Raw genomic sequence first — 57,671 nt, 5'->3', positions numbered from 1 at the left:
CATTTCCTGATGTGGGATGATCCGCAGTGGCTTCGGCAGCACGTGCGGGAGTTCGTCGGCGCCGCGCCGGACACGGCCGCGCGCTGAAGCGGCCGGCCGCCAGGGGAACCGATGAAGAACGACAGCCGCCGCTTCTGGGTACTGAACGCGCTCGTGTGGGGCGTGTACGCCGCCCTGGGCACCTACAGCATGGTGGCTTCGGCCGGGTGGTCCTCCGGAGCGGTGCTGATCACCACCACGTTCGGGCTGATGCTGTTCCTGGCCAGCGGGGCGGTGCGCGCGATCGCCCTGCGCGGTGACTGGCTGGATCGCGATGCGCGCGGACTCGCGCTGCGCATGCTGGCCTCGAGCGTGATCGGCGCCGTCTTCGTCCAGGCGGTGATCGCCGCGGTCCTGCTGTCGGCCCTGGCACTGGGCTGGGTAACGGTCCCGGGCGGGCAGGCGAACTACAGTCCGGGCGCGTTCTTCGCGTACCTGACCGGCACCGCGGTCCCGCTGGTGTTGTGGTCGGCGGGATGGGCCGGGGCCCGCGCCCTGCGGCGTGCGCGTGACAGCGAGCTGGCGCGCCTCAAGGCGGAAGCCGGACGACAGCGCATGGAGCTGGAGCTGCTGCGTGCACGTCTCAACCCGCACTTCGTATTCAACGCGCTCAACAACCTGCGTGCGCTGATCTCCGAAGACCCGGTCCGTGCACGTGACCTGGTGACGCGGCTGTCCGGCACGCTGCGGCAGGCGCTGGAACACAACCCGCGCAGCCTGGTGTCGCTGTCGGAGGAGATGGCGGTCGTGGAGGACTACCTGGGCATCGAGGGCGTGCACTACGAGCAGCGCCTGCGCGTGCGGCGCCACATCGACGGCGACGCGCTCCAGGCATTGGTGCCACCGATGTCATTGCAGCTGCTGGTTGAGAACGCGATCAAGCACGGGATCGGTTCCACGCCCGGTGGTGGCGAGCTCACGATCTCCGCCCGGCAGGACGGGGGCGTGCTGCACATCGAGGTCGGCAACCCGGGCCGGCTGCGGGACGCCAGCCGGCGCGGTGTCGGCCTGGCGTACCTGCGGACGCAACTGGAGCAGATGGACCCCCCGGGGGCGCTGGACCTGCGGGAGGAGGGTGCACGCGTGCTGGCCCGCATGGAGGTGGCGCAGTGAGCGGCGCTGCCATGGCGTCCCGGCGCATCCGCACGGCGGTGGTCGACGACACCAGGTTGGCCAGGCGCGAACTGGCCACGCTGCTGGCCGACCATGCCGACGTGGAGTGCGTGGGCGAGGCCGACGATGTCCCGGCCGGCATCGAGCTGCTGCGCCGCGAGCAACCCGACTTGCTGTTGCTCGACATCCAGATGCCGTCCGGCACCGGGTTCGATCTGCTCGATGGCCTCGACCCGGTGCCGCTGGTCGTGTTCACCACGGCCTACGACCAGCATGCCGTTCGCGCGTTCGAGGCGAATGCCCTGGACTACCTGGTCAAGCCGGTCGCGCCGGATCGCCTGGCGGCGGCGCTGGACCGTGCCCGGGAGCGGCTTTCGCGCGGGGGCGCCACCCCGCCGCCACCCAGGCAGCTGCTGGGAGCGGACGACCAGGTCTTCCTGCGGGAGGGCGAGCGCTGCTGGTTCGTCACGCTGGGCGAGGTCGACCGGATCGTGGTCGAAGGCAATTACGCGCGCCTGTGGTTCCGCGGCGAGAAGGTGTTCCTCCAGCGCAGCCTGAGCGCGCTGGAGCAGCGGATCGAGCCCGGCCTGTTCTTCCGCGCCAACCGCAACACCCTGGTCAACCTGCGTGCGATCCGCACGATCGACCCGTGGCTCAACGACGGCTACCTGCTGCAACTGCGAGACGGCAGCGAGGTCGAGGTGTCACGTCGCCAGGGGCGCGAGCTGCGCGACCGCCTCTCGTTGTAGTCCCGGGCACACGCCTGGCGCAAAAAGGAACGGGCGCCGAAGCGCCCGTCCTGGTGGTCACCGGATCGCTTGCCGCGATCAGTACCGGTAGTGATCCGGCTTGAACGGCCCGTCCACCGATACGCCGATGTAGTCGGCCTGCTCCTGCGACAGCTTCGTCAGCTTCACCCCGATCTTCTCCAGGTGCAGCCGCGCGACTTCCTCGTCCAGGTGCTTGGGCAGCAGGTAGACCTTGTTCTCGTACGCGTCCTTGTTGGCCCACAGGTCGATCTGCGCCAGGGTCTGGTTGGCGAAGGAGTTGGACATCACGAAGCTCGGGTGGCCGGTGGCGCAGCCCAGGTTCACCAGGCGGCCCTCGGCGAGCAGGAAGATCGCGTTTCCGTTCGGGAACACGAACTTGTCGACCTGCGGCTTGATGTTGATCCGCTCGATGCCGGGGGTCGCCTTGAGCGCCTCGACCTGGATCTCGTTGTCGAAGTGGCCGATGTTGCAGACGATCGCCTGGTCCTTCATCGCCGCCATGTGCTGCGCGGTGATGATGTCCTTGTTGCCGGTGGTGGTGACGTAGATGTCGCCGCGGCCCAGGGTGTCCTCGACGGTGGTGACCTCGTAGCCTTCCATCGCCGCCTGCAGGGCGCAGATCGGGTCGATCTCGGTGACGATCACGCGGGCGCCGTAGGCACGCAGCGAGTCCGCGCAGCCCTTGCCCACGTCGCCGTAGCCGCAGACGACCGCGACCTTGCCCGCCAGCATCACGTCCATCGCGCGCTTGAGGCCATCGGCCAGCGACTCGCGGCACCCGTAGAGGTTGTCGAACTTGGACTTGGTGACCGAGTCGTTGACGTTGATCGCCGGCACCAGCAGCTTGCCGTCCTGCGCCAGCTGGTAGAGGCGGTGCACGCCGGTGGTGGTCTCCTCGGAGACGCCCTTCCAGTCACGGACCACGGTGGTCCAGAAGCCGGGGCGCTCGGACGCGACGCGCTTGAGCAGGTTCTTGATGACCTGCTCCTCCTCGCTGCCGGAGGGGGTGTCGACCCAGTCGCTGCCGTTCTCGAGCTCGTAGCCCTTGTGGATCAGCAGGGTGACGTCGCCGCCGTCGTCCACGACCAGCTGCGGGCCGAGGAAGCCGCCGTTGCCGTCCGGGAAGCTCAGCGCGTCCAGGGTGCAGTCCCAGTATTCCTCCAGGGTCTCGCCCTTCCAGGCGAACACCGGGGTGCCGGTGGCGGCGATCGCCGCGGCAGCGTGGTCCTGGGTGCTGAAGATGTTGCACGAGGCCCAGCGCACGTCCGCGCCGATGTCCTTGAGCGTCTCGATCAGCACCGCGGTCTGGATGGTCATGTGCAGCGAGCCGGTCACGCGCACGCCCTTGAGCGGCGCCTCGTCGGCATGCTTGCGGCGGATCGACATCAGGCCCGGCATCTCGTGCTCGGCGATGTCGATTTCCTTGCGGCCCCAGTCGGCCAGCGTGATGTCGGCGATCTTGTAGTCGCCGTCCTGGGAAAAAGTCCTGGCTTGCGCGTTCATATCAAAGCTCCGGTGTTTTGCCCCCTCTCCCGCTTGCGGGAGAGGGCTGGGGTGAGGGCCCGCCGCTTCCCCTCTCCCGCTCGCGGGAGAGGGCCGGGGTGAGGGCCCGCCTTTCGGGGGGAGGGCAGGGCACCGGGCGCCGTTCGATCCATGGTTTCCACCGAGCCTGGCCACGATCTTCGTCGTGGTCGCAGCGCCCCTCGGCGGCAGCGCAATTGTACCGTCGCCCGGTCCGCGCCAGAACGGCCGGCATCCCCGCCGTTCAGAGCCGCCCCCGCGGGCACCGTTTCTTGCACGATCTGTCCAACCGCGAGGCCCCGGACTTTCGTCACTCCAACGGATCCGCGCGACATGCAAGGGTGGTGGGATGCCGCCGCTGCGGCCACGGATTCCGGAGGAAACGCATGAACCCAGTCCTGCGGCGCGCCTGCGCCACCGCCCTTCTCGCCGGCCTGCTGCCGCTGGCCCTATCGGCCCAGCCGGCCACCAACGTGGAGGCGGGCAGCGGCTACCAGTTGCCGGTGCCGGCGCTGCAGGCCCTGGTCGACGCGCCGCGGCCGCCGCAGGCCTCGCTCAGCCCCCGGCGCGACCTGCTCGCCTTCATCGAAACGCCCTCGCTGCCGGGCATCGACGTGGTCGCGCAGGAGGAGCTCCGCCTCGCGGGCATGCGCATCCACCCGCATACCTGGTCGCGCAGCGCGTTCTCGTTCGGTACCGGGCTGTCGCTGCGGGCAGTCGACGGCGAACAGGAGCGCCCGGTGCAGGGCCTGCCGGAGAAGCCGGCGATCGCCTCCATCGCCTGGTCCCCGGACCAGCGCCACCTTGCCTTCAGCCATGTCGACACCGCCGCCGGCGAGGTACAGCTGTGGCTGGTCGACGTCGCCGCCGGCAGTGCGCGCCAGCTGCTTGCGCAGCCGCTCAATGCCGTCGCCGGGTCCGGGTTCACCTGGATGCCGGACAGCGCCGGCCTCCTGGTGACGCTGCGCCCCGCGGGCGCCGGGGCACCGCCGACCGCGGGCGTGCCCACCGGTCCGAACATCCAGCAGACCTCGGGCGGGGCGGTGCAGCAGATCCGCACCTACCAGGACCTGCTGTCCAGCGAGGCGGACGCACGGCTGTTCGAGCACTACATGCGCTCGCAGCTGGCACTGGTCGGCACCGATGGCGACGTGCGCTTGATCGGTTCGCCCGACCTGCACGTCGGCGCGTCGCCCTCGCCGGACGGCCATCACCTGCTGGTGCAGGTGATGGAGCGCCCGTTCTCCTACATGGTCCCGTACCACCGCTTCCCGCGGCGGGTGCAGGTGCTCGACACCACCGGTGCGCTGGTCCACGACCACGTCCGCCTGCCGCTGGTGGAGGGCCTCCCGGTCGGCAACGACTCGGTCCCGACCGGCATGCGGTCGATCGGCTGGCGCAACGACGCGCCCGCGACCCTGGTGTGGGTCGAGGCGCAGGACGGCGGCGACCCGGCGGTCGAGGCCGAGGTGCGCGACCGGGTGTTCTCCCTGGCCGCGCCGTACACCGGCGAGCCGCAGGTACTGGCCGACCTGTCCAAGCGCTACGCGGGCATCACCTGGGGCGATGGCGAGCTGGCGCTGGTGAGCGAGCGCTGGTGGAAGGACCGCAGCACCCGCACCTGGAAGATCGCGCCGGACGCGCCCGGGGCCGGGCAGGAGCTGGTGTTCGACCGCTCCTACGAGGACCGCTACAGCGACCCGGGCTCGCCGGTGACCGCGGTCGACGACAACGGCCGCTCGCGGCTGGTGGTCGCCGCCAACGGCGAGATCTTCCTGCAGGGCGCCGGTGCATCGCCGGAGGGCGACCGCCCGTTCCTGGACCGCTTCGACCTGGAGACCGGGGAGTCGACCCGCCTGTTCCACTCGCAGGCGCCGCACTACGAGTCGGTGCAGGCGATGCTCGACAGCGAGGGACGCCGGCTGCTGACCACGCGCGAGACCCCGACCGAGGTGCCGAACCTGTATGTCCGCGACCTGGCCGCGGGACAGGACGCGCTGCGCGCGCTCACCGACTACCCGCACCCGACGCCGGAGCTGCGCGACGTCAGCAAGGAGAAGATCCGCTACACCCGCGCCGACGGCGTGGAGATGACCGCGGACCTGTACCTGCCGGCCGGCTACGACGCCGGACGCGACGGTCCGCTGCCGATGCTGATGTGGGCCTACCCGCGCGAGTTCAAGTCGGCCGACGCCGCCAGCCAGGTGCGTGGCTCGCCGCACCGCTTCAACGCGATCAGCTACTGGGGCCCGCTCGGCTTCCTGGCCCGCGGCTATGCGGTGCTGGACGGCCCGACGATGCCGATCGTCGGTGAGGGCGACGCCGAGCCCAACGACACCTACGTCGAGCAGCTCGTGGCGAGCGCCCAGGCGGCGGTGGACGAGGTGGTGCGCCGCGGCGTGGCCGACCGCGACCGCATCGCCATCGGCGGCCACTCCTACGGTGCGTTCATGACCGCCAACCTGCTGGCGCACAGCGACCTGTTCCGCGCCGGCATCGCCCGCAGCGGTGCCTACAACCGCACCCTGACCCCATTCGGCTTCCAGGCCGAGGAGCGCAACTTCTGGGACGCGCCGGAGACCTACCTGGCCATGTCGCCCTTCATGCACGCCGGCCGGATCGACGAGCCGATGCTGATCATCCACGGCGAGGACGACAACAACTCCGGCACCTACCCGATGCAGAGCGAGCGCATGTACGCGGCGATGAAGGGTCTGGGCGGCAACGCCCGGCTGGTGATGTTGCCCAAGGAGTCCCACGGCTACCGCGCCCGCGAGTCGGTCCTGCACATGCTGGCCGAAGAGGACGCGTGGCTGGAGAAGTACGTCAAGAACGCGGAGTAATACTCAACCCCCCCCCTTCTCCCGCTGTTAGCCCCCTCTCCCGCTTGCGGGAGAGGGTTGGGGTGAGGGGAGCCTATTCGAAGAAGAAAAGCTGCCCTCATCCGCCCTTCGGGCACCTTCTCCCGCTAAGCGGGAGAAGGGACTCAACCAGTTACAGCCCCGCTGCCTCGCGCAGCTCGGCGGCCTTGTCGGTCTTCTCCCACGAGAACAGCGTGGCCTGCTGCTCGTTGCCCTGGATGTCGGTGTAGCGGTAGGCCTTGGGCTTGCGGCCGAAGTGCCCGTAGGCGGCGGTCGGCTGGTAGATGGGGTGGATCAGGTCGAGCATGGTGACGATGCCGTACGGGCGCAGGTCGAAGTGCGCGCGGATCAGCTTCTCGATGGTCTCGTCGTCGACCCGGCCGGTGCCGAAGGTGGTGACCGAGATCGAGGTCGGCTCGGCCACGCCGATCGCGTAGCTGACCTGCACCTCGCACTTGCGCGCAAGGCCGGCGGCGACCACGTTCTTGGCGACGTAGCGCGCGGCGTAGGCGGCCGACCGGTCGACCTTGGACGGGTCCTTGCCGCTGAACGCACCGCCGCCATGGCGGGCCATGCCGCCGTAGGTGTCGACGATGATCTTGCGGCCGGTCAGGCCGCAGTCGCCCACCGGGCCGCCGACGACGAAGCTGCCGGTCGGATTGATGTGCACCTTGCCCTTGGGCAACGAGTCCAGCCAGCCCTTGGGCAGCACCGGGCGCAGGATGTGCTCACGCACCGCCTCGACCAGGTCGGCGCGCTTCACGCCCGGGTCGTGCTGGGTCGACAGCACCACCGCGTCGATGCCGGTGATGCGGTCCTCGTTGTCATAGCGCAGGGTGACCTGGCTCTTGGCGTCGGGGCGCAGCCACGGCAGCTCGGTGCCCTTCCTGCGGCGCACCTTCGCCTGCTGCTCGACCAGCCGGTGGGCGTAGTAGATCGGCGCCGGCATGAACTCCGGGGCCTCGTCGCAGGCGTAGCCGAACATCAAGCCCTGGTCGCCGGCCCCCTGCTTCTCCGGGTCCTTGCGGTCCACGCCTTGGGCGATCTCCAGCGCCTGCTTGCCGATCATGTTGATGATCGCGCAGGTGTGCCCGTCGAAGCCGACGTCGGAGTTGTTGTAGCCGATGCGGTTGATCACCTTGCGCGCGAGCGCCTCGATGTCCACCCACGCGTCGGTGGTGACCTCGCCGGCGACGATCGCCGCCCCGGTCTTGACCATGGTCTCGCAGGCCACCCGGGCGCGCTTGTCCTGGGTGAGGATCGCGTCGAGCACGGCGTCGGAGATCTGGTCGGCGATCTTGTCCGGATGGCCTTCGGAAACCGATTCGGAAGTGAACAGGTAGCTGGACATCGGTGATGTATCCCTGCATTCGGATAAAAGGATGGGTGCGGATGATACAGCTCCGTCCCCGATTGCGCATCGTGGACGAGGCGGGGTCGGGACCCGGTCAAGGGAGAGACCCGCGGGTACCATGGGCGGATGGATTCCCTGACGCAGATCCTGCTCGGTGGCGCCGTTGCCGCGGCCGTCGCCCCGCCGGAACACCGGCGCGCGGCCCTGCTGGCCGGCGCCGGCCTGGGCACGCTGCCCGACCTGGACTCGCTGCCGATCTGGCTGCTTACCGACGATCCGGTCGCGCTGATGACCCTGCACCGCGGCGCCAGCCACTCGCTGTTCGTGCTGCCGCTGGTGGGCGCGCTGCTGTGGTGGCTGTTCCATCGTCGCGGCGGCCGCGTCGCGCAGGCACCGGTGCGCTGGTTCTGGGCGATCCAGCTGGCGCTGGTCACCCACCCGCTGCTCGACGCGTTCACCGTCTACGGGACCCAGTTGCTGTGGCCGCTGCCCACGCCGCCGGTGATGTGGTCGAGTGTGTTCATCATCGATCCGCTCTACACCGTCTGGCTGCTTGCCGCCTGCGTGGCGGCGTTCGCCTGGCGGGCGCGGCCGCGGGCGCAGCATGCGCTGGTGCTGGGCCTGGCGTTGAGCACCGGGTACCTCGGCTGGTCCCTGGTCGCGAAGTCCATGGTCGAGCGCGAGGCCGACCGCACGCTCGCCGCGCTTGGCCTGGAAGGCGCGCCCCGGCTGTCGGTGCCGACGCCGTTCAACACCATGCTGTGGCGGGTGGTCGCGATGACGCCCGACGGCTACGTGGAGGGTTTCCGCTCGGTGGTGGCCGACGGCGAGCCGATGCGTTTCCGCGCACACCGCTCGGACGTGGCGGCGCTGCAGGCTGCGTCCGGGGTGCCGGCGGTGGCGCGGCTGGACTGGTTCACCCACGGCTTCCTGGACGCACGGCAGCAGGACGGCAAGCTGGTGCTGCAGGACCTGAGGATGGGCCAGGAGCCGGATTACTTCTTCCGCTTCGCGGTTGCGGAAGGGGGAGGCCCTTGGCACGCCATCCCGCCGCGGCAACTTCCGGTGGAGCGGGATCCCGGCCTGCTCGCCGACACGTGGCGGCGCATCTGGCGGCAGCCGGCGCAGGCGGATGCCGCCGGTCAGGCGGCCGCCGCCAGCTCCGGGGACACGCCGGCGGCCAGCGCGTCGAAGTAGTCGCGGGTCAGTGACAGCTGCGCGGCCGCGGTTTCCGCGCGGTTGACCACGGCGCGGAACGCCGCGTTCTCCGGGCGGTCCTTCGCGTACCAGCCCAGGTGCTTGCGGGCGATGCGCACGCCCTTGGCCTCGCCGTAGAAGTCGTGCAGGTGCCGGAGGTGGCCGAGCAGCACGTCGCGCACCTCGGACACGGCGGGGGGTGGAAGTTCCTCGCCGGTCGCCAGGTAGTGGGCGATCTCGCGGAAGATCCAGGGCCGGCCCTGCGCCGCGCGCCCGACCAGCACCGCATCGCAGCCGGTATGGTCGAGCACTTCGCGCGCCTTGCGCGGGGAGTCGATGTCGCCGTTGGCCATTACCGGGATCGACAGCGCCGCCTTCACCTCGGCGATCGTGTCGTACTCGGCCCGGCCCTTGTAGAGCTGGTCGCGGGTGCGCCCGTGCACCGCCAGTGCGGCGATGCCGGCGGACTCGGCGATGCGGGCGATCTCCAGTGCGTTGCGCTGCCCGGCGGCCCAGCCGGTGCGGATCTTCAGGGTGACCGGCACCTCGACGGCCGCGACCACCGCCTCGAGGATCCGGGCGACCAGCGCCGGCTCGCGCATCAGCGCGGAACCCGCCCAGGCGTTGCAGACCTTCTTGGCCGGGCAGCCCATGTTGATGTCGATCAGCTGTGCGCCGTTGTCCACGTTGTGGCGCGCCGCCGCGGCCATGACGGCGGGGTCGGTGCCGGCGATCTGCACGCTGACAGGATCCGGTTCGCCCTCGTGGTCCATGCGGTGGCGGGACTTGGGGGTGTCCCACAGTCGCGGGTCGGAGGTGGTCATCTCGGACACGCACAGACCCGCGCCCAGGCGCTTGCACAGCACCCGGAACGGCTTGTCGGTAACCCCCGCCATGGGAGCGAGGACCACCTTCGGTTCGATCACGTGTGGCCCGATCCGCATGCGGCGCATTCTATCCCGGGCACCCCGGCGCGCCGGCGGATGTGCACGCCGCCCAGTCGGCGTCGGGTCAGGGCGTCAGACGGGGCATCGACGACGCGGCGCCGGCGTTCTCGGTCGAGGCGGCGGCGTAGCTGGCGGCGAAGCGGATGCTGTCGGCGAAGCTGCCCGCCCGCCGGGCCAGCGAAGCAGCCAGCGCCCCGTTGAAGGCGTCCCCGGCGCCAGTGGTGTCGACCACCCGTGCGGGTGCGGCCGGCACGCGGTAATGCGCCCTGTCATCGCCGTGGCGCGCCGCATCGGCGTGCGAGACGAAGCATCCGGCTGCGCCCAGGGTCACCACCACCGTCCCGTGCGGGCACAGGCGCCGGCAGTGCGAGTGCAGCTCGGCATCCTCCATTTCCACCAGCCCGGTGCCCTCCAGCCGGGTCGAGCAGTGCACCGACAGCTGGGCGCAGAACTCCGACTCGTTGGGGGTCACCACGTCGGCAAGCGCGAGCAGGGCGCCCGACAGCTCGGCGTCGGCGGGCGCCGGGTTGAGCACGGTCAGCGCGTCGCCCCGGCGGGCGTGCCGGAAGGTGGAGAGGATCGCGGCAGGGGGCGTTTCCATCTGCGCCAGCACCACCCGGGCGGAAGCCAGTTCCGCCGCGTGCCGGTCGATGAAGGCGGCGTCCAGGTCGGCATTGGCGCCGGCGCCGAAGGCGATCGTGTTGTTGCCCGCGGCATCGACGTAGATGCCCGCGGTGCCGGTGGGTTGCGAAGACTGGGCCGCGTGGAGCGCGATCCCGTCGGCCGCGGCCAGGCGCCGCGCCAGTTCGCCGCCGGCGTCCTCCCCCAGCGCGCAGACGAAGGCGGTGTCGGCGCCGGCCCGCGCCGCCGCGGTGGCCTGGTTGAAGCCCTTGCCGCCGGGGCCGGTGGCGTAGCGCGCCGCCAGGGTCTCGCCGCTGCGGGGGTGCCGCGGCAGCGTCCACACGTGGTCGACGTTGAAGGAGCCGACGACGACGACCGCGGCCATGCGTCAGGCCCCCAGGCTGGTGAGCACGCCGGCGATGGTGGCGGTCATCAGCGTCGCCAGGGTGCCGCCCAGCACCGCGCGCAGGCCGAACCGCGCCAGGTCCTGGCGGCGGTCGGGCGCGAGCCCGCCGATGCCGCCGATCTGGATCGCGATCGAGGAGAAGTTGGCGAAGCCGCACAGCGCGTAGGTGGCGATCAGGCGCCCCTGGTCGGTGAGGGTCACGTCGGGGTTCTGACCGGTGACGATCTCCGACAGGTGCAGGTAGGCGACGAACTCGTTGAGCACGATCTTCTCGCCGATCAGCCCGCCGACCACGATCGCGTCCTGCCAGGGCACGCCGATCAGCCAGGCCACCGGCGCCAGCAGATACCCGAGCAGGGTGGCCATGCTGGTGGGACGGCCGAGCACGTCGGCCAGGCCGGTCACTTCGCCGATCCAGGTCAGCGGCCAGTCGACCATGGCGATCAGGGCGATGAAGGCCAGCAGCATCGCGCCGATGTTCAGCGCCAGCCTCAGGCCGTCGCCGGCGCCGGCCGCGGCGGCGTCGATGATGTTGCTGGTGGTCTTCTCGACCTCCATCTTCACCGTGCCGCGGGTCAGCGGCGTACCGGTTTCCGGGATCAGCAGCTTGGCCACCACGAACGTCGCCGGCGCCGCCATGATCGAGGCCGCCAGCAGGTGCTTGGCGTAGAAGGCCTGGGCCACCGGGTCGCCGCCGCCGAGCATGCCGACGTACGCCGCCAGCACGCCGCCGGCGATGTGGGCCATGCCGCCGACCATCATGGTCAGCAGCTCCGATTCTGTCATTCGGCTGATGTACGGCCGGACGGTGAGCGGCGCCTCGGTCTGGCCGATGAACACGCTGGCGCTGACGCTGGTGGTCTCGGCGCCGGAGACGTTCATCACCTTGGTGATGGCCCACGCCATGCCCCGCACGATCGCCTGCATCACGCCCAGGTGGTACAGCACGCTCATGAAGGCGGCGAAGAAGATGATCGTCGGCAGCACCTGGAAGGCGAAGATGAAGCCGTAGGTGTCGGTGTCCATCAGCGTGCCGAAGATGAACTCCGAGCCGACGTTGACGAAGCCCAGCAGCCGGACGAAGCCGTTGCCCAGCGCGTCGAACACGTCGCGCCCGCCGGGGACCAGCAGGACCAGCGCGGCGAAGCCGATCTGCAGCCCGACGCCGGTGGCCACCAGCCGCCAGTCGACGTGGCGCTTGTGGCTGGAAAACAGCCACGCGACACCGATCAGCACCGCGAGGCCGAACAGGCCGAAGCCGATGCGTGCCAGTACGTCCATCCACGATCCCCGGGCGCGGACCACGCGCCGCCGAACGGCGCAGGGTACGGCCACGGGGCCCCGCGCGGCAACCGTCGGCGTCAGTCGTCGCGGGCGATGACCTTGTTGCCGCCCTCGAGCTTGCTCTGGCGGAGCCGGCGATCGGCGCGCCGCAGCAGGTCGGCCATGGAGAGCCCGTCGGCGGGGCTGCAGGCAATCCCGGCACTGAAGCTCAGGTACATCCGGCCGCCGCCGCGGCCGACCACCAGCGGGCGGCTGGTCAGCTCGCGTCGCGCCGCATCCATCCGCTCCCAGGCCGTGCCGGCGGGCTGCGGCATGACCGCGACCAGCTCGTCGCCGCCCAGGCGGACGAGCCGGTCGCCGCGGCCGGACATGCCGCGCAGCAGCTCCACCACGTGGCACAGGGCCCGGTCGCCGGCGTGCTCGCCTTCCTGCTGGTTGATGCGCCCCAACCCGTCCAGGTTGACCAGTGCGACGCTCAGGCTGCATTCCTGGCTGCGGGCCTGCGCGAGCAACTGCGGCCCCTGGTGCACCAGCCAGGTGCGGTTGGGCAGGCCGGTCAGCCGGTCGTGGCCGGAGGTGAGCACCAGCTGCTGGGTGCGGAAGGCGATCACCGCCGTCACCGCGGTGAGGATCGCCAGCAGCACCAGGCGCTGGAACTGGCTGCCAAGATGGACGACGCCGTAGTCGCTGGAGATCAGCCGCTCCGGCGAGTCCGCGCTTGCGACCACCACGGCCAGCAGGGCGCCGTACTGCAAGATCGCCAGGAGCCCGGCGAACACGCTGGCCCTCCCGTCGCCGCGCAGCGCCGTGAACATGATCGCCAGCGCGTAACAGCACCACACCACCGTGCTGTTGAGGCCGGCCGGCGGGTGCTGCCACGCCAGCAGCCCCAGCACCAGGGTCACCACCGAGACATCGAAGCCGGTGGTGACGAAGGGCAGCCAGGGGTAGCGGCGTGGGTCCCGCGCCAGCAGCAGCCACAGGAGCGAGAGCAGGTTGATCAGGATCGCGCCGGCCAGCCCCGCCAGCGTCTCGCCCAGGCCCCCGCCGGTCAGGATGTTGGCCACCGGCAGCACCAGCAGCAGGGCCGCGAACAGCAGCCGCAACCTGGCGACCAGCAACTCCCCGCCGGCGCCGAGCTCGAGCACGATCGAGTCCGGACGTGCCATCAGCCGCGAGAGCGTCCCGCGAAGGCCGTGCAGTCCCTGCATCACCTTGTCCGCTCCCCGTGGAGGTGGGCCGAGCATAGCGCGGAGGGGCTCGCCGATGCCGCATTTCCCGGGCCCGATCGCCGATAATGGCCAGCCCCCTCCACAGCCCCGGACCGCCATGACCCTCAAGACCACCCTAAACGACAGCCACCGCGCGCTGGGCGCGCGCATGGTCGACTTCGGCGGCTGGGACATGCCGCTCAACTACGGTTCGCAGATCGAGGAGCACCACCAGGTGCGCCGCGACGCCGGCATGTTCGACGTCAGCCACATGACCGTGGTCGACCTGCACGGCGCGGGTGCCCGGGATTTCCTGCGCCGCCTGCTCGCCAACTCGATCGACAAGGTCAAGGCGCAGGGCCGCGCGCTGTACACCTGCATGCTCGACGAGAAGGGCGGGGTGATCGACGACCTGATCGTCTACTTCCTCGGCGAGGAGTTCTTCCGGATGGTGGTCAACGCCTCCACCCGGGAGAAGGACCTGGCATGGATCGGCCGGCACGCGGCCGGGTTCGACGTCGAGGTCAGGCCGCGCGAGGACCTGGGGATCATCGCGGTGCAGGGTCCGGCCGCCCGTTCGAAGGTGATCGACCTGGTCGCCGCCGATTACCGCGAAACCGTGGAGAAGCTCGGCCGTTTTGCCAGCGCCACGGTGCGCAGCGCGGCCGGCGCCGAGCTGTTCGTCGCTCGCACCGGCTACACCGGCGAGGACGGGTTCGAGGTCGTGCTGCCCGCGCACCAGGCACCGGCGCTGTGGCAGGCGCTGCTCGATGCCGGCGTGCGGCCGGCGGGCCTGGGTGCGCGCGACACACTGCGCCTGGAGGCGGGACTGAACCTCTACGGGCAGGACATGGACGAGTCGGTCACGCCCTACGAGGCCGGCCTGGGCTGGACCGTGTCGCTGGAGGAGGGGCGCGACTTCATCGGCCGTGCCGCGCTGGAGCAGCAGAAGTCGGCCGGCGTGCCGCGGCAGCTCATCGCGCTGGTGATGGACGAGCGCGGTGTGCTGCGCCACGGGCAGAAGGTGCTGACCCCGGCGGGGGAGGGCGAGATCCTGTCGGGCACGTTCTCGCCGACCACCGGCAAGGCGATCGCGCTGGCGCGCGTGCCGGCCGGCGACTTCGCTCCCGGTACCACGGGCGTGCGGGTGGACATCCGCGGCAAGGAGGTTCCGGTGCGCGTGGTGGCGGCGCCGTTCGTCAAGAATGGCGAGGCGGCCCCGGGTATCGCCGGCTGATTCCGTGGTCCATGATCCCCATGGCGCCAGTACACTGTGCGCCCTTCCTTCCCCCTGGCGGAGAGCAATGCCATGAGCGAGATCCCTGGTGACCTGAAGTTCATGAAGTCGCACGAGTGGGTGCGCGTGGAGGGCGACGGCAAGGTCACCGTCGGCATCTCCGACCATGCCCAGGGCCAGCTCGGAGACCTGGTGTACGTGGAGCTCCCGGAGCCGGGCGACCACTTCGATGCGGGCGCGGCGATCGCGGTCGTGGAATCGGTCAAGGCCGCGTCGGACATCTACGCCCCCGTCGCCGGCACCGTCGTCTCGGTCAACGAGGCGCTGACCGATACCCCGGAGACGGTCAACGAGGATGCGTTCGGCGAAGGCTGGTTGTTCACCCTTGAGGTCGACGACGCCGACCAGCTCAACGAGCTGATGGATGCCGACGCATACGCGCGGATGGTCGAGGCCGACGAAGGCTGAGCCACGAAGAATCGCGTCCCTTCCCGAGTGGAAATCGAACCCGCGCCACGAAAACGGCGCGGGTTTTTTGTTGCCCTTTGGTCGTAGTCAATCGCGTGTGTTGTTGACACCCTACTGCAGCGTGATTAGGTTTCGCGAAGCAGACGTCTCCTGCGGAAGCAAGTGAGAAAAACCTACGCGACAACGCGCGCTGCACGCCTTGACCTTCTCCCACGGGACGAACGGTACGGGCCGGTTTCTCTTCCGCACTCACTCGTGCACGACGTCCCTCTCCAGGCCATCGCTTCCCGCCTCGTCCATGACGGGGCCGCATACGCATGCGCGCGCACTCCGCGCCGTGTGTCGGGAAGGCATGGCCGGACCCGATCCGTTCCGGTGCGCGTTGCACTGGCGGTTGGCCATGGGCACCGCCCACGGCATTTGCTTGGTACTGGGCTGTAACCCCGATAGACCACTGACGAGGAGCCACCAATGGCCACCAGGAAAACCGCAAGGGACACCGCTACCAGCGGCGCCACGGAGAACGCCAATCCCGGCGAGACCACCACCACCGCCGGCTCCACCGGCAACGGCGTGACCGCCCCGAAGAAGGCCGCTGCAAAGAAGGCCACCGCGAAGAAGGCCACCGCGAAGAAGGCCACCGCGAAGAAGGCCACCGCGAAGAAGGCTACCGCGAAGAAGGCCACTGCCAAGAAGGCCACCGCCAAGAAGGCGACCGCGAAGAAGGCGACGGCCAAGAAGGCAACCACGAAGAAGGCAACCGCCAAGAAGGCCACCGCGAAGAAGGTCACCGCCAAGAAGGCAACCGCCAAGAAGGCGACGGCGAAGAAGGCCACTTCCAAGAAGGCCACTTCCAAGAAGGCCACTTCCAAGAAGGCCACTGCAAAGAAGGCCACTGCAAAGAAGGCCACTGCCAAGAAGGCGACCGCGAAGAAGGCAACCGCGAAGAAGGCCACCGCAAAGAAGGCGACGGCCAAGAAGGCCACCGCAAAGAAGGCGACGGCCAAGAAGGCCACCGCAAAGAAGGCGACGGCCAAGAAGGCAACCGCGAAGAAGGCAACCGCGAAGAAGGCAACCGCCAAGAAGGCAACCGCCAAGAAGGCAACCGCCAAGAAGGCGACGGCAAAGAAGGCCCCCGCCAGGAAGGCATCGGCCAGCAAGACCGCCGCCAACAAGCCGGCCACCCGCAAGGCAACGCGCCGCACCAAGAAGGCCGAGCAGCCGCGCCCGATGCCGGTGACGCCGTCACCGATGATCTGACCGGCTGGAAAAAACGACGGAAACTTGAACCCCCTCCCGCTGCCCAGGCGGGAGGGGGTTCGTGTTTATGCGGTGCTTACCGCGGTGCGGCGGAGGCGCGGCCGGAGCTGCTGCCCGGCGCGTGGCCTTCCTCGACGGCCTCGGCATACATGCGCGAGGGATCGAAGTCGATGCTCAGCCATGCGGTCAGTTCCGACGGCATGTCGAATGCGCGGTCCAGGATCGTCGGCAGCATCGAGGACGGGATCGTGCTCTCGCCGTTCCACATCAGGGCGATGCCCAGCTCAAGCTCGGGCACCACCGCGATCATGCCGCGATAGCCCTGCACCGCGCCGGCGTGGTACGCCACGCGGTGGCCTTCGTACTCGTATACGCGCCAGCCCAGCCCATACCCGGCCGAGTCGAGCCGGGCACGGCGCCAGGCCGCGGTACGCGTCTGGTAGGGGGTCTCGACCAGCGGCGAGTGCAGGGTGGCCAGCAGCGGCTTCGGGATCACGTCGGGCCGGTGGCCGGTCTGGGCGATCAGCCACTGGGCCATGTCGCTGGCGCTCGCGTTGACACCGGCGGCGGGTCCCACCTCGTAATAGGTCGGCTTGGGCATCACCGACACCCAGCCGCCGCGCCCGCGCACATGTGGCTTGGCCCAGCGTGCGCTGGACTCGATGCCTTCCAGTCCGAGGCTGGCGTCGTTCATCCCCAGTGGCTTGAGCAGGCGGCGCTGCACCTGCTGGGCATAGAAGTCGCCCGTGGCCGCGAACATGATGTCGCCGACCAGGCTGAAGGCCACGTTCTGGTAGGCGTAGCAGGTGCCCGGCTCGCACTGCAGCGGCGCGGTCGCCAGCTTCTGCGTCAGTTCGCGATAGGAGACGTAGCGCTCCAGGTCCCGGTCGTAGGCGTTGCGCGACAGCCCGACCCGGTGGCTCAGCAGGTCGGCCACGGTGATCCGCTCGGCGGCGCCGGGCCGGCTGAGCTGGAAGTCCGGCATGTAGTCGACCAGCTTGCTGTCCCAGCGCATCGCGCCGTCGGCAACCAGCAGCCCGGCCATGGTGCCGGCGAAGCCCTTGGACAGCGAGGCCAGCCGGAACACGGTGTGCGCGTCGACCGGCTCGGCGTCGCTGACGTCGGTGATGCCGTAGCCGCGCGCGCTGAGCACCTTGCCGTTGTGGACGATGGCCATGGCCAGCCCGGGCACGCGCTGGTCGGCGACCATCTGCTGGGCGATGGCCTCGAAGGTCGGGACGTGGAATCCGGCGGGCAGTTCCGGCCCGGTCTCCAGGGCCGACTCGACGGGTGCCGGTACGCTGGACACCGGCGGTGCCAGGACGTCGGGCTCGACGGTCGGCAGGGTGGATCCAGCCGGCGCCAGCGTGGCGTCGGCCTCGCCCGCCGGACCGGGCGGGGTCTGCGCGGCAGTGCCCACGGCCAGGGTCAGGAGGATGCCGAGGGCCAGCAGACGGCGGGGGGTGCGGCGCGAATGGTGCGTGCTGTCTTTCATCGGCTCCAACGCCTGCGTATGCTGGGTTCATCCGATCATAACGCCGGTTTCCCGAGGTGCGCGAACAACCATGTTCAGCTTCCTGATTCCATTGGGTTTGATCGCCTTGGCCGTGGCCTGGGCCGTGGGTACCTACAACCGGCTTGTCGCCCTGCGCAACGCCTGGCGCAACGCATTCGCGCAGATCGACGTGCAGCTGCAGCGCCGCTTCGAGCTGATTCCCAACCTGGTCGAGACGGCAAAGCGCTACCTCGCCCACGAGAGCGAGACCCTGGAGGCGGTGATCGCCGCCCGCGGCGCCGCGGTCAGCGGACTGGCGGCCGCCAAGGGCAAGGCCGGCGACCCGGACGCAATGGCCCGCCTGGGCCGGGCGGAGGGCGCGCTCGAGGGCGCGCTGGGCCGGCTGATGATGGTCAGCGAGGCCTATCCCGAGCTGAAGGCCGACCGCACCATGGCGCAACTGACCGAGGAGCTGACCAGCACCGAGAACCGCCTCGCCTTTGCGCGGCAGGCCTACAACGATGCGGTCATGGCCTACAACAACCGGCGCGAGATGTTCCCGTCCAGCCTGGTGGCCGGCAATTTCGGCTTCGAGCCCGCGTCCATGCTGTCGATCCCGGCCGATCGCCGGGAAATGCGCGAGGCCCCGCAGGTCCGCTTCGGCGAGAGCGCCTGACGCCCGATAGCGCGGTCCGGTGAACTTCTTCGAGCTCCAGGCCGCGGCACGGCGCTCCAGCCGCTGGCTGGTGGTGCTGTTCGCGCTGGCCGTGCTGATGATCGTCGGCGCGCTGGAGCTGATCGCCTGGTCGATCGTCGGCCCCTCGCCGGAGGTGCTCGCCTGGGTGGCGGTCATCACGCTGGCGATTATCGGGCTGGGTTCGCTGTACCGGCTGTCCAGCCTGTCCGGCGGCGGGGAGGTCGTCGCGCAGCAGCTCGGGGGGGAACGCGTACCCGAGGACACGACCGATCCGGACCTGCGCCGACTCCGCAACGTGGTCGAGGAGGTCGCCATCGCGTCGGGGATCCCGGTGCCGGGCCTGTACGTGCTCGAGCGCGAAGCCGGCATCAACGCGTTCGCCGCCGGGCACTCGACCTCCGATGCGGTGGTCGCCGTCACCCGCGGGGCGCTCGACCGCCTCAACCGCTACGAGCTGCAGGGGGTGGTCGCCCACGAATTCAGCCACATCCTCAACGGCGACATGCGCTTGAACCTGCGGCTGGTGGGCGTGCTGTTCGGGATCTCGGTGATCGCGCTGATCGGCCAGCGGCTGCTCCGCTTCGGTCCGCTCTCGCACGATCCGCGCGGTCGTGGTGCGGGGGGCGGTGCCCCGCTGGTGCTGGTGGGGCTGGTCGCGCTCGTGGTGGGGTGGGTGGGCCTGCTCTTCGCGCGCATGATCCGGGCGGCGGTCTCGCGCAGCCGCGAGCGCCTTGCCGATGCCAGCGCGGTGCAGTTCACCCGCCAGCGGGCCGGTCTCGCGGGCGCACTGAAGAAGATCGGGGGACTGGCGGACGGTTCGGAACTGTCCTCGCGCGGTGACGCCGAGGAAGTCAGCCACATGCTGTTCGGCGAGGGCGTGGCATACGGCAGCCTGGCCGCGCGCCTGTTCGCCACCCATCCGCCGCTGCTCGAGCGCATCCAGGTCCTGGAGCCGGGTTTCCGGCCGGCCGACCTCGACCGCCTGGCCGACCGCTGGATGGAGCGGCCGCCGCTGGGACTCGACGAGGACGCCCACATGGGCTTCCACGCAGGCGGATTGCCGGCGATCGGCAGCGAGCAGCGGGTCGAGCCTGGCGAGGTGGCCGCGCAGGTCGCCAACCCGGGCCAGGACGACCGCATCGCCGCCGATGGCATTCTCGCCGCGCTGTCGCCCGAGCTGCGGCAGCTCGCGTCCGCGCGCGAGCGGGTCATGGCGCTGGTGCTCGGCCTGCTGCTGGATCCCGACCCGGGCATTTCGGCGCTCCAGCTGGAGGCGATCCGTACCCGGCTCGGCCAGACCATCGCGGTGGATGCGGACCAGCTCCACCGGCAGCAGCTGTCCGGCCTGCATCCGATGCTCCGCATTCCGCTGGCCGAACTGGCCTTCCCGGTTCTGCGCCGCCGGCCGCGGCCGCAGCTGGAACTGTTCCTGGATGCGGTGCATGCGGTCGGCATGGCGGACGGGCAGCTCTCTCTGTTCGAGTATTGCCTGGGGCGGGTGCTGACCCTGCAGCTGCGCGAGTCACTCTCGCCGGCGCGGCACGCGGGCATCGGGCGCCGGCAGCCGGCTGCCCTGCGCAACGAGATTGCAACGCTGCTGGCGGTCGTCGCCTCGGCCGGGCACGGTGACGCCGTCGGGGCCCGGCACGCCTACCTGGCCGGCATGCAGCGGATCCTGCCGGCAGCCAGCATCGAGTACCGGCCGCCGACGAACGCGCCGCACGCCCTGGAGCAGGTCTGGGTACCGCTGGATGCGCTGGATCCGCTGGCCAAGCGGGTGCTGGTGGAAGCAGTGACGGTGGCGATCTCGCACGACGGCAGGATCAGCGTCGCGGAGTCCGAACTGCTCCGCACCGTCTGCGCGATGTTGCACTGTCCTCTGCCGCCCCTGCCGGGACGGGCATGAGCCCCCCGTCCTTCGCGCACCGGGTGCATCGCTTCCGCGACGCGCTGGCCGGCTCGCCGCCGCTCTGGTGGTCGCTGCTGTACTTCTTCAGCCTGCTGTGCGGCTACTACGTGCTTCGCCCGGTCCGCGACGCGATGGGTGCCTCGGGCAACGCGGAGGCGGTGTTCCCGCGCTGGCTGGTCGACTGGGCCGCCGGCCACGGCTACGCGTTGGGCGACTACACGCTGCAGGTGCTGTTCAGCGGGACCTTCCTGGCCATGGTGGCGCTGCAGCCGCTCTACGGAGCGCTGGTCGCGCGCTTCCCGCGGCGGGTGTTCCTGCCCGTGGTGTACCTCGTCTTCATCGCCTGCCTGGTCGCGTTCCACTGGCTGTTCCACACGGGTGTGTCCGGGCGTGGCGCCGCGTTCTTCATCTGGGTGGCGGTGTTCAACCTGTTCGCCGTCACTGTGTTCTGGTCGTTCATGGCCGACGTCTTCGACAACGAGGACGCCCGGAAGGTCTACGGCTACATCGGCGCCGGCGGCACCATCGGCGCGCTGGCGGGGCCGGCGATCACCCGCACGCTGGTGGGCACGGTGGGCGTGGCGAACCTGCTGCTGGTCTCGGCGGTGTTCCTGGCGGTGTGCCTGCTGTGCATCCTCAAGCTGAGGCCGTGGGCCATCCGCCGCGAGCGGCGCCACGGCGAGGCCAGTGGCGAGGAGGCGATGGGCGGTTCCGTGCTCGCGGGTCTGCGGCTGATCCTCGAGCGCCCGTTGCTGCGGGCGCTGGCCCTGATGCTGTTCTTCGGCGTAGGCGTGGGGACGCTGCTGTACAACGAGCAGGCGGCGATCGTGCGCGAGTACTTCCCTGGCGCGGAGGCGGCCACCCGCTACTACGCGACCCTCGACTGGGCGGTCAACGGCCTCACCCTGGTCGTGCAGCTGCTGCTCACGCGCTGGCTGTTGCGGCGCTTCGGCGTGGCCCCGGCGCTGCTCGGGCCGGCGCTGGCGATCCTGGCCGGCTACTGCCTGCTTGCCGCCTCGCCCCTGCCGCTGATGGTGGCTATCGTCCAGGTGGTCCTGCGCGGCGGCGAGTTCTCCCTGGCCAAGCCGGCGCGCGAGACGCTGTACACCCGGGTCGACCGCGAGTCCCGCTACAAGGCCAAGGCCGCCATCGACACCGTGGTCTACCGGGGCGGTGACCTGGCGTTCGTGTGGATGCACAAGGGGCTGGCGGCGCTGGGCTCCGGGATCGTGTTCCTCACCGGCATCGGGGTCGCCGCCGGCATGACCGCGGCCGCGTGGGCGGTGGTGCGCGCGCAGCGCGAGTTGCCGGAGGACGGTAGGGCGCAATAGCCGCCCCGCGGCGTATTGCGCCCTACGCCGTGGCCAGGTCCTCCCGGGTGCCGTGGCGGCGCTCGAAGCCGGCGGAGGGCAGCTCCGCCGGGTCGAAGTCGTCGACGCTGATCGCATCCACGGTCATCTCGCGCAGGTCTTCCAGCTGCTGGCGCTCGTCCTCGGTGATCCAGCCCTGTGCGACGCCGGCGGCGAGTTGCTCTGCGAAGGTGAGCGCCTCGATGTCGCTGGCCTTCAGGGCCTTCATGAACTTGCGCTCGACCGGCTCGGCGGCGACGACGGCCTCCAGGTAGCTGTTGATGCGCCCGCCGGGGTTGTTCGGGCCCGGGGTGGTGAACACGCCCTCGGCAAGGCGGTCGCGGGCCTCGTTGGGCACCATCAGCAGGCTGGCGGCGCGGCGGCCCAGGCGGTCGCTGGGCGCCTGGGCGCGGCGGCCCAGCGGAAACACCAGCAGCCACAGCAGCCAGCCCACCGGCCGCACCGGGAAGTTGCGCAGGGCGCCCGACAGCGCGATCTCGATCCTGTGGACCGAGTCGTGGAAGGCCCAGGCGAGCAGCGGCTGGTCGGCCTCCGGGCTGCCCTGGTCCTGGTAGCGCTTGAGCATCGCGCTGCACAGGTACAGGTGGCTGAGGACGTCGCCCAGGCGCCCGGACAGCGACTCCTTGAACTTGAGCTTCCCGCCCAGCATCAGCATCGAGGTGTCCGCGCACAGCGCCAGTGCGGCCGAGTAGCGGTTGAGCTTGCGGTAGAACCGGCGGGTATACGCATCGCCTGGCGCCTTGCCGAAGCGCGAGCTGGTCAGGCCGAACCAGAACGAGCGCACCGCATTGGAGATGGCGAAGCCGATGTGGCCGAACAGGTTGCGGTCGAACTCGACCAGGCGCTCCTCCGGGTCCGGGATCGTGGTCGCCTTCATCTCCTTCAGGACCCACGGATGGCACAGGATCGCGCCCTGGCCGAAGATCATCAGCGAGCGGGTCATGATGTTGGCGCCCTCGACCGTGATCGCGATCGGCGAGGCCTGCCAGTTGCGGCCGGCGAAGTTGCGCGGCCCCAGGATGATCCCCTTGCCGCCGATCACGTCCATGATGTCGCGGGCGACCTCGCGGCCCATCTCGGTGCAGTGGTACTTGGAGATCGTGGAGGGCACCGCCGGCAGTTCCCCGCGGGCCACCGCGGCGGCGGAAGCCTCCGACAGTGCGCTGACCGCGTACGCGCGCCCGGCGATGCGTGCCAGCGCCTCCTGCACGCCCTCGAAGCGGCCGATCGACAACCCGAACTGCTTGCGGATGCGGGCGTAGGCGCCGGTCACCACCGCGCCCATCTTCGCTCCGCCGCTGGCGGTGGAGGGCAGGGTGATGGAGCGGCCGATCGACAGGCACTCGACCAGCATCTGCCAGCCCTTGCCGGCATACGCCTCGCCCCCGATCAGCTGGCTGAGCGGGATGAACACGTCGCGGCCGTGCAGCGGGCCGTTCTGGAACGGGTTGTTGAGCGGCATCGCGCGCCGGCCGATCTCCAGGCCGGGTGTGTCGCGCGGCAGCAGCGCCAGGCTGATGCCGATGTCGCGGGTATCACCCAGCAGCCCGTCCGGGTCGTACATGCGGAAGGCCAGGCCGATCAGCGTGGCGACTGGCGCCAGGGTGATGTAGCGCTTGTCGAAGGTGAGCCGCACGCCGACCACCTTCGCCCCGTTCCACTCGCCCTCGCAGACGATGCCGAAGTCCGGGATCGAGGTCGCGTCCGAACCCGCCCACGGTCCGGTCAGTGCGAAGCAGGGCACCTCGCGGCCGTCCGCCAGTCGGGGCAGGTAATGGTCCTTCTGCTCCTGGGTGCCGTAGTGCATCAGCAGCTCGGCCGGGCCCAGCGAGTTGGGCACGCCGACGGTGGAACTGACCGTGGAGGAGATCGAAGCCAGCTTCTGGATCACCTTGTGGTTGCCCAGCGCCGAGAAGCCCAGCCCGCCGTACTCCTTCGGCACGATCATCCCGAAGAAGCGGTTCTTCTTGAGGTACTCCCACATCTCCGGCGGCAGGTCGGCGCGCTCGTGGGTGATGTGCCAGTCATCGACCATCCGGCACAGCTCCTCGACCGGGCCGTCGAGGAAGGCCTGCTCGTCCGCGCTCAGCGTCGCTGGCGGCTGGCGCAGCAGCGCATCCCAGTCCGGCCGCCCGGAGAACAGCTCGCCCTCGAAGCCGACGGTGCCGGCCTCGAGCGCCACGCGTTCGGTTTCCGACAGCGGCGGCAGGATCTTCGTATAGAAGTCCAGCAGCGGCCGGGTGATGGTGTTGAGCCGGATCTGCGGAAGCAGCAGCGGGACCGCGATCAGCGCGGTGAGCAGCGCGGCCACCAGGGTGGCCCCGCCGCTGGCCCCCAGCAGCCAGCAGGCCAGCAGGCCGGCCGCGGTGAGCGCGGTCCACGTGGCCAGGCGCAGGCGGTGGTAGGCGGCGAACCCGCCGATCAGCAGGAAGACGAGGAACGGTGCGGCGATGCTCATGGTTCGCTCCAGGGGCCGGCCGCGGGGTCGCGCGGCATCGACAGGGTAGGCATTTGCAGGCGCGGCCGGCCAACGGCCCCCGCGCCATCGCATACGCCCGAGTATGTTAGGCGTGGCAAGCCGATGTCAAACACCCGTTTGATCCCGCGTCTCCCTTCCTCCCGCCTTTCCCTTCCCCGTCGCGGGGGAAGGTGCCCGAAGGGCGGATGGGGGCCTCCGCACCCCAACCGCCCCCCGCGCCACCCCCACCCACCCCCCACCAGTTACACTCCCCTCCCCATGACCCCGGCACCCAAGCACACCGACAAGGACACTGCCGCCCGCGCCGGGACGGGCCGCGGCGAGCGCGCACCGCGGCTCAGCGCCGACGACTGGGCAATCGCGGCACTGGAGCAGATCGCCGAGCAGGGCGTCGCCTCCGTTGCCGTCGAGCCGCTGGCACGCCGGCTGGGCGTCACCAAGGGCAGCTTCTATTGGCATTTCCCCTCCCGCGAGGCGCTGCTGGTGGCGGCCCTGGAGCGCTGGGAGCGTGACGAGCAGCAGTCGTTCGGCGAGCTCGAGGCGATCCGCGACCCACGCGAGCGCCTGCGCGCGCTGTTCGCGATGGTGGCGCAGGAGTACCGGGCCCACGTGGTGTACTCCGAACTCCTGCGCGCGATGGACCACCCGGTCGTGCAGCCGGTGATCGGCCGCGTGTCCGAGCGCCGGCTGGACTACCTCGCCGCGGCGTTCCGCCAGGCCGGCCTGGCGAAGGCCGCGGCCCGCCACCGCGCCCGGCTCGCCTACGCGGCCTACGTCGGCTTTCTGCAGTTGAACCTGCAGTTGCGCCAGGCCCGGCTGCAGCAGGAAGAATTCGACGACTACGTCGAGCACATGATGGCGACGCTGATCCCGTCCGCCTGATTTTCCGCGCCCGGCGGCGCCGGGCATTCCCCAGAATCCACCGGCGGAGGTCCAGCCCGTGAATGCAGTCCCCGACGTTTCCCCGGCCGGCACCGCCGGCAGTTCCCTCGCCGCGCTCAACGCCTGGGTGGCGGAGGTGGCGGCGCTGACCCGCCCCGACGCGATCCACTGGTGCGACGGCAGCGATGCCGAGAACGCTGCCCTGGTCGCCGGCATGGAAGCCGACGGTACGCTCATCCGCCTCAACCACGAGACCCACCCGGGCAGCTGGCTGCACCGCTCCGACCCGAACGACGTCGCCCGCGTCGAGCACCTGACCTTCGTCTGCACCCCCGAACGCGACGACGCCGGCCCGAACAACCACTGGATGTCGCCGGCCGACGCCCACGCGAAGATCGACGCGTTGTTCGACGGCTGCATGCAGGGGCGCACGATGTACGTGATCCCGTACTGCATGGGCCCGATCGATTCGCCGCTGTCGCGCTGCGGGGTGGAGATCACCGACAGCCCGTACGTGGTCGCCAACATGCGGATCATGACCCGCATGGGCGCACCGGCCCTGGCGCGGATCGAGCGCGAGGGCAGGTTCGTGAAGGGCCTGCACTCCACCGGCGAGCTCGACCCGGAGCGCCGCTTCATCATGCACTTCCCCGAGGAGCTGACGATCAAGTCCTACGGCTCCGGCTACGGCGGCAACGCCCTGCTGGGCAAGAAGTGCCACGCGCTGCGCATCGCCAGCCACCAGGCCCGCAACGAGGGCTGGCTCGCCGAGCACATGCTGATCCTGGGCGTGACCAACCCCCGGGGCGAGACCCACTACATCGCCGCCGCGTTCCCGTCGGCCTGCGGCAAGACCAACCTGGCCATGCTGATCCCGCCGGAGGGCTACCGGAAGGACGGCTGGAAGATCAGCACCATCGGCGATGACATCTGCTGGATGCGCCCCGGGAAGGACGGCCGCCTGTACGCGATCAATCCGGAAGCCGGGTTCTTCGGCGTCGCCCCGGGCACCTCACGCAAGTCCAACCCGAGCGCGCTGGCCTCCATCCAGTCCAACACCATCTTCACCAACGTCGGGGTGACCGCCGACAACCAGCCGTGGTGGGAAGGCCTGGGCGAGGGCGAGCCTGCCATCGACTGGCGCGGCGAGCCGTACGACGCCGGCAAGCGTCCGGCGGCGCATCCGAATGCGCGCTTCACCGTGAGCGCACGGCAGTGCCCCAGCTGGTCGCCGGAGGCCGAGAACCCCGAGGGCGTGCCGATCAGCGCGATCGTCTTCGGCGGCCGCCGCCCGTCGCTGGTGCCGCTGGTGTTCGAGGCCCGCGACTGGACCCACGGCGTGCTGGTGGGCGCGGCGATGGGCTCGGAGACCACCGCCGCCGCCACCGGCGCGGTCGGCGTGATGCGCCGCGACCCGATGGCGATGAAGCCGTTCTGTGGCTACAACTTCGCCGACTACTTCGCCCACTGGCTGTCGTTCGACGACGGCAGCAACAGGCTCCCGAAGATCTTCCACGTCAACTGGTTCCGCAAGGGCGACGGCGGCGACTTCCTGTGGCCGGGCTTCGGCGACAACCTGCGCGTGCTGGAGTGGATGATCGGGCGGGTCAAGGGGGAGGCCGGCGCGGTGGAGACCCCGATCGGCAACCTGCCGACTGCCGGCGACCTCAACCTGGACGGCTTGGAGCTGACGGGCGAAGCCAGGGAGAAGCTGTTCGGCTTCGAGCGCGAGGGCTGGAAGGCCGAGTTCGACAGCATCGGCGAGTACCTGGACAGCTACGGTCCGCGCATGCCTCGGGCGCTGAAGGACGAGCAGCAGCGGATCGCGCGCGCGCTGGCTGGCTAGGGCCGGCAGCGGCTCCCCCGCAGAGTCCCGCGTATCCAGGAAAAAGCCCCGGCATGCCGGGGCTTTTTCATGTGCGCGCCCAGGGCCGGGAATGGCCTGCCTGGCTGCACAAAAAACCACGGCCCCTTGCGGGGCCGTGGTGGTGTTGCTCAGCGCGACGATGGATCAGAAGCGCTGCTGGTACTTCACGTACATGAAGCGACCGATGTCGTAACCACCGTAGTACGAGTAGTTCGAGTTCGGCTGGCTGTACATCACCGGGCCGGTGCGGTCGAACACGTTGTTCGCACCAATGGCGATCTTCGCGTTCCACGGAGCATTCCAGCTGAACTGGAGGTCCGTGAACGTGACCGAACCAACGCGGTTCTGCGGGGTCACGTTGCCCTGCGTATCCGGGGCCTGGTAGTCCGGCAGGTTGCAGTGCTCGTCGAAGGTGCAGCTTTCCTTCACGCCCGAGTAGTAGCGGAAGCCCAGCGAGCTGCCGAAATCACCCAGGTTCCAGTTCAGGTTCAGGTTCGAACGGATACGGAAGTAGGAGCTGAAACCGTTGTACTGCGACGGTACGGCGTCGAAGTCGTTGGTCGACTTGACTTCGTACTTGCTGACGTAGGTGGTCTGCCACTGGGCGCCGAAGCGACCGTAGTCGGTGTTGATACGGTAGCCGAGGTCAACGTCGTAGCCCTCGGTATCGTAGTAACCGGCGTTGCGCAGGCCGTAGGTCAGGTCGTTGACGATGCCGGTCACCGGATCACGCGTGAAGCCCGCGCAGCGCGACTCGATGAGCGCGACGTAGCAGTCGCTCAGCATCAGGTTCGGCGTGTCGGACACCAGGGTGTCCTCGATCCGGATGTTCCACCAGTCGACCGCGACGCTCAGGCCCTCGACGAAGCTCGGGCTGTAGACGATGCCGAGGTTCTTGGACTCGGAGGTCTCCGGCGAGAGGTTCGGGTTCGAGCCGCTGGTGAACGGGACCGGGGTCTGCGCCGCCGGGCCGTCGGTCGGGACGAAGCCCTGCTGCAGCTGGCGGTAGTCGGCCGCGACGTCCTGCAGGCAGCGGGCGCTTCCGCGTGCCTCGCCGTAGACGCTGTCGCACGGGTCACGGAAGCCGGTGGTGAAGGTCTGCGAGCCGCCGCCGTACAGATTGGAGATCGTCGGGGCACGGAAGCCCTCGGCGTAGGTCGCACGCACCAGCAGGTCGTCCACCGGACGCCACTTCAGGCCGAACTTGTTGTTGGTGGTGTCACCAAAGGTATCGAAGTCCGAGTAGCGGCTGGCAACGTTGAACGTCAGCTCCTGGGCGAAGGCCACGTCGGCCAGCACCGGGATGTTCAGCTCGGCATAGAACTCGTCGAGCTGGTAGCTGCCGTAGGTCGGGCCCGAGGCCAGGTTGGTGGAGTCACCCGACTGGGCGATCGCGTCGGGGAAGAACCCGCCCTGCTCCTTGCGGTACTCGTACCCGACGGCGAAGCCGAGGTCGCCTGCCGGCAGCGAGAACAGCGAGCCCGCCAGGTTGGCGAAGTAGCTGTTGGTCTCGGTCTCGCCGAGGGCGTGCTCCTGCTTGAACAGATAGTTCTGCACGCGCGGGTCGTCGAGCGAGTGCTCCACGGCACCAGTGCCGAAACCGGCAAACGGGTTCCAGGCAACGCAGTCCGCGATCGGGGCGTCCGGGGTGCCGCAGACGATCTGGCCCTGCGCATTGACGAACGACGGACCGACCGCATTGCGGACATGCGGCTTGTAGAAGTTGCCGTTGTTGATGACCTTGAGGTCGGTCTTGTTGTACAGCGTCCCGGCGTCCCAGTCGAAGTAGCGATCGCCGATGTCGAACGAGCCTTCCAGGGCGGCGGTGAAGCGCCAGGTGGTCAGGTCGCTCTGGGTCGTGCGGGGCACTTCCCAGCCACGGCGGCGCCAGTCGATCTGCTCGCCGACCGGGTTGAAGACACTGTCGGCGTGCATCGGAGCGTCGATGGCGGTCGACTGCGTCGGGTACCCGGCGATCTGGCGGAAGGCGTCACGCTGGTTGTACGCCATGTCGCTGACGAAGCGGATGTTGTCCGTGATCTCGAAGTCCGCCGTGGCGAACAGCGAGCGGCGCTCCTGCGGGGTGCGCAGGTGCATCTGGTCGGACGCACGGCTGGTGTCCTCGGACGTCTGCGGGTGGAAGTCCGACTCGTCCAGGGCGTCGCTGCCGCGGTTCGGTGCCATCCACGGATCGGTGGTGCCGGAGCGGCGCCAGTTGCCCCACTGGCCGACCACGGTGTTGCTGTACTGCGGGTAGCCCGGGTAGCTGTCGGCGGAGAACCAGCGGTCCTTTGCCCAGACTTCCTCTTCCTTGTGGTACTCGGCACCGATGGTCACCGAACCGCGGTCGCCGGAGAAGCCGGTGACGAAGTCATAGCTCTGGATGGTGCCGTCGCCTTCGTCGTACTGGCCGAAGTACGCATTGACTTCGGCGCCATCGAAGTTCTTGCGGGTGATGATGTTGATCACGCCGGCCATCGCGTCCGAGCCGTAGATCGAGGACGCGCCGTCCTTGAGGACTTCGATGCGCTCGACCACGGAGGACGGGATGGTGGAGATGTCCTGGTAGCCCGCGGTGCTGATGCCCAGGCGCTTGCCGTTGACCAGGACCAGGGTGCGGGTGGCGCCCAGGTTGCGCAGGTCGATGTACGAGCCGCCGGCTTCGGCGTTCGCGGTCAGCGGCGAGGCGCGGCTGAAGGCGGGGCTGCCCGCGGCGGAGACGTTCTGCAGGATGTCGGCGACGGTGCTGAAGCCCTGGTTCTCGATCTCCTCGCGGGAAATCATCAGGACCGGCTGCGAGGTCTCGATGTCGACCTGGCGGATACGCGAGCCGGTGACCTCGATGCGATCGAGCGTGGTGGCCCCCTGGCCGGAGTCCTGCGCAAACGCGACGCTGGTACCGGCGACGCTGGTGGCGCCCGCAACGAGCGCGAAGGTGATCGCGTCGCGGAGCTTGTGGGTCTTGAACTGCATCTCTCTCTCCAAGTGAGTCTTGGTATCCCATGGGACCCCCCGGATGCAGCAAAAGTGGCTGCGAAACCCGGTAGGGCCGGTCGATGGTAGTCGCAGGGAGGAAAGAATTAAAGTCCCATTAAGATTTACTTAGAGCGCTGTTACACCCCCGGAAAAGAGCCTACGAATCAGCTAGTTGGAGATGTTGCGCCAAATACGGCAAACGTTGCTCGGCCGGTGCCACTGTGCCGATCCTGTCCTTGGCGGTTGCCCTCTCCGTTCTCAAGGGGAGCCTGGTGCGGGACGGTCGAGGTCGCCGAGGCCCCTCACCAGCACGGCCAGGGCCTCTTGTTCAGGCTGCGTCAAATACGGGTTCCACACATCGAAGAGCAGGACCACGCGGGTTTCGTTGCTGCGGTTCCAGGCTTCGTGCTCGTACGTGTCGTCGAACGTGAAGCAGCGTCCGGGTTGCCAGGCGTGGATATGGTCGGCGACGCGGAGCCGGCACCCCTCGGGCACCACCAGCGGCAGGTGCGTCACCACGCGTGTATTGGTGACGCCGTGGTGCGGCTTGATGTGCGAGCCCGGTCCGAGGACGGAAAACAGTGACTCGGGCGCATGGCCCGGGATCCGGACGGTGGGGGCGCGGTCGAGGGCCTCGACGGTGCGCGGGCACCTTCGTGCGTTCGCCTCGTACCTGCGCCCGTGACGGTAGAAGAAGAAGGCGTCCCACCGTGGGGCGCCGGATCCGCCGTCGCCACTCAGGTAGCTGGACGTGAGCCCCGGTGGCGGTTCGCCGAGGAACGGCTCCAGCTGCGGCGTGTCCCCGAGCACCTCGCGCAACTCCGCCGTGATGAGCCCGGTGGCCTGCTCCATGTCGTCGTACCAGGGGAACAGCGCCCGGTCGAACACCGGGGTTTCCGGCAGCCCGGGAAAGTAGAGGAACTGCGGCTGCTGCCGCGGGTCGGCCGGCCTCAGGCGCAGGTCGCCGAGATAGCCGGAGACGCAGCGGTCCACGCGCTCCATCGCCGCGGTGCCGTGCTTCTCCCGCAAGGGCCCAAGAAGCGAGGCGAGCAGGGCGCGACGTCCAAGGCGGGCGACCTCCATAGCGTGCTCCACCGCGGGGCGCAGCCCCGGAGGAGTCGTGCGGGGCGCGGTCCAGTGGCCCTGCTGCTGTGCGGCGGCGATCGCGCGGAAATATTCGTTGGCGGCCTGTTCGCGGTCGCCAAGCTGCTCGTACGCCACGCCCAGGTGCAGGCGCGCGACGAAGAAGGAGGGGTCTTCCGTGACCAGCGCCCGGAGCACCTCGCGCGCACCCTCGGCCTCGCCGGCACGAAGGAGCGCGATGCCGAGGTTCTTGCGCGTGGTCGGGTCATCGGGGTGCGCTTGCAGCACGCGCTGCAGTCGCGCTCGCGCTTCGCCGACGCGGCCGGCGGCCAGGTCGCTCACCGCGATGTAGTTCGATGCCTCCGCATCCCCGGGCGCATGGGCCAGCAGGGCGCTGAAGAGGGAGTGCGCAAGCGCGCCGTCGCCCCGCATCGCCGCATCGCGGGCGCGGGCGCGCAACAGGTGCGCGGATTCCATGTCGTCTCTGCTCATCGCTTGGTCCTGGCTGTGCCGGGCTGGCGCCCGCGGAATCACCGTGGCCACAGCAAAAGGGCGGCCCCGTCGCCGGGGCCGCCCTCCCTGTTGCTATCCGCCGTGCATCAGAAGCGCTGGCGGTACTCCATGTAGTAGAACTGCCCCGGGGTGTCGTACTGGGAGTCGAACGAGTTCGCGAAGGCCTGGAAGGAGACCGGCGGATCCTTGTCGAACACGTTGTTGACACCTACCGCGACCTGGCCGTTCCACGGCAGCTCGTAGCGGACCTGCACGTCGTGGTAGGTGGTCGAGGGCAGGCGGTTCTGCGGATCGGCACCGGCCTCGATGCGGCGGTCGGGGTCACTGCACGCCGAGAGCGCGAAGGTCGGGCAGGACTCCACCAGGCCGGAGTAGTAGCGCGTGGTCCAGCTTGCGCCGAAGTCACCCAGGTTCCAGTTCACGCCCAGGTTGGAGCGCAGGCGCCAGGTCGGAACATCCTGGCTGTACTCGCCCACCACGTTGTCCCACTCGCCTTCGGGGGTCGAGCGCGACTCGTAACGTGCGATGTACGAGTTGTCCCACACCAGCCAGAAGCTGCCGTAGTTCGTCTCCGGGAGGCGGTAGCGCGCCGTCACGTCGAAGCCTTCGACCTCGACCTCGGCCAGGTTCAGCAGGCCGCGGTTGAAGTTGTTGATGGTGCCGAATGTGTCGCGGGTGAGCCCGCCAAGGCCATACGCGATGTCACAGAAGCCCTCGTCGCCCTCCACGAAGCACTGGTCGAGGATGTAGGTGGCGGAAGGACGGCTGATCGCCCCCTCGATGCTGATCTCCCACCAGTCGACGGACAGGTCGAAGCCGCTGAAGTATCCGGGGCTGTAGACGAAGCCCAGGGTCTTGTTGGTGGCGGTCTCCGGCCCCAGGTCGACGTTCGACACCCAGTTGAACGGATACGGGGTCTGGCCGTTGTAGCCGTCGCCGGCGTTGGTGCGCTGCACGAAGCCCTCCGGCACGCCGGCCGCGGCGCAGCGCTGCTGCACTTCCGGTCGCGAGAAGTACGGGCTGTCCGCCGAGCAGGGGTCGCCGTAGCTGTCATACGAGGCCGCGGCGCCACCGAACAGGTTGCTGATCGCCGGGGCGCGGAAGCCCTCGGCCCAGTTGCCTCGCACCAGCAGGTCGTCGATCGGCTTCCACTTGAAACCGAACTTGCTGTTGGTGGTCTCGCCGAAGTTGCTGTAGTCCGAGTAGCGGGTGGCAAGGCTGAACTCCAGCAGCTGCGCACCCGGCACGTCGGACAGCACCGGCAACAGCAGCTCGACGTAGAAGTCGTTCAGGTCGTACCCGCCCGAGGTCGGCTGGCGCGCGTTGCCCGAGGACAGGCCGGCGGACACGAACGCGTCCGGGTTGTCGTAGCCGGACTCCTTGCGGTGCTCGAAGCCGGCCGCGAAGCCCGCCATGCCGCCCGGCAGCTGGAACAGGTCGCCGCTGATGTTGGCGGTGTAGCTCTTGCTGGTGTTCTGGTACTTGTCCTTGGCGGTGAACAGGATGTAGTTGAGCTGCTCCTGGGTGATCTCGCCGGGGCTGCTGAGCGGGTTGAACGGCACGCAGCCCTCGATGACCGCGTCGGGCGTACCGCAGTACACGACGCCGTCGTCGCCCAGGAAGGACGCGCCGGTCGCAGTGCGCAGGGCCTGCATGTTGACGTCGCCGATCTGCATGTCGGTCTGGTCGTTGCGGTTGAACGCGTAGCCGACATCCCAGTCGAAGTAGCGGTCCGCGAAGTCGAACGAGCCCTGGAAGCCGCCGTAGAAGTGCCAGGTCTTGACGTCCTGCTCGTAGAAGCGCTCCTGCTCCACCAGGCGCCGGCTCCAGTTCAGCTCGCGCGCGTTCGCCGTGCCCCGGGTGGGGTTGTAGTAACTGTCCGCGGACAGGCCCTGGTCACCGGACAGGTAGTTGCCCTCGCCGAGCGGGAAGCCGGCGAGCTGCTGCGCCGACAGGCGCTCGTTGTACAGCGCGTCGGTAACGAACGCCACGGTGTCGGTGATGTCGTAGCGGCCCTGCACGTACAGCGACGTCCGCTCGTTCGGCGTGCGCAGGTAGTTGTCCTTGGCGTAGTTGTACGCGTCCGCACTGCTGAACGGATGGTAGTTGGCGAGGTCGCGGCCATCCGCGCCGTCGTTGACCACCCAGCGTGCGAGCGTGGCGGCTTCGTTGATGTCGCCGGTGGGGTTGCCGTCGGCGTCGATCAGGTCCCAGATCTGGCCGTAGTTCGAGAACGAGCTGTACTGCGAGGAACCGAAGCCGAAGACCGGGTCGCGGGAAATGGCGCGGTCAGCGGCCGAGACCGCCTTCTCGTCCGTGTGCGAGATGCCGATCACGATGTTGCCGCGGTCGCTGCTCGAGCCGAGCGTGAAGTCGGCGGTGGTGCGCTCGCCGTCGCCCTGGCTGTACTGGCCGTAGTAGACGTGGGCTTCCGCGCCGTCGAAGTCCTGGCGGGTGATGAGGTTGACCACGCCCGCGATGGCGTCGGAGCCGTAGATCGAGGACGCACCGTCCTTCAGGATCTCGACCCGCTCGACCATGGCCGAGGGGATGGTGTTCAGGTCGACGCTGCCGCCCAGGCTGGAGACCCAGCGGCGGCCGTTGACCAGGACGAGGGTCCGGGCGGAACCAAGGCCGCGCAGGTCCACGCCGGCGGAGCCGTCGCCGCCGTTGTTGACCTGGGTGTTGATCGGGGCGCCGTTGGTGGTGATGGTCTGCAGCAGGTCGGCGACCGACGTGCGGCCGGACTGCTCGATGGCCTGGCGGTCCAGCACCAGGATCGGCTGGGAGGTCTCGGCATCCACCTGGCGGATGCGAGAGCCGGTGACCTCGATGCGGTCGAGGGTGGTGGCGTCCTGGCCAGTGGGGCTGGCCTCCTGAGCGAAGGCGTTGCCGGAAACGGCAGCCGCTCCGGCGACGAGCGCGAGTGAAATCGCGTCGCGGAGCTTGTGGGTCTTAAGGGTCATCTCTCTCTCCAACTGAGTCTTGGTATCCCATAGGACCTCCCCGGTGTGGTGAAAGGACAAAACCGGCAAGGCAGGCCGATGGTAGCGGTCATTGTCGCCGGATTAAAGCTGCGTTAAGGAATGCTTCGCGCCGCCGTAACACCAAGAAAAATCAGTACGTTGGGATCAGCCGGGCGCTCCACGCGTGATTGACGCGTGAAGGCAGCCTCTCGAAGAGGGGGGATGTGGGGTGCAAAAGCAAGCACCCGGAAGCGGGTTCAAAGGTCCTGCTCGTACCGCACGTACGGGACGGTCCCCTCGTCCTCTACCTCGACCCCGGGAGCGAACGGGTTGCCGCCGCGGGTGAGCTTTTCCGCGCCTACGGTCAGGCGGCCGCTCCACGGCGTGCGCCAGGTGAAGCCCAGGCCGACGCCTTCCCAGTTGCCCGCGGGACCCGGGTTGTCGACCACGCGGCCGATGATGTTGGCGCCGAAGTCGCCGTAGTCCGCGCCGACGGTCAGGCTGACGCTGTCCCAGCGCCCGGCCAGGGCCGGGACTTCGACCGCGGGGACCAGGCGCGCGCGGGCCCAGGTGCCACCGATGGAGACGGTGGCCTCGCGACCGATGTGCTGCTCGCCGTAGACGGTGAGGGTGTTTTCGTCGACGCGGCTTGCCGGGCGCCCCGGCGACAGCCAGGAGGGAAGTGCCGCCCGGGCCTTGCCCATGGCGACGCCGACCTCGGTGTTGCCGCGGCTGAGGCTGGCGCCCGCACGGGCAGCGCCCTGGTCGCGCGCGCCGACGCTGGCCAGCATGCAGTTCTCGGCGAGGTTGCCGATGGCCATGCCCAGGGAGCCGGTCTGGTTGCACAGCAGCCCGAGCTCGTTGCCGGACTGCACGCCGAAGGCGGCTTCCAGCGTATTGCTGCCCAGCTGCCAGCGGTTGCCGGAGACGGCCGCATCCCCGGCCGGCTCCAGCAGCAGTACCGCCTCGAGCTTTCCGCTGCCGTCCCAGACCGGGAGCGCCGCAGTGCCGGATGCTTTCGCCTGCGCATGCGCGCCGCCCGCCACGCCAAAGGCGAGGACAAGGGCCAGCGTCAATCGGGACAGAGGCGTGTGCATGACGATTGGTACGACCGTGGCCGGTCGCGTTGGTTCCCCCGAGTGTCGCGTCCGAGCTTATGGGATTTATGGATCCTTAACAATCAATGGGATGTGAAGGCAGCCGGAACCCGCCGTGACACCGGCCACAATCCCGTTCACTGGGTGCGTCCCGGCGCATCGACGCCCGTGGCATCGGCGTCGAGCAGGCGCCGCAGCCGCTCCTCGTCGATGTGGTAGCGCTCCCCGCAGAACTCGCAGGTGATCTCCGCGACCCCGGGCGTTCCGCTCGCGCGGGTCGCGGCGATCGCCTCGTCTTCGCCCAGCGAGACGAGCATCGCCTCGACGCGTCCGGTGGAGCACGAGCAGCCGAATTCCAGGTCGCGTCCTCCCAACAGCTGGACGCCGTCCTCGTGGAACAGGCGGGTGAGCAGGAGCGAGGCGGGCACCTCCAGCAACTCGGTGCCGGGCAGGGTGTCGAACAGGGCGCTGGAGCGGTTCCAGCCGTCCTCGTCGCCCTCGTCGCCGGGGAGCTTCTGCAGCATCACGCCCGCGACGCGGTCGCCGTCGGTGGCGAGCAGCAGCCGCGTCGGAAGCTGCTCGGACTGCCGGAAGTAGTCTTCGAAGGCGCCCGCAAGCGAGTCCGCCTGCAGGCCCACCAGGCCCTGGTAGCGCACCGGATCGCGGCGGCCCGGGGCCGGCGGGTTCTCGATCGTGATCGCCAGTACGCTGCCTTCCCCGAACTCCGCCGGGTTGCGGGGCACGGCGCCGGCGTCCGGATCGACGCGGACGATGCCGCGCACGGTGCCGCTGGCGGTGCACTCGGCGAACAGGGTGCGCAGCGCGCCGGGCGTGCGCAGTTGGACCGCCAGGCGGCCATCGACCTTGGTGTGGCCGGTGAACAGCGCCGCGGCCGCGAGCGCCTCGCCGAGCAGTTCCAGCGCGGCCGGCGCACGCTCCCCGGTCGCACGCATGTTCGCGCGGACCCGTGCCCAGGCATCGTCGAGGCGTACATGCACGCCCCGCACGCCGGCACGGTCGATCAGGAAACGGGTAAGGCGGTCGTTCGCATCGCTCATCGGGTTGTCACTGGGGTCGCGTGGGATGGCCCACCATAATGGCGCGCAGGCCACGGCGATGTCTGCGGGGAGCGGCAATGGGCAGGAACAGGCAGGGCGGCCGGCGCCGGCGCGGCCCGATGCGCAGGCTGCTTCGGTGGCTGGCGCTGGCGGTGCTGTTGGCCGTGGTGGGCAGCGTGTCGCAGGTGCTGGTGCTGCGATTCGTGGATCCGCCGTTCTCCGCCTTCATGGTGGCGCGGCAGGTGGAGGCGCTCCGCGCCGGCGACCGCGGATTCCGGGTGGATTACCGGTGGCGCGACGCCCGGGACATCTCCCCGCAGCTGGCGGTGGCGGTGATCGCCGCGGAGGACCAGCGCTTCGCCGGCCACCACGGCTTCGACCTGGAGGCGATCCGCGCGGCCGCCGAGCGCAATGCCCGCGGAGGGCGCGTGCGCGGTGCCAGCACGATCAGCCAGCAGACGGCGAAGAACCTGTTCCTGTGGAGCGGGCGCAGCTGGCTGCGCAAGGGACTGGAGGCCTGGTACACCGTGCTGCTCGAGGCGCTGTGGCCCAAGCAGCGCATCCTCGAGGTCTACGTCAACGTGGCCGAGTTCGGCGACGGCGTGTACGGCGCCCAGGCGGCGGCACGGCGCTACTTCGGCAAGGACGCGGCCCAGCTGACCCCTGCCGAGGCCGCGCGCCTGGCCGCGGTGCTGCCCAGCCCGAGGCGCTACAGCGCCGCCAATCCCGGCCCCTACGTCCAGCGACGCACCGGGCAGATCCAGCGCCAGATGCGCCAGATCGGCGGCACGGGCTACCTCGAGCAGCTGTAGTCCGTACCATCCGCCCCATGACCGCGCCCCTGCTGCATGACCGCCTGACCGTCGTCGTCGCTGCCTTCAACGAGGCCGGCAGCCTGCCGTTGCTGCAGCCGCGCATCCTTGCGGCGCTGCGCGAGGTCGAACAGCGCTTCGGGCTCGAGTGCCGGGTGCTCTATGTCGACGATGGCAGCCGCGACGGCACCTGGGGCGTGATGCAGGCCCTCGCCGCGGCCGACCCGCGCGTCGGCCTGCTGCGGCTGTCGCGCAACTTCGGCAAGGAGGCGGCGCTGACCGCCGCCCTCGACCGGGTCGAGTCGGGCGCGGCGATGATCCTGGACGCCGACGGCCAGGATCCGCCGGAGCTGATGCCCCGGTTCGTCGAGCGCTGGCGCGAAGGCTACGACGACGTCCACGGCACCCGGGTCGCGCGCGAGGGCGAGGGCCTGGTCAAACGTGGCACCGCGCACCTGTTCTACCGGGTGATCGGCCGGCTGTCCCGGACGCCGATCCCGGCCGACACCGGCGACTTCCGACTGCTCTCGCCACGCGCGCTGGAGGCATTGCGGCAGCTGCGCGAACGCCACCGCTTCATGAAGGGACTGTTCGGCTGGATCGGCTTCAACAGCGTGGCCATCGAGTACAAGCGCGAGCCGCGTTCGACCGGGCACAGCAAGTTCAACCTGTGGCAGCTGTGGAACTTCGCGCTGGAGGGAATCACGAGCTTCTCGACCGCGCCGCTGCGGCTGGCGACCTACTGTGGTCTGCTGACCGCGCTGTTCGCCTTCGGCTACGGGACCTGGGTCGTGGCCAAGGCGCTGCTGTTCGGCGACCCGGTGCAGGGCTGGCCCACGATGATGGCGGTGATCCTGTTCCTGGGCGGCGTGCAATTGATCGCGCTGGGGATGATCGGCGAGTACCTCGGGCGCCTGTACATGGAATCCAAGCAGCGGCCGCTCTATCTTGTGGACACATGGCTGCCTCCCACGGGGGCAGGTCCGGGTGGAGTCCAACGCGTAGGAGGTGAATACCATGCGCAACGTACGGCACCTGCTGGAAAGCAAGGGCAGTGAGGTGTACTCGGTCGCGCCGGACGCGCCCGTGGTCGAGGCGATCCGGCTGATGGCGCAGCGGGGCATCGGGGCACTGGTGGTGCTGGATGGGGAGCGGCTCGCAGGCGTGGTGTCCGAGCGCGACTACGCACGCAAGGTGGTGCTGCAGGGACGCTCGTCGTCCAGCACCCTGGTGCAGGAGATCATGACCCCCGACGTGGTCCAGGTCGGCCTGGACGACACGGTCGACCGCTGCATGCAACTGGTCACCGACCGCCGCCTGCGCCACCTGCCGGTGGTCGATGGCGACCGGGTCATCGGCGTGGTCTCGATCGGCGATCTGGTCAAGGCGGTGATCGAGGACCAGCAGGAAGAACTCGACCAGCTCCAGCGCTACATCGCGGGGTAACGGGGTTCCGCCGGCCGCGCTCAGTGCGCGTATTCCCCGCCGCATCCCGAATCCTCGCCGGGTCCCAGCTCCAGCGTCGCCAGCAGTGCCGCCGGCGGGGCGATGCTTCCGAGCGTCAGGGCCACCGCCGCGCGCAGCGCGATGGGACCCGGATCCACGCCCAGGTCGGGCTCCAGGAACCGGCCCTGCACCAGCAGCGGGGTCCGGAACGCGAGCAGGCTGCGGTCCTTGGGCCGCGGGCGGATCACCAGGTCCAGCCGTTCCTCGCCAAGATCGATGCTGCCTTCGCCCACCAGGATCGTGTCGGTGGTGTCGAATGCCAGCGCGCGGGCGTTCATCACGCCGTCGTCCACCTCGAAATCCGCGAAGGCGCAGCGGATCGGGATCATCCGGTCCTCGCCGAGCTTGAACTTGATGATCTCGGCCAGGTCGATCCCGGCCAGCTCCATCACCAGGTTGCTGATCGAACCGCGGCCGGTGCCCAGCGCGACCTCGCCATCGGCGCTGCCCAGCATCCGCGCGATCGAGTTGCCGTTGCCGCCCAGGGTCGCGTGGCCGCTGACGCGGCCGACCGCGTTCTGGAGCATCTCGACGTCCGGCAGCACCTGCGCCAGGTCCAGCCCGGCGGCGTTGATGTCCGCGTCGGTGCGGATCGCGTCCTGGCGCGCGTCCATCCGGATGGTGGAGCGGATGGTCCCGCCGGCGACGCCGAAGGCCAGCGGGTCCAGCCGCAGCAATCCGGCTTCGAGCACCAGGTGCGCGTCCATGTCGTCCAGCGGCAGGACCGGGGAGTTGATGCGGGTCGCCTTCAGCCGGACGTCGGCGTCCATCGAGCGCAGCTTGGAGAGCTCGTAGGGGTGGTCGGGCAGGACCCGTCCCTGGGCGCGGCGCTCCTGGGCGTGGGCGGCCAGCTCGGGGTTGGTGGTCTCCTCGCCGTCGCCATCGGGCGGGGCACCGACGAAACCACCCAGGTCGTCGAAGTCCAGCCGCGAGGAGTGCAGGTCGGCCACCAGCAGGGGGCGTTCGCCGCCCGTGGTGAAGGAGGCATCGCCCCCCAGGTCGCTCTCGCCGACCACGCCGGTGAAGTCGTTGTAGTGCCAGATGCTGCGCGCACCCTCGATGTCGCGCGTGAGCCGCCCATCCAGACGGTACGGCGGGGTGGGCGGCAGGGCGACGCCCACGAGCGGGAACAGGTTTTCCAGGTCCTGGCCGGCCAGTTCGAACTGCAGGTCGAAGTCGCGCAGCCGCAGCGGGTCGAGCAGGGTGCCGCGCGCGCGGGCGCGGGTGGCGCCGGCACGTGCCTGCACGTCGATGCGGTAGGGCGCCTCGGTGTCCATCAGCTCCAGGGGCGACTCGCCGTTGCCTTCCAGGGTGAACTCGTTACCTTCCCAGGTGCCCCCGCCCGAGACGAAGATGTCGGGACTGGCGGTGCCTTCCGCGTCCGCGGCATCGCCGCCGGCAGCATCGCCCTCCGGCCGCTGCGTGCCCGCCGCGCCGTCACCGCCGTCGGTCACCTCCGAGAGGTTGGCCACGGTGCGGCTGCCATCCGGGGTGCTCGCGATGCCGACCAGGATGTCGGTGCCGTTGTCCTCGTCCAGGTAGCGCAGCGCGCCGGACTCGATCACCGCCTTCCCGAGGCGCAGCTCCCAGCGGCTCTCACCACCGTCGTCGAGGTCGAAGATCCAGTTGCCGGTGGCGTCGGGCCCGCGCTCCAGCAGCAGCCGGGGGCTGTCCAGGCGCAGCAGGGGCAGGCTCACGGTGCCGCGCAGCAGCGGCAACAGCTCGATGCCCAGCTCCAGGCGCTCGGCCCGCGCCATGTCCTCGTGCCCGGACCAGTCCGCGTTGCCGAGCCGCACCTGGTCGGCGCGGACCAGGGGCACCAGCCCCAGGTCGACGTCGAGGTCGCCGCCGATGTCGAACTCACGGCCGGTCGCGGCCTCCACCCGCCGCTCGACCGGCCCCTTGAACCAGTTCCAGTCCCATACCAGCACCAGGACCAGGATCGCCAGCAGCAGCACGGCGAGCGCGGTCCACCACGGATGCCGCGCGGGAATGCGCCAGGCTTCGGTCAGCTGCGCTCGCATGGAAGCGGCTGGCCCGCGTCCTGCACCAGGGTGGCGCCGTTGTCGCCTACGCTGAACTCCAGGCCTTCGCCCGCGTAGAGCGGGGGACTGCGGTCACTGACCGGCAGCTGGACGGCCCGGCCGTCCATCGCCAAGACGTGTGCCGCCTCGCCGTCGACCTCGACGGTCCAGCCGCCCTGGCAGTTGTAGCGGGTGATGCCGTCGTCTGCCTGATCACCCAGGTCGCTGGCACCGCGCGGGTCGGCGGGGTGCCGCTGGCCCTGGTCCGGGGCGACCTGGCTGGCGGCGACTTCCGGCTCGGTCTCGTCGTTGTCGCCTCCGCAGGCGCCGAGCGCCAGTGCAAGCGGAAGCGCGAGCAGGGACAGGTGTCGTGCGGTGCGGTCGGCCATGTGCGGATCCTTCGGCTGGATTCGCCCTTACCTTCCGCACCGCCCGGTAAAGCAGTGGTGAATTGGACCGCCCCCGGTCAGGCCGGGTCGACCGACTGCGCGTGCTCGCGGGTGGCGCGGAACTCGACCCCCGGCGCACGCTCCTGTGCCAGCTGCAGGTTGACCCGGGTCGGCGCCAGGTAGACCAGCTCGCCGGCCCCGTCGATCGCCAGGTTGGCGGCGTTGCGGTCCCGGAACTCCTCCAGCTTCTTCTCGTCGTCGCAGTGGATCCAGCGGGCGGTGGCCACGCTTACCTGCTCGAAGATCGCGTCCACGCCGTACTCGGCCTTGAGCCGGTAGGCGACGACGTCGAACTGCAGCACGCCCACCGCGCCCAGGATCAGGTCGTTGCCCAGCAGCGGCTTGAAGAACTGGGTCGCGCCTTCCTCCGACAGCTGCGCCAGGCCCTTCTGCAACTGCTTGAGCTTGAGCGGGTCGCGCAGGCGGGCGCGGCGGAACAGCTCCGGGGCGAAGTTGGGGATGCCGGTGAAGGCCAGCTTCTCGCCCTCGGTGAAGGTGTCGCCGATCGAGATGGTGCCGTGGTTGTGGATGCCGATCACGTCTCCGGGCCAGGCCGACTCGGCGATCTCGCGGTCGCTGGCCATGAAGGTCAGTGCGTTGGCCAGCTTCATGTCCTTGCCGCTGCGCACGTGGAAGGCCTTCATGCCGGCCTGGAAGCGGCCCGAGCACACGCGCATGAAGGCGACCCGGTCGCGGTGCTGCGGGTCCATGTTCGCCTGGATCTTGAACACGAAGCCGGTCAGCTTGTCCTCGGTGGGCGCCACCTCGCGGCCGGTGGTCTCGCGCGGGCCGGGCGACGGCGCGTGCTTCACGAAGAAGTCCAGCAGCAGCTGCACGCCGAAGTTGTTGACCGCCGAACCGAAGAACACCGGGGTCAGCTCGCCCGCCAGGTAGCGCTCCAGGTCGAAGGGATGGCTGGCACCCTGCACCAGTTCCAGCTCGTCGCGCAGGTCGGCCAGCGCCTGGGCGCCGATGCGCTCCTCCAGGCCCGGCGAGTCGATGGAGGGGAAGATGGTCGAGTCCTGGCGGGTGAAGTTGCGCCCGGGCTCGTACAGGTGGACCTCGCCGCTGAGCAGGTGCACCACGCCCTTCAGGCGCTTGCCCATGCCGATCGGCCAGGTCAGCGGCGCGCACTGGATGCCCAGCACCGACTCGACCTCGTCCAGCAGCTCGATCGGCTCCTTGCCCTCGCGGTCGAGCTTGTTGATGAAGGTCATGATCGGCGTGTCGCGCAGCCGGCACACCTCCATCAGCTTGATGGTGCGCTCCTCCACGCCCTTGGCCACGTCGATGACCATCAGCGCGGAGTCCACCGCGGTGAGCACGCGGTAGGTGTCCTCGCCGAAGTCGGCGTGGCCCGGGGTGTCGAGCAGGTTCACCACGTGGTCGCGGTAGGGGAACTGCATCACCGAGGAGGTCACGGAGATGCCGCGCTCCTGCTCCAGCTTCATCCAGTCCGAGGTCGCGTGGCGCGCGGCCTTGCGGCCCTTGACCGAGCCGGCCATCTGGATCGCGCCGCCGAACAGCAGCAGCTTCTCGGTCAGCGTGGTCTTGCCCGCGTCGGGGTGGGAAATGATGGCGAAGGTACGGCGGCGCTGCGCCTGTGCGGAAACTTCGGACATGGGGCGTAGCGCGGATGCGCCGGGACTGGCCAGGGGAAGCCGGCAAGTATACGGGGGCGCGGGCTTCGCACGGTTTGTGACGTGCTTCCGGACTCGCGGCTCAAGTCGGCGGCAGGGTAGCCGTCAACGGCTGTGGCGGGGCATCCCGCGGGCCCATTCTTGCTGGAGGAACCCCTGTGCTGATCCTGATCTGCGGCGAAGAGCCCGCACGCGTCGACGAGCTTCGCCGGACCCTGGCCGACTTCGACCTGGACTGGCAGGTCGAGCACTTGCCGGATCCCGCCGTGGGCGGCCCCACCGGGCGCGGCCAGGTCGATGCGCTCGTGTCGTCGGTTCCGCGCGACGGGGCCGCGCGCGCCGCGCTGGCGGAGCTGCGCGAGGCCCACCCGGGCGCGGTCCGCATCGTCCTGCTGGAGCCGGGCCAGGACAGCGACGCGCTGCAGCTGCTCGACCGTGCCCACCGCGTGCTGCGCCGCCCGATGGACCCCCTCGAGGTGGTCGATGCCCTGGAGAGCGTGCTGGAGCTGCGCGAGGTGCTCGACAGCCCGGAGCTGAAGCAGGCGATCGGCAACATCGAGTCGCTGCCGGCCCCGCCGAGGCTGTACCTGGAGCTGGTGCGCGTGATGCGCGACCCCGACGTACCGATGGCCACGATTGCGGAGCTGCTCGGACGCGATCCGGCGGTGGTCGCGCGGGTGCTGCGTCTTTGCAACTCGGCGTATTTCTCGGCCGGGCGCGAGGTGACCGACATCCGCGCCGCCGCCACCCGGCTGGGGCTGCAGACGCTGCGCCAGGTCGTGCTGGCCAGCGAGGCGCTGGTGCACGACGAGATGGACGAGGACGAGCGCGAGGCGATGCAGGCGCGCGCGCTGCGGGTGTCGCAGCTGGCCGGACGCCTGCTTGCGGGTCCGAGCGCGGAGCTGGCCACCACCGCCGGCCTGCTGGCCGAGGTGGGGCGCCTGCTGCCGGACACCGGCGGCGACGAGGCTGCAGCCGGGTCCGGCGCGGACGATGCGGACGGCGACGCGGCTGCCGCTGCGGACCAGCGCCACGCGGCCGCGGGCGCGTACCTGCTCGGGCTTTGGGGCCTGCCGGACCCCATCGTGGAGGCGGTCGCGTTCCAGTACGGCCCGCGCCGCACGCGCACCGGCGGCTTCTGGGTGACCGGTGCCGTCCACGTGGCGAGCGCCCTGGTCAACGGTACCGAGGTCGACACCGAGTACCTGCGCTCGGTCGGGCAACTCGACAAGCTGCCGCGCTGGCAGGAGCTCGCCGAGCGCAGCGCTGCCTAGGGTCCGCCCGGGGTAGGGGCGGACCCAGTTGGCAGTTTCCGCCCCGGGGGCTCTACTTGGCACCATTCCACGACAGGGGTGGTGCCATGCAAGCCAGCCAGATCACGATCGACAACCTCACCGTCAATCCCGAGGCGCTTGACGGCCCCATCCGGGCAAAGGCGAAGGGCAACGAGTTCTTCTACGAGAACCGGAACTACGACATCCGCCTGACCGACACCGGCACCGTCCACATCAACAACAAGGCGACCGGCGAGGACTACCGCATCTGGGGCGACCCGCACGTGGACATCGACGGCAAGCGCGCCTTCGACTTCTACGGGGACACCACCTTCCAGCTCGAGGACGGCACCAAGGTCACCATCGAGACCAAGCCCGCCCACGACAACGCCAAGGTGACCTACGCCTCGACGGTGACCATCACCGATGGCACCACCGGGCAGACCACCCAGGTCACCGGCGTGGACCCGTTCACCCGGGGCGACCTGGCGGTCAGCCACCACGTCCACGACGCCGCCCGGGTGGAGGCGCGGGCCAACGATGGCAACGTCATCCGCGAGAACCCGTTCGGCGCCGGCTTCCTGGGCGTGGACGGCAACGGCCGGATCGGCGTCGTGGTTGACCAGCAGTACATCAACCTGACCGACCACCGCCTCAACGGGTCCGAGCTGGCTGGCGACCAGTTCCAGGCGCTGTTCACCGCACTGCAGTCCTTCGGCACCCTGCTGTCGATGTTCCAGGGGCTGATGTCGATCAGCTTCTCCAGCAGCGCGGATGCCGAGGGCCAGCCGGCGGTCAACCTCAACCTGCCGGCCAACTTCGAGTTCACCATCAAGGGCCCGAACGCGTTCTGAGCCCTTCTTCCGCGGCGGGCCGCGCGCTTCCGGGCAGCCCGTCCATGCGGAACGGGATCGAGACCAGCCGCATCCCGCGGTTGGCCTGCACCGCGAAGTGCAGGTGCGGCCCGGTGGCGTGGCCGGTGCTTCCCGACAGCCCGATCCGCTCGCCTGCGCGCACCCGGCGCCCCGGCGTGGCCAGCGCGCCGCCGGGCTGCAGGTGCGCGTACAGGCTCATGCTGCCGTCGTCGTGCAGCAGCCGGACGAAGTTGCCGCTGGGGCCGCCCCTGCCGTCCCGCGGCCCGACCTGCATGACCACGCCGTCGCGTGCGGCCAGGACCCGGGTGCCTTCCGGTACCGCCAGGTCGATCGCGTAGCGGTTCTCGTCGTCGTGGTGGCTGTAGGCGCCACCGTAGCCCTGGTCCACGCGCACCGCCGTGGCGTCGACCGGCAGCCGGTACAGGACATCTTCCGGACGGGTGCCGGGCTGCCCTGGAATGCTCCGCGCCTGCAGGCGGAATCGCGGCCGGCCTCCGCCGCCGCCGTGCCCGATCACCGCGACCACCCGGCTTCCGCCCGCCGGCAGCGTGGCGCGGGCCGGCAGCGCCGGCTGCGCGGAGACGTTGCGGGATTCGATGAAGTCGACCATGACCTCGGCGGGGCCGGCGAGCCGGTTGTCGGCCCAGACCAGCCAGCGGCTGCCCTGGTCCTCCACGCGCAAGGTGGCGATCGCCCCTTCGGGCGTGGGGCCTTCCCCGGCGTGTGCCGCGTCCACCGGCGACGCGACGGAAGAGGGCATCCCGATCGCGAGCGCCAGTGCCAGCAGCAGCCCGGCGCCAGCGTACGGGCGCCCGCCACGGGTGCGGGGACGGCGGGTGGAGTCCGGCATCGCGTGAGTCTAAGGGCGCCGGCCCACCCGTGCGTGCCGGCGGGCTCAGCCCCTGCTGAGGCTCAGCATGATGGCCGAGCCGGCCAGTTCCAGCTCCCCCGCCTGCAGCAGTGCGTCCGGACCGTGCTGCAGGTCCGAAAGCAGGGTTTCGGTACGGGTCGACGCGGTCGGGCGGAACATCGCCCAGCCATCGCGCCCGTGGCGCTTGACCTGGTAGAGCGCCTGGTCGGCCAGCTCCACCATGCCCTCCCATCCCAGCGGCTCGCCACCGGCACGTCGGAACATCGGGTACTCCGACAGCCCGACCGAGGCGGTGAGCCCCATGCTGCGGCCGTCCCCCAGGTCGAACGGGGCGGGCGACACCGCGGTGCGCAGCCGCTCCCCCAGCCGCGGCACCTGGCCGGCGGGCATCGGCCGGAACACCAGCAGGAACTCCTCGCCGCCCCAGCGGACCACGTAATCGCCGCTGCGGATCATGTTCTCCAGCCGGAGCGCGACCTCCTCCAGCACGCGGTCGCCCGCGGCGTGGCCGTGCAGGTCGTTCACCTGCTTGAAGTGGTCGATGTCGAGCAGGGCGAACACGATGACCTCGGCAGCGCCCGGGTTGGCGGTGAGCTGGCGGTCGTAGTAGTCGAGGTCGGCGGGGATCTGGCGGGCCAGGTAGCGGCGGTTGCGCAGCCCGGTCAGCGGGTCGGTCAGGCTCGCCTGCTCGAGCTGGTGGTTGGTTTCGGCCAGCTCGGCGGTGCGCTCGCCCACCAGTGCCTCCAGTTGCGCCTGCCGCACCCGGAACCGGTAGCGCTGGTAGCGGTAGCCCGCGTAGACCAGCAGCAGGACGAGGGCGCCCAGCAACAGCGGGAACGCGGCGGTCTCGTGGAAGTGCGGCTCGATGGCGAACCGGAGCCGGGCGGCTCCGCTTCCCCACACATCGGCGTTGTTGCTGCCGACGACCTCGAACACGTACTCGCCCGGCGGCAGGTTGGTATAGCGGACCTCCCGTTCCATTGGGCCGGCGCTCTGCCATTGCTGGTCATAGCCGACCAGGCGGTACCGCGCGAGGTTGCTGCGCGGATCCTGGTAGCCGAGCACGCTGAAACCCAGCGCGAGGTCGCGCTGGTCGGCCGCCAGCGTGATCGGCGCATCCGCCCCGGGCTGGTGCGTCCGTCCGCCGGCGCGCAGGCCGGTGACATGCACGGCGGGCGGGACCGGATTGCGGACGATGTCCGCGGTGTCCAGCGCAACGACGCCGTCACGGGTGGGCAACCACAGCGTGTGCCCGTCGAGGAAGCCGTCGCTCGGGCCGGAGCCGTTGCAGCACAGGCCCTGCTGTCCGCCGTTGGGCATGCCGCGCTCGTTGAGCAGCATCTGCGGCTCGACGCGGGACGCGCTTCCGCCGGCGAATGCATCCAGGTCGGCGAGCGCCAGGCGATACACCCCGTGCATGCTCGAGACCCACAGGTGGCCGCCCCCTTCGAGGATCTGGAACGGGGAGCCGGGGAACAGGCCGGTCGATTCGTCGAGTTGGACCCATCGATCCCCGTGTCGCAGCAGGACCAGGGCGCCCACGCCCGCCAGCACCAGGCGCCCGTCCTCGAGCTGGGTGATGCCCCCCAGCTTCGCTTCCCGTGGCAGGTCGCCGGCCTCGGGAGCCGGGACAAACCGCTCGCCGTCGAACTCCAGCAGGGTGGTGCGGGTCAGCGCCAGGCGGCGTCCTTCCGCCGTGATCCGGAACTCGGCCACGGCCCCCGCGATGCCACGGCTCGCGTCGAACTCCTCCAGCGAGGTCCCGTCCCAGCGCAGCATGCCGCCCAGGGTGGAAATCCATAGGCTTCCGTCGGGATCGCGCGCAAAGCCGATCACGGGCACCCGGATCCTGCGTGCCCATTCCGGGGTGGCTGCGGGCCTTCCGCGGCCGGGCTCGTAGAGCGCCAGCCCGCTGCGCAGGCCAATCCAGAGCCTTCCGGGTTCGGCGAACAGGGTGCGAATCGCGGAGGTGCGGCCGAGCTCCCCGACCTCCGGGCGCATGAAGTGGCCGCCCGGCACCAGGCGCGCGAGCCCGTTGTTGGTGCCTACCCAGACCGCGCGGGCGTCGGGGTCCGGGACCAGCGTCCAGACCGTCGCATCCGGCAGGCCCTCCTGGGTGCTGTAGCGGCGCGTCCAGCCGTTCCAGATCCGGCTCAGGCCGTTGGAGAGGCTGCCCAGCCAGAGGTTGCCCTCGCGGTCCTCGAAGGCATTGAACAGGTTGAACAGTCCATTGCCGCGCGTGGCCGGCACCACCTCCACGCTGCGGTCCGGGCGCACGCGGACCAGCCCGAGGTCGCCCCCGCCCCATACGTTGCCGTCGCCGTCGCGGTACAGGAAGTGCAGCGGCAGGGCGTCGTCCCCCGCGGCACCCGGGAACGGGCGCCAGCCCGAGCGGCCGTGGACGTGGATGCCGCGGGCGGTGGCCGCCCAGATCTCGCCGTCGACGTCGAGCAGCCCGTACACCACCTCCGGCTCGTCGGTGCCCGGCCAGCGGGTGGCCGTCCAGCCGCGGCCGTCCCACAGGCGCACGCCTTCCAGGTTCCCCACCCACAGCGTTCCGTCGTCGGCCTCGAACACGGCCGATGCGTCGGCGCTGCCGGGCAGGGGCCGCAGCGCGCCGCCGCGCACCCGTGCGGCGCCGGAGGAGGTGGCCGCCCACACCGTCCCGTCCGCGCCCAGGTCGAGGCCGTTGATCATCGGCGCCATGCCGTCGCCGGCCCAGGGAACCTCGTGGAAGCGGCCGTCGCGCAGGACCGCCATGCCCCCGCGCGTGCCGATCCAGAGCGCGCCTTCCGGATCCACTGCAAGGGAGGTGGTCACCGGGTGCGGGATCGCCGGCTCGTTCGAGGGCGAGAAGGTCTGGAAGCCGACGCCGTCGAAGCGCGACACCCCCGACTGGGTCGCGATCCAGATGTACCCGTCGGGCGTCTGCGCGATCGCCACCGCGCTGATCTGCGGCATCCCCTCCTGCACCGACCAGCTGTCGCGCACGTAATGGTGGAACGACTTTGCCGGGTCCAGTGCCCGCGCAGGCTGCGGGAGCAGGGCGCACAGGAGCAGGACGAACGTCAGGACGCGCAGTGGCATGGAACCTCCTTGCCACCGCCGGCCAGCCGGCCTCGGATGCGATGCGGGGCCTACGTGATTACGGCCGCCGCGGGCGGTCCTTTACCCCCTGGCATGGAACAGCGTGGATCGTGGCGCGGAACTCAGCACTCGATCACGTTCACCGCCAGGCCGCCGCGGCTGGTTTCCTTGTACTTGTCCTTCATGTCGTTGCCGGTCTCGCGCATGGTCTTGATGACCTTGTCGAGGGTGACCTTGTGGGTCCCGTCGCCGCGCATGGCCATGCGGCTGGCGTTGATCGCCTTGACCGCGCCCATGGCGTTGCGCTCGATGCAGGGGATCTGCACCAGCCCGCCGATCGGGTCGCAGGTCAGGCCGAGGTTGTGCTCCATGCCGATCTCGGCGGCGTTCTCGACCTGGCCCGGCGTGCCGCCAATGGCCGCGGTCAGCCCTGCGGCGGCCATCGAGCAGGCCACGCCGACCTCGCCCTGGCAGCCGACCTCGGCGCCGGAGATGGAGGCGTTTTCCTTGTACAGGATGCCCACCGCGGCGGCGGTCAGCAGGAAGGTGTGGATGCCGGCGCGGTCGGCACCGGGCACGAAGCGCTCGTAGTACTGCAGCACCGCCGGGATCACCCCGGCCGCCCCGTTGGTCGGCGCGGTGACCACGCGGCCGCCGGCGGCGTTCTCCTCGTTGACTGCCAGGGCGAACAGGTTCACCCAGTCGAGCATGGTCAGCGGGTCGGTGGCCATCGCCTCCGGGAGCGCGGAAAGGTGGGCCAGCAGGCCGGGCGCGCGGCGGGTCACCTTCAGCCCGCCGGGAAGCGTGCCGCCGGAGCGCAGGCCGCGCTCGATGCAGGACTTCATCGCCGCCCAGATCTGGTCCAGGCCGGCCTCGATCTCCTCGCGGCTTCGCCAGACCTGCTCGTTGGCCATCATCAGCCCGGCGATCCCCAGGCCCGACTCGCGCGCGGTGGCGATCAGCTGGTCGCCGCTGGAGAAGGGGTAGGGAACGGCGGTGGTGTCGGCGACGATCCGGTCCTCGGCCGCCTCGTCCTGGTTGACCACGAAGCCGCCGCCCACCGAGTAGTAGTCGCGGGTCGCCAGTACGTTGCCCTCCGCGTCGTAGGCGGTGTAGCGCATGCCATTGGTGTGGAACGGCAGCTTCTGGCGCTTGTTCATGATGAGGTCGCGCTTCTCGTCGAAGGCGATCTCGTGGCGCCCGAGCAGGCGGATGCGGCCGTCGCCGCGGACGCGCTCCAGGATGCCGGGGATCAGGTCCGGGTCGACCCGGTCCGGCCAGTGGCCCTCCAGGCCGAGCATCACCGCCTTGTCGGTGCCGTGGCCGCGGCCGGTCAGGGCAAGCGAGCCGAACACCTCCGCGCGCACCCTCGCCACCTTCTCCAGGTGCCCCTCCTCGTCCAGCCAGTGCTCGACGAAGCGGGCGGCCGCGCGCATCGGGCCGACGGTGTGGGAGGAGCTCGGCCCGATGCCGATCTTGAACAGGTCGAAACAGCTGACGGCCATGGACGCTTCAGGGCTTGGGTGGGGGATCCCGCAGGGCGCCGTACTATATCCGACCCCTTCTGTACCCCGGCCGGCCGGGCCGATCCCCCTGATGGCACTGATCCTTTACCAGCGCGACGACTGCCACCTGTGCGACCAGGCGATCGAGGTGCTCGCCGCCGCGGGTGCGGGCGATTTCCGCAACGTGTTCATCGACGGTGACGAGGCCCTGGAGTCGCGCTACGGCATCCGGGTGCCGGTGCTCGGGCGCGAGGCCGGCGGCGGGGAGCTCGACTGGCCCTTCGACGTGGCTGCGGTGCGGGCGTTCGCGGGCCGCTGACCCGGGTAGGCGCCTGCTTGCGCGGAGCGCCGGCCTTCGCCGACCCTAGGCCGGCAGGGAGCCTGGGGAGCAGGGAGATGGGGAATACGACGCGGTCGCCGCTGGGCGGCCTGTGCGCGGCGTTGCTGGCGGTGGTCGCCGGCCTTTCCGCGCCGTTGCCGGTCGCTGCGGAGGGCACGCCGCCGGCCCGGCCGAGTGCGCCCGCGGAGGACGCGTCCCCGACCGCCCTGCGGGTCCCGGCGATCCCGCAGCCACGTCTGATCGGCGTTGCCGACGGGCTACCGTCGAGCGCGGTCAACGGCATCGCCACCGACAGCGTCGGGCATGTCTGGGTGGCGACCGCGGACGGCCTGGCGCGCCACGACGGGCGCGGCTTCCGGGTCTGGCGCCACGACCCGGCCGACCCCGGGAGCCTGCCGGGCAACTACATCACCGCCGTCCACGTCGACGGGCGCGACCAGGTGTGGGTCGCGGTGGAAGGGCGCGGACTGGCCGTGCTCGACCGGCAGCGGCGTCGGTTCCGCCACCATGCCGATGCCTCCAACGTGTGGGCGCTGGCCAGCGACGCGGACGCGCTGTGGTACGGCAGCTTCGACGGCGGCGTAAGCCGGCTGGGCCACGGCGAAACGTCGGCGGGCCGGCACTGGTCGGGGGAGGAGTCCGGATTGCCGGCGGACACGATCCTGGCCCTGCGCTTCGATGCCGGCGGAACGCTGTGGGCCGGCACCACGGAGGGGCTGGCGCGCCGGTCCGGCGAGCGGTTCGAAATGGTCGCGCTGCCGGGCGACGACCCGCAGCCGATCATCTACTCGATTACCCCGGAGGGCCGCGCGCTGTGGATCGGGGCGCGCAGCGGGATCTTCCGCGTGGAGCCGGATGGACGGGTTACCACGCCACCCTGGTCCGGGCGCTTCGGGGCGGGCAACGCGGCGTTCGCCGTCGAGCCGGACGGTGGCGGCGGCCACTGGATCGCCACCCAGCAGGGCCTGTGGAACGTCCCCGCGAGCGGCGACCCGGTGCCGGCACCCATCGGCAACAAGGGGCCGACGCGGGCGCTCCAGCAGATGCTGCGGCAGGACGACGGCGCGCTCTGGATGCCGGTGCCGGGCGTGGGGCTTGGCTACCTGCGCCCCGACTGGCGCCGGATGGCGGTGCTCTCCAGCCAGGACGGCGGCCTGTCGGGACAGCTCTACCGTGACGTCGTGCCCGCCCGCGACGGGGGATTGTGGCTGCTGGCCCGTGGCGGCCAGCTCGAGCGGCTCGGCCCCGACGGGCGGGTCCGGCCGGTGCGGCCCGATCTCTGGCAGCGTCTGGAGCAGCTTCGTCCGCTGACCATGGTGGAGGACCCGGCCGGCCGGCTGTGGATCGGCGGAAGCGGCCCCGGTGCGCTGGCGCGCGTGGAGCCGGGTGGCGGCCGGTTCGAGGCCTGGACGCCCGAGAGTCCGGACGACCCGACGATGCTCGGCCAGGTGGACCACCTCCTGGTCGCGCCGGACGGCACCCTGTGGCTGGCGAACGCCGGCTCGGGACTGCAGCAGCGCGACCCCGACACCGGCAGGGTCCTGCGCAGCGTGCGCGGCGGGCCGGGCCTGGAACTGCCGGACGGGGCACTGGAGGCGCTGGTGTTCGGGCCCTCCGGCGGGCTCTGGGCAGCGGGCAGCTTCGGCGTCGCCGTGTTGCCCCGCGGCGGCGGGGCCTTCGCGCCGGTGCCGGGCCTGCCCACCGGCGACCGGGTCTTTGCGCTCGCGTTCGCCACGCCCGGGGAACTGTGGCTGCAGCGCCTGTCCGGGCTCGAGCAGTACCGGCTCGCCGATGGGCGCTGGCAGCGTGCTGCGGCCGCCGGCAGCGAGGAGGGCCTGCCGGCGGTGGAGGGCTCCGGCCTGGCGGTCGACCCGCGCGGGCGGGCCTGGCTTGCGAGCACGCGCGGGCTGCACCGGTGGGATCCGCAAGCCGGCCGGCTGCGCAGCTTCGGGCTTTCCGACGGGCTCTCCAGCCAGGAGTTCCTGGACCAGGGCATGGTGCTTGGCGACAGCGGAGTGCTGGCCGCGGCCCTGGCCGACGGCTCGGTGATGCTGCTGGACACGATGGTCGCCGACCCGCCGCCGCGCGAACCGGCGCTGGTTGTCGACGCCCTGGCAGTGCGGCGGGACGGGGCATGGCATCCGCTGGCCGGCGACGAGCCGCGGCTGTCGCCGGGCGATCGGGAGTTGCGCCTGCGGTTGGCGCTGCTCGCCTTCGCCAACCCTGCGGGTAGCCGCTTCGAGACATGGCTGGTGGGACACGACTCGGGCTGGATCGAGCAGGGCGGGAACCCGGAACGGGTCTGGGCCGGGCTGGAGCCGGGCCGGCACGTGATCCGCGCACGCGCGGTGGACGCGGACGGCAATGCGTCGGCCGAGCAGCGCATCCGGCTCGAGCTGCCTCCGCCGTGGTGGCGCAGCGGCGCCGCCCTGGTGGCCTGGACGGGGCTGGCCATGCTCCTCGCCTGGGGCGCTGGCCGGGCCGTGCGCCGGCGCGTCGCCCACCGCCGCCGGCTCCGGAATGCCGAGCGCGAGCGTGCGCTGGCGCTGGAAGCCTCCGAAGCCAAGAGCCGGTTCCTCGCCAACCTCGGCCACGAGGTCCGGACCCCGATGACCGGTGTGCTCGGGATGACCGAGCTGCTCCTGGGCGATCCGCTCGGCAGCCAGCAGCGCGAGCGTGCCGAGTCGATCCGCACCGCGGGCGAGCACCTGCTGCGCCTGCTGGACGACGCCCTGGACCTGGCGAGGATCGAGGCGGGCCGGCTGGAGCTGGAGCATGCGCCATTCGACCCCCGCGAGCTGGTCGCGCAGGTCGCGCAACTCACCGCGCCGCTGGCGCGCCGGCGGGGGTTGGAGTTCGACTGCACGGTGGCGGCGGCGGTGCCCGTGGCGGTGCTCGGCGACGCGACCCGGGTCCGGCAGATCCTGCTCAACCTGCTGGGCAACGCGGTCAAGTTCACCGCCCGTGGCTCGGTGCGCCTGGAAGTGGACGTCGACGAGGCGGGCACGCTGCGCTTCGCCGTGGAGGACACCGGCCCCGGGCTGCAAGCGGAGCAGGTCGAGCGGCTGTTCCAGCGCTTCGAGCAGGCCGATGGTGCGCGCACCGCCGCGCGCCATGGCGGGAGCGGGCTGGGCCTGGCGATCAGCCGTGAACTGGCGGCCGCGATGGGGGGCGGCATCGGGATCGAAACCACGCCGGGCGTGGGGAGCAGGTTCACCGTGGCGCTTCCGCTTGCCGCGGCGCCCGCGCCGGTGCTCGCGCACGCGGATGCCGCCGCTTCCGCCCCCCCGGGCGGACATGCGCTGCTACTGGTGGAGGACGACCCGGTGGTGGCGGAGGTCATCGCCGGCCTGCTACGGGCCCGGGGGCACGAAGTGACGGTCGCCGGGCACGGGCTGGCCGCGCTGGCAGAGGCCGCGGTGCTGCCCCTTGACGCGGCGCTGCTGGACCTGGACCTGCCCGGTATGGATGGACTGGCGCTGGCGCGGCAGCTGCGCGCCCAGGGCGTGGCGATCCCCTTGCTGGCGATTACCGCGCGTGCCGACCCGGACGTGGAGGAGGAAGTCGCCGCCGCCGGCTTTGCCGGTTTCCTGCGCAAGCCCGTGACCGGGGAGCGGCTGGCCACCGCCCTCGCCGCCGCACTGGACCGCGCGGCAGCCGCGCCGGAACCGGAGCTCAGCGCGCGCTGAGCTCGTGCACCGCGTCGACCAGCACCTTGACGTGGTCGGGGTTCATGTCCGGCGACATGCCGTGGCCGAGGTTGAAGACGTGGCCCTCGCGGGAACCTCCGTTGCCGTCGCGGTAGGCGTCCAGGACGCGGCCCACCTCGCGGCGGATCGCGTCCGGGTTGCCGTACAGCGTGGCCGGATCCAGGTTGCCCTGCAGCGCGACCCGGCCACGGGCGCGGCGGGCGGCTTCGTCCAGGTCGATGGTCCAGTCGACGCCCACGCCCTCGGTGCCGGTCGCGGCAAGCTCCTCGACGTAGGCACCGTTGCCCTTGCCGAACAGGATCAGCGGCGTGCGCGCGTCGCCGTCACCGCGCTCCAGCTCCGCGGCGATCCGCTGCAGGTAGCGCAGCGAGAACTCGCGGTACATGGTCGGCGACAGCACGCCGCCCCAGGTGTCGAAGACCTGCAGGGCCTGGGCGCCGGCCGCGCGCTGGGCGGACAGGTAGGCGATGACGGAGTCGGTGATGACGTCCAGCAGCCGGTGCATGGCGGCCGGTTCGTTGAGCGCGAGCGACTTCACGTGGCTGAAGTTCTTGCTGCCGCCGCCCTCGACCATGTAGCAGGCCAGCGTCCACGGGCTGCCGGAGAAGCCGATCAGCGGCACCGCGCCGTCGAGCTCGCGGCGGATCAGCGAGACCGCGTCGGTGACGTAGCCCAGCTCCGCGGCCATGTCGGGCACCGCGAGCCGGTCGACGTCGCCGACGCTGCGCACCGGGCGCTCGAACTTCGGTCCCTCGCCCTCGACGAAGTACAGGCCCAGGCCCATCGCGTCGGGGATGGTCAGGATGTCGGAGAACAGGATCGCCGCGTCCAGCTCGAACCGCCGCAGCGGCTGCAGGGTCACCTCGCAGGCGATCTCGGGATTCTTGGCCATCGCCAGGAAGCTGCCCGCCTCGCGGCGCACGGCAAGATACTCGGGCAGGTAGCGCCCCGCCTGCCGCATCAGCCAGACCGGCGTGTGGTCCACCGGCTCGCGGCGGAGTGCACGCAGGAAGCGATCGTTGCGGAGCGGACTGGACAAGGCGGGTTCCTCGGTTGATGCGAACGGTCCATGGTACCCGGTCCGGGAATCCGCCGAGCGGGGCCGGATGGGGTCAGCGCGGCCCCTGGCTGCCCTCGCTGAACACCACCTGGAAGCCTTTCCCCAGCTGCAGGTCGCGGGCCTTCGCCAGGGCCGCGAACGCGGCGTCGCGGTCCAGGAACTGCTCGCGCCGGACCTGACTGCGGCCGCCGATGTGGCCGCTCTCGCGCACCAGCGTCCAGCCACCCAGCAGGTCGGGCTGGAGCATGAGCTGGACGAAGCGGGGTGCTTCGTCGCCTTCGGGGCGTTGCTGCATCAACAGTCGCATGCCCGCATTGTAGGGTCCCTCCCGTCATCCCCGCGCACGCGGGGATCCGGCTTGGGTCCGGGCCGGGGGCATCCTTCGGGGAGGTCGCGAGGCCGCGACCCCTAAGAAGCCCCTGCCTCCAATGTCCGGAGAACCGCATCCTCGGAGACCGCAGTGACGATGCGGGCCTCGCCGGGCGCGGTCCAGAGGATGAAGCGCAGGCCGGAGGCGTCGGCCTTCTTGTCCAGGCGCATGCGGGCGAGCAGGGCCCCGGGCTTGAGGCCCGCGGGCAGGGCCGTGGGTAGGCCCAGGCGCTCCAGGAGCGCGCGAAGGCGGTCGCGGTCTTCGTTGCGGGCGAGGCGCAGGCGGGTGGACAGGTCGGCGGCGAGCACCATGCCGACCGCCACCGCCTCGCCATGGTTCAGGCCGTCGCCCGCGGCGGCGTAGCCCTGTTCGGCCTCGATCGCGTGGGCAAAGGTGTGGCCGAAGTTGAGCAGTGCGCGCTCGCCGCGCTCGTACGGGTCGCGCTCGACCACCTCGGCCTTGTAGCGGCAGGAGCGCAGGACCGCTTCGGTGACGGCGGCGTCGTCGCGGGCGAGCAGGCCGCCGGCGTTGGCGCCGAGCCATTCAAGGAAGCCGGCATCGAAGATCGCGCCGTACTTCACCACCTCGGCCAGCCCGGCGCGCAGCTCGCGCTCGGGGAGGGTGCGCAGGATGGTGGTGTCGGCGAGGACGGCGGCGGGGGGATGGAAGGCGCCGGCCAGGTTCTTGCCGGCAGGCAGGTCGACCGCGGTCTTGCCGCCCACCGAGGAATCCACCATCGCCAGCAGGGTGGTCGGCAACTGGACCACGTCGATGCCGCGCATCCAGCAGGCGGCCGCGAAGCCCGCCAGGTCCCCGACCACGCCGCCGCCCAGCGCAAGGACGGTTGCGTCGCGGGTGGCGCCGAGCCTTGCAAGCGACTCGAGCACCTCGCCGAAGCGGGCCAGGGTCTTCTCGTGTTCGCCGGCGGGGAGAACGTGGCGGGCCACCGTCAGACCGGGCCTCGTGAGCGCGTCCACCAGCCGGTCGGCGTGGAGCGGGGCAACGTTGTCGTCGGTGACGACCAGCACGTGGCGGCCGCGCAGGCAGCGGGCGAGCAGCCCGGCGTCGGACAGCAGGCCGGGGCCGACGTGCAGCAGGTAGGGACGCGGCCCGCCGACCTGCAGCGTGGAGGCCCCGCTCATGCGGCGACTCCCCGCCAGCGGCCTTCCAGCGCGGCACGGATGCGCGAGGCCACCTGCCCTGGCGTCGACCCGGCGGTGTCCACGCGCAGGTCGGCGACGGCGGCGTAGAGCGGATCCCGTTCCCGGGCCAGTTGCTCCAGGCGGGCCGCGGCGTCGTGGCCCTGCAGCAGGGGGCGGGAGGTATCCCCGGCGAGCCTGGCCATCTGTTCGGCCGGGGTGGCGTGCAGGTGGACGACGAAGGCGCGCTCCGCGAGCAGGGCGCGGCTGGTGGGGTCGAGCACGGCGCCGCCCCCCGTGGCCACCAGCAGTCCGGAGCCCTGGAGCA

The 57,671-nt window shown here is 70.5% G+C and carries 43 protein-coding genes and 1 riboswitch (2 of these 44 running past the window's edge); of the genes, 20 read left to right on the top strand and 23 right to left on the bottom strand.

What is annotated here, in order from left to right:
• The 3 genes in view from G545_RS0104380 to G545_RS0104370 are tightly spaced (at most 24 nt apart) and all read left to right on the top strand, a layout consistent with a single transcriptional unit that may run on beyond the window.
• Positions 1-87, top strand: the 3' end of a protein-coding gene (locus G545_RS0104380; protein ID WP_027069328.1) for an alpha/beta fold hydrolase. Its footprint begins 840 nt before the window's first position; only the last 87 of its 927 coding nucleotides appear in the window; its start codon lies beyond the left edge, outside the window; it ends in the stop codon at positions 85-87.
• 24 nt (positions 88-111) lie between these two features.
• Positions 112-1,152 (top strand): sensor histidine kinase, encoded by a 1,041-nt coding sequence (locus tag G545_RS0104375; protein ID WP_027069327.1) that lies wholly within the window; start codon positions 112-114, stop codon positions 1,150-1,152.
• An 11-nt stretch (positions 1,153-1,163) separates the two neighbouring features.
• Positions 1,164-1,901, top strand: a complete 738-nt coding sequence (locus G545_RS0104370) for a LytR/AlgR family response regulator transcription factor (protein ID WP_036136929.1) — start codon at positions 1,164-1,166, stop codon at positions 1,899-1,901.
• A gap of 78 nt (positions 1,902-1,979) precedes the next feature.
• On the opposite strand, the gene ahcY is transcribed toward G545_RS0104370, so the two are convergent.
• Positions 1,980-3,425 carry an adenosylhomocysteinase gene (gene ahcY, locus G545_RS0104365; protein WP_027069325.1) on the bottom strand — a complete coding sequence of 482 codons (1,446 nt, stop codon included), beginning with the start codon at positions 3,423-3,425 and terminating at the stop codon, positions 1,980-1,982.
• 127 nt (positions 3,426-3,552) lie between these two features.
• A riboswitch (S-adenosyl-L-homocysteine riboswitch) is annotated at positions 3,553-3,633 on the bottom strand.
• A gap of 196 nt (positions 3,634-3,829) precedes the next feature.
• Between ahcY and G545_RS0104360 the strand changes: the two genes are divergently transcribed.
• Entirely contained in the window at positions 3,830-6,286 is a 2,457-nt protein-coding gene (locus tag G545_RS0104360; RefSeq protein ID WP_052106725.1) for an alpha/beta hydrolase family protein, read from the top strand.
• Between the two features lie 151 nt (positions 6,287-6,437).
• On the opposite strand, the gene metK is transcribed toward G545_RS0104360, so the two are convergent.
• Positions 6,438-7,655: a methionine adenosyltransferase gene (gene metK / locus G545_RS0104355; protein WP_027069323.1), complete on the bottom strand. Its 1,218-nt coding sequence runs from the start codon at positions 7,653-7,655 to the stop codon at positions 6,438-6,440.
• Positions 7,656-7,784: 129 nt separating this feature from the next.
• Between metK and G545_RS13515 the strand changes: the two genes are divergently transcribed.
• Positions 7,785-8,855 carry a metal-dependent hydrolase gene (locus G545_RS13515; RefSeq protein ID WP_081677715.1) on the top strand — a complete coding sequence of 357 codons (1,071 nt, stop codon included), beginning with the start codon at positions 7,785-7,787 and terminating at the stop codon, positions 8,853-8,855.
• Here the strand turns inward: G545_RS13515 and dusB are convergent.
• The 4 genes from dusB to G545_RS0104330 all read right to left on the bottom strand — a co-directional run bounded on the left by dusB (position 8,801) and on the right by G545_RS0104330 (position 13,324).
• A complete protein-coding gene (gene dusB, locus G545_RS0104345; RefSeq protein WP_027069322.1) occupies positions 8,801-9,799 on the bottom strand; it encodes a tRNA dihydrouridine synthase DusB in 999 nt (332 codons plus the stop codon). The genes G545_RS13515 and dusB overlap by 55 nt on opposite strands.
• Before the next feature lie 67 nt (positions 9,800-9,866).
• Positions 9,867-10,808 (bottom strand): ribokinase, encoded by a 942-nt coding sequence (locus G545_RS0104340; RefSeq protein ID WP_027069321.1) that lies wholly within the window; start codon positions 10,806-10,808, stop codon positions 9,867-9,869.
• A gap of 3 nt (positions 10,809-10,811) precedes the next feature.
• Positions 10,812-12,110, bottom strand: coding sequence for a NupC/NupG family nucleoside CNT transporter (locus G545_RS0104335; protein WP_027069320.1), 1,299 nt, complete (start codon positions 12,108-12,110; stop codon positions 10,812-10,814).
• Between the two features lie 80 nt (positions 12,111-12,190).
• Positions 12,191-13,324: a GGDEF domain-containing protein gene (locus G545_RS0104330; protein ID WP_027069319.1), complete on the bottom strand. Its 1,134-nt coding sequence runs from the start codon at positions 13,322-13,324 to the stop codon at positions 12,191-12,193.
• Between the two features lie 118 nt (positions 13,325-13,442).
• Between G545_RS0104330 and gcvT the strand changes: the two genes are divergently transcribed.
• The 3 genes from gcvT to G545_RS14925 all read left to right on the top strand — a co-directional run bounded on the left by gcvT (position 13,443) and on the right by G545_RS14925 (position 16,289).
• Complete coding sequence (gene gcvT, locus G545_RS0104325) at positions 13,443-14,561, top strand: glycine cleavage system aminomethyltransferase GcvT (protein WP_027069318.1); 1,119 nt, start codon at positions 13,443-13,445, stop codon at positions 14,559-14,561.
• A gap of 72 nt (positions 14,562-14,633) precedes the next feature.
• Positions 14,634-15,029 (top strand): glycine cleavage system protein GcvH, encoded by a 396-nt coding sequence (gcvH, locus tag G545_RS0104320; RefSeq protein ID WP_027069317.1) that lies wholly within the window; start codon positions 14,634-14,636, stop codon positions 15,027-15,029.
• Positions 15,030-15,500: 471 nt separating this feature from the next.
• Positions 15,501-16,289, top strand: coding sequence for a histone H1-like repetitive region-containing protein (locus G545_RS14925; protein WP_081677713.1), 789 nt, complete (start codon positions 15,501-15,503; stop codon positions 16,287-16,289).
• A gap of 76 nt (positions 16,290-16,365) precedes the next feature.
• On the opposite strand, the gene G545_RS0104310 is transcribed toward G545_RS14925, so the two are convergent.
• A complete protein-coding gene (locus tag G545_RS0104310) occupies positions 16,366-17,784 on the bottom strand; it encodes a serine hydrolase domain-containing protein (protein ID WP_052106790.1) in 1,419 nt (472 codons plus the stop codon).
• Between the two features lie 70 nt (positions 17,785-17,854).
• Here G545_RS0104310 and G545_RS0104305 point away from each other — a divergent pair, with 70 nt between their 5' ends.
• From G545_RS0104305 to G545_RS0104295, 3 genes are read left to right on the top strand one after another with little or no spacing between them, the layout of a single operon-like run.
• Positions 17,855-18,460, top strand: a complete 606-nt coding sequence (locus G545_RS0104305; RefSeq protein ID WP_027069315.1) for a LemA family protein — start codon at positions 17,855-17,857, stop codon at positions 18,458-18,460.
• 19 nt (positions 18,461-18,479) lie between these two features.
• Positions 18,480-20,387, top strand: a complete 1,908-nt coding sequence (locus tag G545_RS0104300) for a M48 family metallopeptidase (protein WP_027069314.1) — start codon at positions 18,480-18,482, stop codon at positions 20,385-20,387.
• A complete protein-coding gene (locus G545_RS0104295; protein WP_027069313.1) occupies positions 20,384-21,721 on the top strand; it encodes an NTP/NDP exchange transporter in 1,338 nt (445 codons plus the stop codon). Before G545_RS0104300 ends, G545_RS0104295 begins: the two co-directional genes overlap by 4 nt.
• A gap of 22 nt (positions 21,722-21,743) precedes the next feature.
• Here the strand turns inward: G545_RS0104295 and G545_RS0104290 are convergent, their stop codons facing one another.
• Positions 21,744-24,218, bottom strand: a complete 2,475-nt coding sequence (locus tag G545_RS0104290) for an acyl-CoA dehydrogenase (protein ID WP_027069312.1) — start codon at positions 24,216-24,218, stop codon at positions 21,744-21,746.
• 279 nt (positions 24,219-24,497) lie between these two features.
• Here G545_RS0104290 and G545_RS0104285 point away from each other — a divergent pair, with 279 nt between their 5' ends.
• Together G545_RS0104285 and G545_RS0104280 are read left to right on the top strand one after the other, a co-directional pair.
• Positions 24,498-25,121 (top strand): TetR/AcrR family transcriptional regulator, encoded by a 624-nt coding sequence (locus G545_RS0104285; RefSeq protein WP_027069311.1) that lies wholly within the window; start codon positions 24,498-24,500, stop codon positions 25,119-25,121.
• A gap of 58 nt (positions 25,122-25,179) precedes the next feature.
• On the top strand, positions 25,180-26,967 hold the full coding sequence (locus G545_RS0104280) for a phosphoenolpyruvate carboxykinase (GTP) (RefSeq protein ID WP_052106604.1): 1,788 nt from the start codon (positions 25,180-25,182) through the stop codon (positions 26,965-26,967).
• A gap of 165 nt (positions 26,968-27,132) precedes the next feature.
• On the opposite strand, the gene G545_RS0104275 is transcribed toward G545_RS0104280, so the two are convergent.
• The 5 genes from G545_RS0104275 to hslO form a co-directional block, all read right to left on the bottom strand.
• Positions 27,133-29,961, bottom strand: a complete 2,829-nt coding sequence (locus G545_RS0104275) for a TonB-dependent receptor plug domain-containing protein (RefSeq protein WP_027069309.1) — start codon at positions 29,959-29,961, stop codon at positions 27,133-27,135.
• A 261-nt stretch (positions 29,962-30,222) separates the two neighbouring features.
• Positions 30,223-31,539: an aspartyl/asparaginyl beta-hydroxylase domain-containing protein gene (locus G545_RS0104270; RefSeq protein WP_027069308.1), complete on the bottom strand. Its 1,317-nt coding sequence runs from the start codon at positions 31,537-31,539 to the stop codon at positions 30,223-30,225.
• Between the two features lie 107 nt (positions 31,540-31,646).
• Entirely contained in the window at positions 31,647-34,526 is a 2,880-nt protein-coding gene (locus G545_RS0104265; protein ID WP_027069307.1) for a TonB-dependent receptor domain-containing protein, read from the bottom strand.
• A gap of 257 nt (positions 34,527-34,783) precedes the next feature.
• Positions 34,784-35,623 carry an XOO1806 family protein gene (locus G545_RS0104260; protein WP_027069306.1) on the bottom strand — a complete coding sequence of 280 codons (840 nt, stop codon included), beginning with the start codon at positions 35,621-35,623 and terminating at the stop codon, positions 34,784-34,786.
• Between the two features lie 137 nt (positions 35,624-35,760).
• Positions 35,761-36,681, bottom strand: a complete 921-nt coding sequence (gene hslO, locus G545_RS13505; protein WP_052106605.1) for an Hsp33 family molecular chaperone HslO — start codon at positions 36,679-36,681, stop codon at positions 35,761-35,763.
• Positions 36,682-36,758: 77 nt separating this feature from the next.
• Between hslO and mtgA the strand changes: the two genes are divergently transcribed.
• The 3 genes from mtgA to G545_RS0104240 are packed head-to-tail and all read left to right on the top strand — an operon-like array spanning position 36,759 to position 38,939.
• Positions 36,759-37,493, top strand: coding sequence for a monofunctional biosynthetic peptidoglycan transglycosylase (gene mtgA, locus G545_RS0104250; protein ID WP_027069305.1), 735 nt, complete (start codon positions 36,759-36,761; stop codon positions 37,491-37,493).
• Positions 37,494-37,510: 17 nt separating this feature from the next.
• Positions 37,511-38,551, top strand: coding sequence for a glycosyltransferase family 2 protein (locus tag G545_RS0104245; protein ID WP_036136437.1), 1,041 nt, complete (start codon positions 37,511-37,513; stop codon positions 38,549-38,551).
• On the top strand, positions 38,511-38,939 hold the full coding sequence (locus G545_RS0104240; RefSeq protein WP_027069303.1) for a CBS domain-containing protein: 429 nt from the start codon (positions 38,511-38,513) through the stop codon (positions 38,937-38,939). Before G545_RS0104245 ends, G545_RS0104240 begins: the two co-directional genes overlap by 41 nt.
• Before the next feature lie 20 nt (positions 38,940-38,959).
• On the opposite strand, the gene G545_RS0104235 is transcribed toward G545_RS0104240, so the two are convergent.
• The 3 genes from G545_RS0104235 to G545_RS0104225 all read right to left on the bottom strand — a co-directional run bounded on the left by G545_RS0104235 (position 38,960) and on the right by G545_RS0104225 (position 43,094).
• A complete protein-coding gene (locus tag G545_RS0104235; protein WP_027069302.1) occupies positions 38,960-41,023 on the bottom strand; it encodes an AsmA family protein in 2,064 nt (687 codons plus the stop codon).
• Complete coding sequence (locus tag G545_RS0104230; RefSeq protein ID WP_027069301.1) at positions 41,008-41,412, bottom strand: hypothetical protein; 405 nt, start codon at positions 41,410-41,412, stop codon at positions 41,008-41,010. The genes G545_RS0104235 and G545_RS0104230 overlap by 16 nt, the downstream gene beginning before the upstream one ends.
• Before the next feature lie 77 nt (positions 41,413-41,489).
• On the bottom strand, positions 41,490-43,094 hold the full coding sequence (locus tag G545_RS0104225; protein WP_027069300.1) for a peptide chain release factor 3: 1,605 nt from the start codon (positions 43,092-43,094) through the stop codon (positions 41,490-41,492).
• A 176-nt stretch (positions 43,095-43,270) separates the two neighbouring features.
• Here G545_RS0104225 and G545_RS0104220 point away from each other — a divergent pair, with 176 nt between their 5' ends.
• Together G545_RS0104220 and G545_RS13500 are read left to right on the top strand one after the other, a co-directional pair.
• Entirely contained in the window at positions 43,271-44,386 is a 1,116-nt protein-coding gene (locus tag G545_RS0104220; protein WP_027069299.1) for an HDOD domain-containing protein, read from the top strand.
• 86 nt (positions 44,387-44,472) lie between these two features.
• Positions 44,473-45,240, top strand: a complete 768-nt coding sequence (locus G545_RS13500) for a DUF1521 domain-containing protein (RefSeq protein ID WP_052106873.1) — start codon at positions 44,473-44,475, stop codon at positions 45,238-45,240.
• On the opposite strand, the gene G545_RS13495 is transcribed toward G545_RS13500, so the two are convergent.
• The 3 genes from G545_RS13495 to G545_RS0104200 all read right to left on the bottom strand — a co-directional run bounded on the left by G545_RS13495 (position 45,218) and on the right by G545_RS0104200 (position 50,724).
• Complete coding sequence (locus G545_RS13495; protein ID WP_231553217.1) at positions 45,218-46,111, bottom strand: M23 family metallopeptidase; 894 nt, start codon at positions 46,109-46,111, stop codon at positions 45,218-45,220. The two genes, G545_RS13500 and G545_RS13495, sit on opposite strands and share 23 nt — an antisense overlap.
• A 45-nt stretch (positions 46,112-46,156) precedes the next feature.
• Positions 46,157-49,219 carry a ligand-binding sensor domain-containing diguanylate cyclase gene (locus G545_RS13490; RefSeq protein WP_052347260.1) on the bottom strand — a complete coding sequence of 1,021 codons (3,063 nt, stop codon included), beginning with the start codon at positions 49,217-49,219 and terminating at the stop codon, positions 46,157-46,159.
• Positions 49,220-49,341: 122 nt separating this feature from the next.
• Complete coding sequence (locus tag G545_RS0104200; RefSeq protein ID WP_027069298.1) at positions 49,342-50,724, bottom strand: L-serine ammonia-lyase; 1,383 nt, start codon at positions 50,722-50,724, stop codon at positions 49,342-49,344.
• 91 nt (positions 50,725-50,815) lie between these two features.
• On the opposite strand from G545_RS0104200, the gene G545_RS0104195 reads away from it, so the two are divergent.
• Positions 50,816-51,043, top strand: a complete 228-nt coding sequence (locus G545_RS0104195; RefSeq protein WP_027069297.1) for a glutaredoxin family protein — start codon at positions 50,816-50,818, stop codon at positions 51,041-51,043.
• Positions 51,044-51,120: 77 nt separating this feature from the next.
• Positions 51,121-54,753, top strand: a complete 3,633-nt coding sequence (locus G545_RS13485; protein ID WP_052347259.1) for a hybrid sensor histidine kinase/response regulator — start codon at positions 51,121-51,123, stop codon at positions 54,751-54,753.
• Here G545_RS13485 and hemE read toward each other — a convergent pair.
• From hemE to G545_RS0104170, 4 genes are all read right to left on the bottom strand, one after another.
• Positions 54,740-55,813 (bottom strand): uroporphyrinogen decarboxylase, encoded by a 1,074-nt coding sequence (hemE, locus tag G545_RS0104185; protein WP_027069296.1) that lies wholly within the window; start codon positions 55,811-55,813, stop codon positions 54,740-54,742. The two genes, G545_RS13485 and hemE, sit on opposite strands and share 14 nt — an antisense overlap.
• A gap of 73 nt (positions 55,814-55,886) precedes the next feature.
• Positions 55,887-56,141, bottom strand: a complete 255-nt coding sequence (locus G545_RS0104180) for a WGR domain-containing protein (RefSeq protein ID WP_027069295.1) — start codon at positions 56,139-56,141, stop codon at positions 55,887-55,889.
• A gap of 101 nt (positions 56,142-56,242) precedes the next feature.
• Positions 56,243-57,346, bottom strand: a complete 1,104-nt coding sequence (gene aroB / locus G545_RS0104175) for a 3-dehydroquinate synthase (RefSeq protein WP_027069294.1) — start codon at positions 57,344-57,346, stop codon at positions 56,243-56,245.
• Positions 57,343-57,671, bottom strand: partial view of a shikimate kinase gene (locus G545_RS0104170; RefSeq protein ID WP_027069293.1) — the 3' portion only. Its footprint extends 208 nt past the window's final position; 329 of the gene's 537 nt are visible here — the last part of the coding sequence; the start codon falls outside the window, past its right edge; the stop codon is at positions 57,343-57,345. Before G545_RS0104170 ends, aroB begins: the two co-directional genes overlap by 4 nt.

The organism is Lysobacter defluvii IMMIB APB-9 = DSM 18482 (assembly GCF_000423325.1).
Lineage (GTDB): Bacteria > Pseudomonadota > Gammaproteobacteria > Xanthomonadales > Xanthomonadaceae > Novilysobacter > Novilysobacter defluvii.
The sequence above is the reverse complement of the archived record's forward strand: the minus strand, read 5'-3'. Positions and strand labels throughout refer to the sequence as shown.

Coding starts and splice junctions, on each gene's coding strand:
- G545_RS0104375 (WP_027069327.1), top strand. CDS start 112: ATGAAGAACGACAGCCGCCGCTTCTGGGTACTGAACGCGCTCGTGTGG.
- G545_RS0104370 (WP_036136929.1), top strand. CDS start 1,164: ATGGCGTCCCGGCGCATCCGCACGGCGGTGGTCGACGACACCAGGTTG.
- ahcY (WP_027069325.1), bottom strand. CDS start 3,425: ATGAACGCGCAAGCCAGGACTTTTTCCCAGGACGGCGACTACAAGATC.
- G545_RS0104360 (WP_052106725.1), top strand. CDS start 3,830: ATGAACCCAGTCCTGCGGCGCGCCTGCGCCACCGCCCTTCTCGCCGGC.
- metK (WP_027069323.1), bottom strand. CDS start 7,655: ATGTCCAGCTACCTGTTCACTTCCGAATCGGTTTCCGAAGGCCATCCG.
- G545_RS13515 (WP_081677715.1), top strand. CDS start 7,785: ATGGATTCCCTGACGCAGATCCTGCTCGGTGGCGCCGTTGCCGCGGCC.
- dusB (WP_027069322.1), bottom strand. CDS start 9,799: ATGCGGATCGGGCCACACGTGATCGAACCGAAGGTGGTCCTCGCTCCC.
- G545_RS0104340 (WP_027069321.1), bottom strand. CDS start 10,808: ATGGCCGCGGTCGTCGTCGTCGGCTCCTTCAACGTCGACCACGTGTGG.
- G545_RS0104335 (WP_027069320.1), bottom strand. CDS start 12,110: ATGGACGTACTGGCACGCATCGGCTTCGGCCTGTTCGGCCTCGCGGTG.
- G545_RS0104330 (WP_027069319.1), bottom strand. CDS start 13,324: ATGCAGGGACTGCACGGCCTTCGCGGGACGCTCTCGCGGCTGATGGCA.
- gcvT (WP_027069318.1), top strand. CDS start 13,443: ATGACCCTCAAGACCACCCTAAACGACAGCCACCGCGCGCTGGGCGCG.
- gcvH (WP_027069317.1), top strand. CDS start 14,634: ATGAGCGAGATCCCTGGTGACCTGAAGTTCATGAAGTCGCACGAGTGG.
- G545_RS14925 (WP_081677713.1), top strand. CDS start 15,501: ATGGCCACCAGGAAAACCGCAAGGGACACCGCTACCAGCGGCGCCACG.
- G545_RS0104310 (WP_052106790.1), bottom strand. CDS start 17,784: ATGAAAGACAGCACGCACCATTCGCGCCGCACCCCCCGCCGTCTGCTG.
- G545_RS0104305 (WP_027069315.1), top strand. CDS start 17,855: ATGTTCAGCTTCCTGATTCCATTGGGTTTGATCGCCTTGGCCGTGGCC.
- G545_RS0104295 (WP_027069313.1), top strand. CDS start 20,384: ATGAGCCCCCCGTCCTTCGCGCACCGGGTGCATCGCTTCCGCGACGCG.
- G545_RS0104290 (WP_027069312.1), bottom strand. CDS start 24,218: ATGAGCATCGCCGCACCGTTCCTCGTCTTCCTGCTGATCGGCGGGTTC.
- G545_RS0104285 (WP_027069311.1), top strand. CDS start 24,498: ATGACCCCGGCACCCAAGCACACCGACAAGGACACTGCCGCCCGCGCC.
- G545_RS0104275 (WP_027069309.1), bottom strand. CDS start 29,961: ATGCAGTTCAAGACCCACAAGCTCCGCGACGCGATCACCTTCGCGCTC.
- G545_RS0104270 (WP_027069308.1), bottom strand. CDS start 31,539: ATGAGCAGAGACGACATGGAATCCGCGCACCTGTTGCGCGCCCGCGCC.
- G545_RS0104265 (WP_027069307.1), bottom strand. CDS start 34,526: ATGACCCTTAAGACCCACAAGCTCCGCGACGCGATTTCACTCGCGCTC.
- G545_RS0104260 (WP_027069306.1), bottom strand. CDS start 35,623: ATGCACACGCCTCTGTCCCGATTGACGCTGGCCCTTGTCCTCGCCTTT.
- hslO (WP_052106605.1), bottom strand. CDS start 36,681: ATGAGCGATGCGAACGACCGCCTTACCCGTTTCCTGATCGACCGTGCC.
- mtgA (WP_027069305.1), top strand. CDS start 36,759: ATGGGCAGGAACAGGCAGGGCGGCCGGCGCCGGCGCGGCCCGATGCGC.
- G545_RS0104245 (WP_036136437.1), top strand. CDS start 37,511: ATGACCGCGCCCCTGCTGCATGACCGCCTGACCGTCGTCGTCGCTGCC.
- G545_RS0104240 (WP_027069303.1), top strand. CDS start 38,511: ATGCGCAACGTACGGCACCTGCTGGAAAGCAAGGGCAGTGAGGTGTAC.
- G545_RS0104235 (WP_027069302.1), bottom strand. CDS start 41,023: ATGCGAGCGCAGCTGACCGAAGCCTGGCGCATTCCCGCGCGGCATCCG.
- G545_RS0104230 (WP_027069301.1), bottom strand. CDS start 41,412: ATGGCCGACCGCACCGCACGACACCTGTCCCTGCTCGCGCTTCCGCTT.
- G545_RS0104225 (WP_027069300.1), bottom strand. CDS start 43,094: ATGTCCGAAGTTTCCGCACAGGCGCAGCGCCGCCGTACCTTCGCCATC.
- G545_RS13500 (WP_052106873.1), top strand. CDS start 44,473: ATGCAAGCCAGCCAGATCACGATCGACAACCTCACCGTCAATCCCGAG.
- G545_RS13495 (WP_231553217.1), bottom strand. CDS start 46,111: ATGCCGGACTCCACCCGCCGTCCCCGCACCCGTGGCGGGCGCCCGTAC.
- G545_RS13490 (WP_052347260.1), bottom strand. CDS start 49,219: ATGCCACTGCGCGTCCTGACGTTCGTCCTGCTCCTGTGCGCCCTGCTC.
- G545_RS0104200 (WP_027069298.1), bottom strand. CDS start 50,724: ATGGCCGTCAGCTGTTTCGACCTGTTCAAGATCGGCATCGGGCCGAGC.
- G545_RS0104195 (WP_027069297.1), top strand. CDS start 50,816: ATGGCACTGATCCTTTACCAGCGCGACGACTGCCACCTGTGCGACCAG.
- G545_RS13485 (WP_052347259.1), top strand. CDS start 51,121: ATGGGGAATACGACGCGGTCGCCGCTGGGCGGCCTGTGCGCGGCGTTG.
- G545_RS0104180 (WP_027069295.1), bottom strand. CDS start 56,141: ATGCGACTGTTGATGCAGCAACGCCCCGAAGGCGACGAAGCACCCCGC.
- aroB (WP_027069294.1), bottom strand. CDS start 57,346: ATGAGCGGGGCCTCCACGCTGCAGGTCGGCGGGCCGCGTCCCTACCTG.